Origin of the sequence: Lentzea nigeriaca (assembly GCF_016907955.1) — a bacterium.
Classification (GTDB): domain Bacteria; phylum Actinomycetota; class Actinomycetes; order Mycobacteriales; family Pseudonocardiaceae; genus Lentzea; species Lentzea nigeriaca.
Map to the genome: position 1 here is coordinate 283,402 of NZ_JAFBCX010000009.1, position 40,964 is coordinate 324,365.

At 68.6% G+C, this 40,964-nt stretch carries 40 protein-coding genes, 1 tRNA gene and 2 pseudogenes (1 of these 43 running past the window's edge); 13 read left to right on the forward strand and 30 right to left on the reverse strand.

Going from position 1 to position 40,964, the window contains the following annotated elements; translation table 11 throughout:
- Both JOD27_RS29750 and JOD27_RS29755 read right to left on the reverse strand, forming a co-directional pair.
- Positions 1-588, reverse strand: partial view of a class I SAM-dependent DNA methyltransferase gene (locus tag JOD27_RS29750; RefSeq protein WP_204765589.1) — the 5' portion only. The gene continues 135 nt to the left of window position 1, outside the view; only the first 588 of its 723 coding nucleotides appear in the window; it begins with the start codon at positions 586-588; the stop codon falls past the left edge of the window.
- Positions 589-602: 14 nt separating this feature from the next.
- Positions 603-1,814: a class I SAM-dependent methyltransferase gene (locus JOD27_RS29755; RefSeq protein ID WP_204765590.1), complete on the reverse strand. Its 1,212-nt coding sequence runs from the start codon at positions 1,812-1,814 to the stop codon at positions 603-605.
- Positions 1,815-1,997: 183 nt separating this feature from the next.
- On the opposite strand from JOD27_RS29755, the gene JOD27_RS29760 reads away from it, so the two are divergent.
- A complete protein-coding gene (locus JOD27_RS29760) occupies positions 1,998-3,098 on the forward strand; it encodes a DegT/DnrJ/EryC1/StrS family aminotransferase (RefSeq protein WP_204765591.1) in 1,101 nt (366 codons plus the stop codon).
- On the forward strand, positions 3,095-4,471 hold the full coding sequence (locus tag JOD27_RS29765; RefSeq protein WP_204765592.1) for an alpha/beta fold hydrolase: 1,377 nt from the start codon (positions 3,095-3,097) through the stop codon (positions 4,469-4,471). Before JOD27_RS29760 ends, JOD27_RS29765 begins: the two co-directional genes overlap by 4 nt.
- A gap of 53 nt (positions 4,472-4,524) precedes the next feature.
- Here the strand turns inward: JOD27_RS29765 and JOD27_RS29770 are convergent, their stop codons facing one another.
- Genes JOD27_RS29770 through JOD27_RS29780 form a run of 3 tightly spaced genes read right to left on the reverse strand, consistent with a single transcriptional unit; the run spans position 4,525 to position 8,638 of the window.
- Positions 4,525-6,777 (reverse strand): ATP-binding cassette domain-containing protein, encoded by a 2,253-nt coding sequence (locus JOD27_RS29770; RefSeq protein WP_204765593.1) that lies wholly within the window; start codon positions 6,775-6,777, stop codon positions 4,525-4,527.
- Between the two features lie 23 nt (positions 6,778-6,800).
- Entirely contained in the window at positions 6,801-7,910 is a 1,110-nt protein-coding gene (locus tag JOD27_RS29775; protein WP_204765594.1) for an epoxide hydrolase family protein, read from the reverse strand.
- Positions 7,907-8,638: an SDR family NAD(P)-dependent oxidoreductase gene (locus JOD27_RS29780; protein ID WP_204765595.1), complete on the reverse strand. Its 732-nt coding sequence runs from the start codon at positions 8,636-8,638 to the stop codon at positions 7,907-7,909. Before JOD27_RS29780 ends, JOD27_RS29775 begins: the two co-directional genes overlap by 4 nt.
- A 137-nt stretch (positions 8,639-8,775) precedes the next feature.
- Between JOD27_RS29780 and JOD27_RS29785 the strand changes: the two genes are divergently transcribed.
- Positions 8,776-9,831, forward strand: coding sequence for a glucose-1-phosphate thymidylyltransferase (locus tag JOD27_RS29785; RefSeq protein ID WP_204765596.1), 1,056 nt, complete (start codon positions 8,776-8,778; stop codon positions 9,829-9,831).
- Entirely contained in the window at positions 9,828-10,802 is a 975-nt protein-coding gene (gene rfbB / locus JOD27_RS29790; protein ID WP_204765597.1) for a dTDP-glucose 4,6-dehydratase, read from the forward strand. Before JOD27_RS29785 ends, rfbB begins: the two co-directional genes overlap by 4 nt.
- A 56-nt stretch (positions 10,803-10,858) precedes the next feature.
- Here rfbB and JOD27_RS29795 read toward each other — a convergent pair whose 3' ends face one another.
- The gene (locus tag JOD27_RS29795) at positions 10,859-11,284 is read right to left on the reverse strand and encodes a nuclear transport factor 2 family protein (RefSeq protein ID WP_204765598.1); all 426 of its coding nucleotides are present in this window, start codon (positions 11,282-11,284) and stop codon (positions 10,859-10,861) included.
- A 134-nt stretch (positions 11,285-11,418) separates the two neighbouring features.
- On the opposite strand from JOD27_RS29795, the gene JOD27_RS29800 reads away from it, so the two are divergent.
- On the forward strand, positions 11,419-11,889 hold the full coding sequence (locus tag JOD27_RS29800) for an SRPBCC domain-containing protein (RefSeq protein WP_204765599.1): 471 nt from the start codon (positions 11,419-11,421) through the stop codon (positions 11,887-11,889).
- 59 nt (positions 11,890-11,948) lie between these two features.
- Here JOD27_RS29800 and JOD27_RS29805 read toward each other — a convergent pair whose 3' ends face one another.
- The 3 genes from JOD27_RS29805 to JOD27_RS29815 are packed head-to-tail and all read right to left on the reverse strand — an operon-like array spanning position 11,949 to position 14,712.
- Positions 11,949-12,179, reverse strand: a complete 231-nt coding sequence (locus tag JOD27_RS29805) for an ACT domain-containing protein (protein WP_204765600.1) — start codon at positions 12,177-12,179, stop codon at positions 11,949-11,951.
- Positions 12,179-13,885, reverse strand: coding sequence for an acetolactate synthase large subunit (locus JOD27_RS29810; RefSeq protein WP_204765601.1), 1,707 nt, complete (start codon positions 13,883-13,885; stop codon positions 12,179-12,181). Before JOD27_RS29810 ends, JOD27_RS29805 begins: the two co-directional genes overlap by 1 nt.
- An 11-nt stretch (positions 13,886-13,896) precedes the next feature.
- Positions 13,897-14,712, reverse strand: coding sequence for an AfsR/SARP family transcriptional regulator (locus JOD27_RS29815; protein WP_204765602.1), 816 nt, complete (start codon positions 14,710-14,712; stop codon positions 13,897-13,899).
- 232 nt (positions 14,713-14,944) lie between these two features.
- Between JOD27_RS29815 and JOD27_RS46865 the strand changes: the two genes are divergently transcribed.
- Positions 14,945-16,036 (forward strand): sensor histidine kinase, encoded by a 1,092-nt coding sequence (locus tag JOD27_RS46865; protein WP_204765603.1) that lies wholly within the window; start codon positions 14,945-14,947, stop codon positions 16,034-16,036.
- Between the two features lie 5 nt (positions 16,037-16,041).
- Here the strand turns inward: JOD27_RS46865 and JOD27_RS29825 are convergent, their stop codons facing one another.
- The 4 genes from JOD27_RS29825 to JOD27_RS29840 form a co-directional block, all read right to left on the reverse strand.
- Positions 16,042-16,647 (reverse strand): response regulator transcription factor, encoded by a 606-nt coding sequence (locus tag JOD27_RS29825; protein WP_204765604.1) that lies wholly within the window; start codon positions 16,645-16,647, stop codon positions 16,042-16,044.
- A gap of 476 nt (positions 16,648-17,123) precedes the next feature.
- A complete protein-coding gene (locus JOD27_RS29830; protein ID WP_204765605.1) occupies positions 17,124-17,792 on the reverse strand; it encodes an SDR family NAD(P)-dependent oxidoreductase in 669 nt (222 codons plus the stop codon).
- Between the two features lie 46 nt (positions 17,793-17,838).
- Complete coding sequence (locus JOD27_RS29835; protein WP_204765606.1) at positions 17,839-18,444, reverse strand: response regulator transcription factor; 606 nt, start codon at positions 18,442-18,444, stop codon at positions 17,839-17,841.
- A 223-nt stretch (positions 18,445-18,667) separates the two neighbouring features.
- Entirely contained in the window at positions 18,668-19,258 is a 591-nt protein-coding gene (locus tag JOD27_RS29840) for a TetR/AcrR family transcriptional regulator (protein WP_204765607.1), read from the reverse strand.
- A gap of 89 nt (positions 19,259-19,347) precedes the next feature.
- On the opposite strand from JOD27_RS29840, the gene JOD27_RS29845 reads away from it, so the two are divergent.
- The 3 genes from JOD27_RS29845 to lipA are packed head-to-tail and all read left to right on the forward strand — an operon-like array spanning position 19,348 to position 21,596.
- Positions 19,348-19,656 (forward strand): hypothetical protein, encoded by a 309-nt coding sequence (locus tag JOD27_RS29845; protein ID WP_204765608.1) that lies wholly within the window; start codon positions 19,348-19,350, stop codon positions 19,654-19,656.
- Positions 19,653-20,543: an oxidoreductase gene (locus tag JOD27_RS29850; RefSeq protein WP_204765609.1), complete on the forward strand. Its 891-nt coding sequence runs from the start codon at positions 19,653-19,655 to the stop codon at positions 20,541-20,543. Before JOD27_RS29845 ends, JOD27_RS29850 begins: the two co-directional genes overlap by 4 nt.
- A gap of 51 nt (positions 20,544-20,594) precedes the next feature.
- On the forward strand, positions 20,595-21,596 hold the full coding sequence (gene lipA, locus JOD27_RS29855) for a lipoyl synthase (protein ID WP_204765610.1): 1,002 nt from the start codon (positions 20,595-20,597) through the stop codon (positions 21,594-21,596).
- Positions 21,597-21,632: 36 nt separating this feature from the next.
- Here lipA and JOD27_RS29860 read toward each other — a convergent pair whose 3' ends face one another.
- The 15 genes and pseudogenes from JOD27_RS29860 to JOD27_RS29930 all read right to left on the reverse strand — a co-directional run bounded on the left by JOD27_RS29860 (position 21,633) and on the right by JOD27_RS29930 (position 33,076).
- Positions 21,633-22,382 (reverse strand): FHA domain-containing protein, encoded by a 750-nt coding sequence (locus JOD27_RS29860; protein ID WP_204765611.1) that lies wholly within the window; start codon positions 22,380-22,382, stop codon positions 21,633-21,635.
- A 66-nt stretch (positions 22,383-22,448) separates the two neighbouring features.
- Positions 22,449-23,666: pseudogene (locus JOD27_RS29865) on the reverse strand (serine/threonine-protein kinase); the annotation flags it as partial.
- Positions 23,667-23,785: 119 nt separating this feature from the next.
- A pseudogene (locus JOD27_RS47255) lies at positions 23,786-24,172 on the reverse strand (protein kinase domain-containing protein); the annotation flags it as partial.
- A 92-nt stretch (positions 24,173-24,264) separates the two neighbouring features.
- On the reverse strand, positions 24,265-25,437 hold the full coding sequence (locus JOD27_RS29875; protein WP_239569389.1) for a polysaccharide lyase family 7 protein: 1,173 nt from the start codon (positions 25,435-25,437) through the stop codon (positions 24,265-24,267).
- Positions 25,438-25,467: 30 nt separating this feature from the next.
- Entirely contained in the window at positions 25,468-26,124 is a 657-nt protein-coding gene (locus JOD27_RS29880) for an ESX secretion-associated protein EspG (protein ID WP_204765613.1), read from the reverse strand.
- Positions 26,124-27,329 (reverse strand): WXG100 family type VII secretion target, encoded by a 1,206-nt coding sequence (locus JOD27_RS29885; protein WP_204765614.1) that lies wholly within the window; start codon positions 27,327-27,329, stop codon positions 26,124-26,126. The genes JOD27_RS29880 and JOD27_RS29885 overlap by 1 nt, the downstream gene beginning before the upstream one ends.
- Entirely contained in the window at positions 27,329-27,634 is a 306-nt protein-coding gene (locus JOD27_RS29890) for a hypothetical protein (RefSeq protein ID WP_204765615.1), read from the reverse strand. The genes JOD27_RS29885 and JOD27_RS29890 overlap by 1 nt, the downstream gene beginning before the upstream one ends.
- 39 nt (positions 27,635-27,673) lie before the next feature.
- Complete coding sequence (locus tag JOD27_RS29895) at positions 27,674-28,699, reverse strand: saccharopine dehydrogenase family protein (RefSeq protein ID WP_204765616.1); 1,026 nt, start codon at positions 28,697-28,699, stop codon at positions 27,674-27,676.
- Positions 28,700-28,708: 9 nt separating this feature from the next.
- A complete protein-coding gene (locus tag JOD27_RS29900; RefSeq protein WP_204765617.1) occupies positions 28,709-29,002 on the reverse strand; it encodes a hypothetical protein in 294 nt (97 codons plus the stop codon).
- Between the two features lie 66 nt (positions 29,003-29,068).
- Positions 29,069-29,575: a GNAT family N-acetyltransferase gene (locus tag JOD27_RS29905; RefSeq protein WP_204765618.1), complete on the reverse strand. Its 507-nt coding sequence runs from the start codon at positions 29,573-29,575 to the stop codon at positions 29,069-29,071.
- A gap of 15 nt (positions 29,576-29,590) precedes the next feature.
- Entirely contained in the window at positions 29,591-30,790 is a 1,200-nt protein-coding gene (locus tag JOD27_RS29910) for a cytochrome P450 (protein ID WP_204765619.1), read from the reverse strand.
- A 79-nt stretch (positions 30,791-30,869) separates the two neighbouring features.
- Positions 30,870-31,241, reverse strand: coding sequence for a hypothetical protein (locus JOD27_RS29915; RefSeq protein WP_204765620.1), 372 nt, complete (start codon positions 31,239-31,241; stop codon positions 30,870-30,872).
- A gap of 746 nt (positions 31,242-31,987) precedes the next feature.
- Positions 31,988-32,059 (reverse strand) — tRNA-Val (locus tag JOD27_RS29920).
- 39 nt (positions 32,060-32,098) lie between these two features.
- The gene (locus JOD27_RS29925; RefSeq protein ID WP_189258446.1) at positions 32,099-32,563 is read right to left on the reverse strand and encodes a peroxiredoxin; all 465 of its coding nucleotides are present in this window, start codon (positions 32,561-32,563) and stop codon (positions 32,099-32,101) included.
- Positions 32,564-32,644: 81 nt separating this feature from the next.
- Positions 32,645-33,076, reverse strand: a complete 432-nt coding sequence (locus JOD27_RS29930; RefSeq protein ID WP_189258445.1) for a DUF3052 domain-containing protein — start codon at positions 33,074-33,076, stop codon at positions 32,645-32,647.
- A gap of 319 nt (positions 33,077-33,395) precedes the next feature.
- Between JOD27_RS29930 and aceE the strand changes: the two genes are divergently transcribed.
- Complete coding sequence (aceE, locus tag JOD27_RS29935) at positions 33,396-36,155, forward strand: pyruvate dehydrogenase (acetyl-transferring), homodimeric type (protein WP_204765621.1); 2,760 nt, start codon at positions 33,396-33,398, stop codon at positions 36,153-36,155.
- Positions 36,156-36,501: 346 nt separating this feature from the next.
- Here the strand turns inward: aceE and JOD27_RS29940 are convergent, their stop codons facing one another.
- On the reverse strand, positions 36,502-37,671 hold the full coding sequence (locus JOD27_RS29940) for a M14 family metallopeptidase (protein ID WP_204765622.1): 1,170 nt from the start codon (positions 37,669-37,671) through the stop codon (positions 36,502-36,504).
- Positions 37,668-38,291 (reverse strand): nicotinamide riboside transporter PnuC, encoded by a 624-nt coding sequence (pnuC, locus tag JOD27_RS29945; protein WP_204765623.1) that lies wholly within the window; start codon positions 38,289-38,291, stop codon positions 37,668-37,670. Before pnuC ends, JOD27_RS29940 begins: the two co-directional genes overlap by 4 nt.
- Positions 38,292-38,346: 55 nt before the next feature.
- On the opposite strand from pnuC, the gene JOD27_RS29950 reads away from it, so the two are divergent.
- The 3 genes from JOD27_RS29950 to JOD27_RS29960 form a co-directional block, all read left to right on the forward strand.
- The gene (locus JOD27_RS29950) at positions 38,347-39,435 is read left to right on the forward strand and encodes a phytase (RefSeq protein ID WP_204765624.1); all 1,089 of its coding nucleotides are present in this window, start codon (positions 38,347-38,349) and stop codon (positions 39,433-39,435) included.
- Positions 39,436-39,497: 62 nt separating this feature from the next.
- Positions 39,498-40,391 carry an IS982 family transposase gene (locus tag JOD27_RS29955; RefSeq protein ID WP_204765625.1) on the forward strand — a complete coding sequence of 298 codons (894 nt, stop codon included), beginning with the start codon at positions 39,498-39,500 and terminating at the stop codon, positions 40,389-40,391.
- Between the two features lie 211 nt (positions 40,392-40,602).
- The coding region (locus tag JOD27_RS29960) for a helix-turn-helix domain-containing protein (RefSeq protein ID WP_204765626.1) at positions 40,603-40,964 on the forward strand (362 nt) is incomplete at its 3' end.

Consider the following 40,964-nt stretch of genomic DNA (forward strand, 5'->3'; position numbering starts at 1 on the left):
GAAGTCGCGCAGTCCCGTGCCTGGGTCGGCGACGGCGTGGTGCACGACCATCTCGATGCGGTCGTCGCTGATCCGGCGCGCGTGGGACAACCGGACGATCGCGCCGCCGTTCTCCTTGCTCATCAGGTCGCCGGCCACGTAGCCGTCGTGGAACTCGTCCGGTCCGTACCAGGGCTCGATCACCAGCACGCCGCCGGGATCGAGGTGCTTCAGCAGACCGCGGACCAGTGCTTCGAACTCGTCGGTCGACGCCAGATGCGGGATGACCCACAGACAGACGATGGCGTCGAACGTGCGGCCCAGGTCGATCTCCGCGCGAGCGTCCACGCGCAGGGTCGCGAGCCCCGGAACACGTTGGGCGGCCAGCGCCATCATGTCCTCGGAGATGTCCGCGCCCGTCACGTCGTCGAACTCCTCGGCGAAGAACTGCGCGTGCAGGCCGGTTCCGGTGCCGAGGTCGAGCAACGACGCCGCCTCCGGCAGCCGTTCACGGATCTCTCGCACCACACCGAGCGCCTGGGTCCGATAGGCCTTGCCGCGGCTGCGCATCAGCAGGTCGTACGTCTCGACGTAGTCGTCGTTGTACATGTCTCACACCGCTTTCAGACGACGTGGACCTCGGGCACGTACAGGATCCACTTGCCGCCGTTGGCCCGGAACTCCTTCTCCTTGGCCATGATCTCCTCGGCGTGGTTCCACGCGAAGAGCAGCGCGTAGTCCGGATAGGACCGTGCGAACACCTCGGCGGGCTCGACCGGGATGTGCGTGCCCGGCGAGAGCCGGTGCTGCTTGGCGGGCGTCGTGTCGCACACGTACGAGACGAGCTCGGGGCCGATGCCGCAGAAATTCGTGACGGTGGCGCTCTTGGCCGTGGCACCGTAGGCGGCGACGGTCTTGCCCTCGTCCTTCAGCCTGCGCAGCAACGCGACCAGGTCGGTCCGGATGTTCGCGACGCTCACCGCGAAGCGTTCCAGCGTCGCGAGGTCCGACAGGCCCTCCTCCTCCGCGACCAGCGCGGCGACAGCGGGACTCGGTGTGCGGGCGCCGGCGCGGGCGAGGGTGTAGCGCACCTCGCCGCCGTGCACGGGCAGCCGGGTGACGTCGACCAGCTCCAGTCCGAACCGCTCCGCCATCGCCTGCACGGACCGTGCGGTGAAGAAGAAAAAATGCTCGTCGTAGATCTGGTCGAACGACGTCTTCGCGACGATGTCACCGAGGTACGGGTCCTCGAAGACGAACACGCCGTTCGGCCCGAGCAACGCGTCGACACCACGCAGGATCGAGTCCATGTAAGGGATGTGGCACAGCGTGTTCGCGGCGTAAATCACGTCCGCGGGACCGTCCGCCTCCCGGATCTCGATCGCGGTCTCCTCCTCGAAGAACGCGTTGAGCACCCGGATCCCCTGTGCCGCCGCGATCTTGGCCACGCCACCGGACGGCTCGACGCCGAGGTGGCGCACGCCCGCGTCCTTGACGGTGCCGAGCATGATGCCGTCGTTGCAGCCGAGCTCGACGACGAACGGGTCGGCGGAGGTCAGCTCGCGCTCCAGGAAACCGCGCGCGGTTCCGGCGAAGTGCTCGCGCATCACCGACGAACCCGAGGAGTGGTACGGATAGTCCTCGTGGAACATGCGGTCGCGCGGCACCTCCTCGACCAGCTGCACCATCGTGCACGACTCGCACACGCCGACGGCGAGCCGGTAGAAGAACTCCCCGTCGGTGTCCTGCGGCCTGAGGAAGGCGTCGGACAGCGGCTGCCTGCCGAGGTCGAGGAACTCCGTCACGGCGCTCTCGCAAATCCGGCACTTGCTCATCGTCGTGCTCCTTCGGGCTCCACTGAGAACTTCGCAGGTAGCAACGTGGCAGCGTGCGCTTGAACCAGGCTTGTGCCACGACCGCCCGCGCGTCTTCGACGCTCAGCGGGGACGCACCAGCTCTGGAAACCGGTGCAGCGAGGTTTGAGCGAGTCGCGATCGCGGCCCGACAGCATGAGGCGCATGACCACGTATGTCTGGGACTATCTGCGGGAGTACGAGAGCGAGCGCAAAGACCTGCTCGACGCCGTCGAGACGGTCTTCGGTTCCGGGCAGCTGGTGCTCGGCGACAGCGTTCGCGGCTTCGAGCAGGAGTACGCCGCCTGGCACGGCGTGCGGCACTGCACCGGTGTCGACAACGGCACGAACGCGCTCAAGCTGGCGCTGGAAGCGCTCGGCGTGGGACCGGGCGACGAGGTGATCACCGTGTCCAACACGGCGGCGCCGACCGTGCTCGCCATCGTCGGCGCCGGTGCCACACCGGTGTTCGTCGACGTGCGCGAGTCCGACTTCCTGATGGACACCGACCAGGTCGCGGCCGCGATCACGCCGCGCACCAAGGCACTGCTGCCGGTGCACCTGTACGGCCAGTGCGTCGACATGACGCCGTTGCAGCGGCTGGCGAGCAAGCACGGCCTGAAGATCCTGGAGGACTGCGCGCAGGCGCACGGCGCGCGCCACCACGGCGAGCTCGCCGGCACGATCGGGGACGCGGCCGCGTTCTCCTTCTACCCCACCAAGGTGCTCGGCGCGTACGGCGACGGTGGCGCCGTCATCACCGACGACGCCCAGATCGACGCGAACATGCGCCGGCTGCGCTACTACGGCATGGACAAGGTCTACTACGTTGTGCAGACGCCCGGCCACAACAGCAGGCTGGACGAGGTGCAGGCGGAGATCCTGCGCCGCAAGCTCGTCCGGCTCGACGAGTACGTCGCGGGCAGGCAGCGCATCGCCCAGCGGTACGCCGAGACGTTGAGCGACGTCCTCGCGCTGCCGCAGGTGACTCCGGGCAACGAGCACGTCTACTACGTCTACGTCGCGCGCCACCCCGATCGCGACCGGATCATCGAAGAGCTGAAGAAGCACGACATCTCGCTCAACATCAGCTACCCGTGGCCGGTGCACACGATGACCGGGTTCGCGCATCTCGGCTGGGCCGAGGGATCGCTGCCCGTGACGGAGAAGCTCGCCAAGGAGATCTTCTCCCTGCCCATGTACCCGTCGCTGCCGACCGACGTGCAGGACAGGGTGATCGACGCGGTGCGGAAGGTGCTCGCATGAGTCTGTTGTGGACGGTCAGCGACGGCGTCGAGCACGCGACGCTCCAGGTGCCGCTGGACTACGCCGAGCCACACGGGGAGCAGATCAGCCTCGCCCTCACCCGGCGGCGCGCCACCGACCCGGCCCGTCGCCGCGGCGTCCTGCTGTCGGTCAACGGCGGTCCCGGCGGCGACTCCGGGCTCGGCCGCGACCTGCCGTCGGTGTTCGAGGGCACGCCGGTGCACGAGGTGTACGACCTGATCGGCTTCGACCCCCGCGGCACGGGGGCCTCCACCCGGTTGTACGCCGACGTCGTGATCCCCAAGGCACCCTTCGACTCCCGGCCGCCGGACAGCGCGTTTCCCGTGCTGGCCGAGGACATGCGCGTGCGCGAGCTCGCCTGCCGGCGCGCTGGGGGGGACATGCGGCCGCACGTCAGCACCCGCAACACCGCGAGGGACATGGACTCGATCCGGGTCGCGCTCGGCGAGGAGAAGATCTCCTTCGTCGGCTACGCCTACGGTTCCTACGTCGGCGCCGTGTACGGCAGCATGTTCCCGTCCGGCCTCGACCGCAGCGTCCTGGACTCGTGCGTCAATCCCGAGTGGACGTGGCACGAGCAGTTCCTCTCGCAGGGCGACGCGATCCAGCGCAACGTCGACCAGTGGGCGGCCTGGACCTCGCAGCGCGACCGGCACTTCGGCCTCGGCACGTCGGCGGCCCAGGTGCTGACGTGCGTCGAGGACACCGTCGCCAACCTGGAGAAGTACGGCATCCGCCTGCGCACCCTGTTCGACGGCGCCGTCGGCACCCAGGCAGGCGACCGCGGCAAGTGGGAGAACCTCGCGGTCCTGGTGAAGGAACTGCGCGACACGGACGAGGACCAGGCACAGCGGCTGCTGGCCGCCCAGGGCACCTGGCGCTCGTTCGACGTGGAGGGCGAGCTGCGCGTCGCGGTGCTGGAAGCCGTCACGCTGGAACACGCGTGGCCGTCGGACATCGAGGTCTACTACGCGCAGATGCGGGAGTTCCGCAAACGCTTCCCCTACGGCTACGGCGTGTTGCGTGCACAACCGTGGGTCGGAGCGTTCCGCACGTTCGAGCTCCGCGAAGAGCCGGCCGCCATCACCCGTGACGGATACCCGGTCGGGCTGGTCGTCCAGGCCGACGGCGACGCGATGGACCACTACGCGGGCGGCGTCGCCATGGCGGACCGCCTCGGCAGCCACCTGATCACGGTCGAGGACTCCGGCGACCACGAGGTCTACGCCTTATGCGCCAACCCTCACGTGGACGCGCTGGTGAACCGCTACCTGGTTGACGGCGAGCTGCCGGGGCGACGCACGGTAGTGCCCGGCACAACCCCTCGGCCGGACATCCCCGCCGACGCCTGAACCCCCTCCCCCGCTGGGCGCCGCCTACCCCTCAGGCGGCGCCCAGCACCCTTTCAGACCCGGCGGTAGCGCTTGAGGTGCTTGCCCGTCAACGAGGTGCGCGACTTGAGCAGCTGGGCGGGAGTGCCCGTGAACACGACCTCACCACCGTCGCGGCCGCCACCGGGGCCGAGATCGACGACCCAGTCGGCCTGCTGCACCACGTCGAGGTTGTGCTCGATCACGATCACCGTGTTGCCCTTGTCCACCAGTCCGTTCAGCAGGCCCAACAGAGTGTCCACATCGGACATGTGCAGACCGGTGGTCGGCTCGTCCAGCACGTAGATCCCCGACGTCCGGTTGAGCTGGACGGCGAGCTTGATGCGCTGGCGCTCACCGCCGGACAACGTGCTGAGCGGCTGCCCGAGCGTGAGGTAGGGCAGGCCGACGGAGACGAGCGACCGCAGCTTCGCGACGAGGTCGCGTTCGGAGAAGAACTCCAGCGCCTCCTCGGCGGGCAGCTCCAGGACGTCCGCGATCGACAGACCGCGCAACCGGTGCGCGAGCACCTCCTCCTTGAACCGCCGGCCGTCACAGGTCGCGCAGTGGGTCGTCACCGGGTCCATGTAGGCGAGCTCGGTGATGATCACGCCGCGGCCCCTGCACTCCGGGCAGGCGCCGTCGGAGTTGAAGCTGAACAACGAGGCCGGCGCGCCGCTCGACTTGGCGAACAGCTTGCGGATCGAGTCCATCATCCCCAGGTACGTCGTGGGCGTGGACCTCGACGACGCCGTGATGGCGGACTGGTCCACGAAGATCGCGTCGGGGTAGCTGTTCATGAACACCTCGCCGATGAGCGAGCTCTTGCCGGACCCCGCGACACCGGTCACCACCGTCAGCACACCGGTCGGGATGGCGACCGAGACGTTCTTCAGGTTGTGCAGGTTCGCTCCCACCACCGGCAGCTCGCCGGTGGGTTCCCGGAACGACGACTTGACCGCGGTGGACCTGCGCAGGCCCTCGCCGGTCGGGGTCTTCGCCTCGCGCAGCCCCGCGAACGTGCCCTCGAAGACGATCCGGCCGCCGTGCACGCCCGCCCCGGGCCCGACGTCGACGACGTGGTCGGCGATCTCGATGACGTCCGGGTCGTGCTCGACCACCAGCACCGTGTTCCCCTTGTCCCGCAACGCGCGCAGCAGGTCGTTCAGCATGCCGACGTCGCGCGGGTGCAGCCCGGTGCTGGGCTCGTCGAAGATGTAGGTGAGACCGGTGAGGCTGCTGCCGAGGTGCCGCACCATCTTCAGTCGCTGGCCCTCACCGCCGGACAGCGTGCCGGTGGACCGGTCGAGGCTCAGATAGCCGAGCCCGATCTCCTCGATCCGCTCCAGCGCCGCGCGGACGGCGTCGACGAGCGAGCGCGCCGCCGGGTCGGTGATGGCGGACACGGCCTTGATCAGCTCGCTGATCTCCATGCGGGACCACTCGGCGATGTTGCGGCCGTCGATTTTCGCGGCGAGCGCGGCGGCGTTGAGCCTCGCGCCCTCGCACGCGGGACAGGTGCCCTCGGTGATGAACGGCAGCACCGACTCCCGCGTCCGCTCGCTCACCTTGCTCAGGTCGCGCTTCAGGTTGAAGCGGGCGAACCGGTCGGCGACCCCCTCGTAGGCCACCTCCTGCGAGCCCTTGGTGGTCCTGATGCGGACCGTGCCGCCGGTGCCGTGCAGCAGGGTGCGCATCTCCTGCTCGGTGTAGTCGCACAACCGCTTGCCCGGGTCGAACTTCCCGGAGTTGGCCCACCGCTGCCACTCGATGCTGCCCACACCGTGCGCCGGCAGCAGGATCGCACCCTCGTTCAGCGACTTCGACAGGTCCACGATCCGGTCCAACGCGAGCTGCGTCGTCACGCCGAGGCCGTCGCACTCGGGGCACATGCCGCGCGGGTCGTTGAACGAGAACGAGGACACCAGGCCGTCGGACGGCTGGGCGCAGCGCGCGAACAACACGCGGATCATGGCGTAGATGTCGGTCATCGTGCCGACCGTCGAACGGGCGTTGCCGCCGACGGCGTTCTGGTCCACGATGACCGCCGTCGTCAGCCCCTCGATCTCATCGACGTGCGGGCGCTCGTAGCGCGGCAGCTGGTTGCGGATGAACCAGGTGAACGTGCTGTTGAGCTGGCGCTGTGCCTCGATCGCGATCGTGTCGAACACGATCGAGGACTTGCCGGAGCCCGACACGCCGGTGAAGACCGTGATCTTGCCCTGCGGGATGGTCAGCGAGACGTCCTTGAGGTTGTGCTCACGCGCGCCGAGGATGCGGATGTCCATGCGGGCACGCTAGTGACACGCGCTCAAGCCAGGCTCGAGAAGAACGACCGCAGCTCACCCACCAGCACGTCCGGCTGCTCCAGTGCGGGGAAGTGCCCGCCGCGCTCGTGGTCGACGAACCGGCGCAGGTCGGTGAACCGCCCGGCGATCCACGGACGTGGCATTCGCCCGTCCTTGGGGAAGTTGGACACCGCGGTGGGCACGGCGACCGGCCCGAGCGCGAGCTTGTTCTGGCTCTCCCAGTAGATCCGCGCCGACGACGCGCCGGTCGCGGCGAACCAGCCGACGCTCACCGCGTCGAGCAACCGGTCGCGCGGGATGACCTGTTCGACGGAACCGTCGTGGTCGCTCCACGCCCAGTACTTCTCGACCATCCACGCGAGCTGCGCCACCGGCGAGTCGGTGAGGCCGTAGCCGAGGGTCTGCGGGCGGGTGGTCTGGATGACCGAGTAACCGCCCTCCTGCTGCTGGAACTCCTTCATCGCCGCGAGCCCCGCATAGTCCTTTTGCGACAGTTCGACCTGCTCCTCCGGCGGCCGCGCGAACGGCATCGTCAGATGGATGCCGATCAGCTGCCCGGTGTCGGTCTCGCCCATGATCGCCGTGATGAACGAGCCCCAGTCGACGCCGTGCGCGGCGTACCGCTCGTACCCGAGCGAGGCCATCAGCGTCTGCCACGCGGCGGCGATGCGTTCCGCGGTCCAGCCGGGCCCGGAGGGCCTGTCGCTGAACCCGAAGCCGGGCAACGAGGGTGCGACGACGTGGAACGCGTCGGCGGGGTCCGGCGGGTCGACCAGCGGGCCGATGACGTCGAGGAACTCGACGACGGAACCGGGCCAGCCGTGGCTGATCAGCAACGGCGTGGCGTCCGGGTGCGGCGACCGCACGTGCAGGTAGTGGATCCCGAGACCGTCGATCTCGGTGCGGAACTGGGGCAGGGCGTTCAGCCGTGCCTCGGTCTTGCGCCAGTCGTAGGAGGTGCGCCAGTACTCGGCGAGCTTCTGGGCGTACGCGAGCGGCACGCCCTGGCCGCGCTCGGTCTCGGCCTCAGGCCAGCGCGTGCGCGCCAGCCGCTCATGGAGGTCCACAACGGACTCTTCCGGGATCTCGACGCGGAACGGCTCGTGCGTCATGACTCACCTCCGATGTCGAGTCCACCGTCGACGGTGACGACCTGGCCGGTCACCAGCGGGCTCGCGGCCAGCTGGGTGATCCACGGCGTGATGTCCTCCGGCTCGGCCACCCGGCCGAGCGGGATCTTGTGCGCGACGCCGGCGAAGAGGCCCTCCACCTGCTCGGGGCTCAACCCGTTGGCGGCATAGGCTTCCGTGCGGACGAAGCCGGGCGCGACGGCGTTGACCCTGATGCCGAGCGGCGCGAGCTCGGCAGCCCAGCTGCGGGTGAAACTGTGCACGGCGGCCTTGCTCGCCGAGTACAGCGAGCTCGACGGCCCGGGATTGTGGCCACCGCGGCTCGACACCAGCACGATCGCGGCGCCGGGTGAGCGCAGCTGCGGCAGCAGCCGGGAGGTCAGCAGCACCGGCCCGAGCACGTTGGTCTCCAGGACGTCCCGCGCGGTCGCGTGGTCCAGTGCGGCGAGCGGGGTGAAGCGGAAGATCCCCGCGTTGTGCACCAGCACGTCCACCTGGCTGCGGACGGCCTCGGCAACGGCGTCCGCCCCTGCCGCCGTGGTGACGTCGGCGGCGACGGGCACGATCGCGGGGTGCAGGGCGGCGACCTCTTCGAGTCGTTCCTTGCGACGGCCGGTGATGATCACGTTGGCAGCGCCGAGCCCGGCGAACGCGAGCGCTGTGGCGCGCCCGATCCCGGTGCCCGCGCCGGTCACGACGACGGTCTCCATGCGAGGCAACCTTCCAGCGGCCGCTCGACATCGGCTCGAATCCGCCGCCGGACCACCACGACCAGTCAGTCTCCAGTGCTGCCCAACCCCTCGACAACATGCTGGCCCCACGAGCAAAGCTGCTGAGGAGAAAGCACATGAAAGCACTCGTGTTGGCCGGAGGCCTGGGCAGCCGGCTACGTCCGTTCAGCCACACCATGCCGAAACAACTCATCCCGATCGCCAACAAGCCGGTCATCGAGCACGTCATGGACAACCTGCGTGCCATCGGCGTCCGCGAGGTCGGGATGATCGTCGGCAGCAGGCGGGAAGAGCTCGAGTCGAAGCTCGGGGACGGATCGGCGCTGGGCGTGGACATCACCTACATCCAGCAGGACGAGCCGCTCGGACTGGCGCACTGCGTGCTGATCGCGCGCGACTTCCTCGCCGACGACGACTTCGTGATGTACCTGGGCGACAACATGCTCATCGACGGCATCGAGGAGATCGCCGACGAGTTCCGCACCACCCGGCCGACCGCGCAGGTCGTCGTGCACAAGGTCGCCGACCCCCGCGCGTTCGGCGTCGCCGAGGTCGACGAGAACGGTCGCGTGATCCAGCTCGTGGAGAAGCCGAGGGAGCCGCGCAGCGACCTCGCGGTCATCGGCGTCTACTTCTTCACCCCCGCCGTGCACGAGGCCGTCGAGCGGATCACGCCGAGCGCCCGTGGCGAGCTGGAGATCACCGACGCGCTGCAGTGGCTGGTGACCGAGGGCCTGGACGTCCGCGCGCGCATCTACTCCGGCTTCTGGAAGGACACCGGGCGAGTCGAGGAAGTCCTGGACTGCAACCGGGAGCTGCTCGACCGGCTGACCGCGTCGGTGCGGGGAGAGGTCGACGAGCAGAGCCAGATCATCGGCGCCGTCGTGGTCGAGGAAGGCGCACGGGTGGTCGGCTCGCGCATCGTCGGACCGGCGATCATCGGCGCCGGGTCGCTCGTCGAGGACAGCACGGTCGGCCCGCACACCACGATCGGCGAGGACTGCCTGCTGCGCGGCGCCGGCATCGGCTACTCGATCCTGCTGCGCGGCGCGTCGGTCGACAACGTGCGAGGTGTGCACGGTTCGGTCATCGGACGGGCGGCCAGCGTGGCGTCCGCCGAGCGCAACCGGCTCGTCGTCGGTGACCACTCCAGCATCGAGGTGCCCGCGTGAAGGTCTTCGTCACAGGCGGCGCCGGCTTCATCGGTTCGCACTACGTGAGGACGCTGCTCGACGGCGGTTATCCGGGGTTCGAGGACGCCGAGGTCACCGTCCTGGACAAGCTCACCTACGCGGGCAACAGGGAGAACCTGCCCGCACAGCACGCGAGGCTGAACTTCGTGCACGGCGACGTGTGCGACCTGCCGGCTCTGCTGGAGCTGTTGCCGGGCCACGACTACGTGGTGCACTTCGCGGCGGAGTCGCATGTGGACAGGTCGCTGACGGACGCGTCGGCGTTCATCCAGGCCAACGTCGCGGGCACGCAGTCGCTGCTGGACGCGTGCGTCGCGGCCGGGGTGCGGCGGATCGTGCACGTGTCCACGGACGAGGTGTACGGGTCGATCGACTCCGGCGAGTGGACCGAGGAGTCACCGCTGCTGCCGAACTCGCCGTACGCGGCGTCGAAAGCGTGCAGCGACCTGATCGCGCGGGCGTACTGGCGCACCCACGGCCTCGACCTCTCGATCACCAGGTGCTCCAACAACTACGGCGCCTACCAGCACGTCGAGAAGCTCATCCCGTTGTTCACCACGAACCTTCTCACGGGCGTGCCGGTGCCGTTGTACGGCGACGGCGCGAACATCCGTGAGTGGCTGCACGTGTCCGACCACTGCCGGGCGATCCAGCTGGTGCTGGAGCGGGGACGCGCGGGCGAGGTGTACAACGTCGGCGGCGGGAACGCGCGCACCAACAAGCAGATCACCGAGCTGTTGCTGGAGCTGTGCGGCGCGGACGCGAGCCTGGTGCGGCGGGTGCCCGACCGCAAGGCCCACGACCTGCGCTACGCCCTGGACGAGACGAAGATCCGCACCGAGCTGGGGTACGAGCCGCTGGTGTCGTTCGAGCAGGGCCTGGCCGAGACGGTCCGCTGGTACGTCGACAACCCGGCGTGGTGGAAGCCGGTGAAGGAACGCCAGCGCTGAGCGCACAACGGGAAGAGGGCTGACCGCGGTGGTCACGCCCTCTTCCCGTTGTGCCGTCACGCCGCCGCGGCCGGCCGATCCCGGTGGATCGTGCGGGACCTGGTGTAGAGCTCACCGTCGAGGCGCACCAGCACGTCCTCGATCGCGAACGTCGGCTCGAACGTCACGTTGCCGTCGGCGTCGGTCCGCGTGACGAGCGAGCAGTACGACACCGCGAACGTGTTCTGGTCCACCTCTTCGATCAGGTAGTGGTCGTTCCAGTGCCGCACCGCGGCGCCCGCGTACCTCGGCAGCGCCAGCTTGGCGCCGGCGATCAGCGCGGCCCTGCCCTCGACCTTCTCACCGCGGTGGGCGTGATCGGTCACGCCGTCCTCGGTGAACGTCCCCGCGTACCCCTCGACGTCCAGCGCGTCCAGCAGCCGCATCTGGCGCGCGTAGAAGTTCAGTACCTCGACGTGCACCTGCACGCTGACTCCAGCCACGACAGCTCCTCCCGATTCGTCTGCCACCACGATGCGCGAACCGGCTGGAAACCCGCTCAAGTTCCGTTCCATTCCACGTCCACCCGCGCGGGCGACGCTTTCACCCAGAAACCGTTGGCGAACAAGGAGGTCTCATGTCCGAGCAGGTGCCCGACGTCAGCAAGTCGGTCACGGTGCGGGCCACACCGGAACAGGCCTTCAAGATCTTCACCGAACGGCCGCTCGAGTGGTGGCCCGAGTCGCACGTGTTCGTCGCGCAGCGCGAGTCGATCACCTTCGAGGGCGGGGTCGGCGGCAGGTACTTCGAGCGCGGCGCGGACGGCGAGGAGATCGCCTGGGGCATCATCACCGAGTGGGAGCCGGGCAGGCGCCTGGTGATGACGTGGCGGGTCGGCCCGAACTGGCGTCCCGTCTTCGACGACGAGAAGGCGAGCTTCATCGAGGTCGACTTCACGCAGAAGGGCGACGACACCGAGGTCAGGCTCACGCACGCCCAGCTGCACCGGCACGGCGAGATCGCCGGCTTCATCCACACCGCCCTGGACGGCCCCAGCCCCGGCGAAACCCTGGAAAAGTTCGCCAAGGTGGTCGCACAGCACGTCTGACAACCACGATGAACGGCGCATTTGTTCACCTGAGGTGGACGAATGCGCCGTTCATCGTTTCAGGCCGCGGAGACCTCGCAGAGGTCGACTACGCGGCGCAGCTGGTGGACCAGCTGGTCCACCGAGCGGCCCTCGCGCAGCCGCACCTGAACGTCCAATCTGGACAGCCCGTCCGCGCCGGCGGGGCTGAGGCTCAGCGACTCCACGGCGACGTCACGCGTGGAGAACAACACCACGACCCGTGCCAGCGCACCGGGCTTGTTGCGCAGCAACACCGACAGCCGGTGCATCAGAGGTCCTCCCCCGTGTCGGAGTCGCACAGCGGGCGCAGGCCGCGTGCGGTCATGATCTCGTCGTTGCCCGTGCCCGCGGCGACCATCGGCCACACCTGGGCGTCCGCTCCGACGACGAAGTCGATCACCACCGGCCGGTCGCGCACGGCCATCGCCTCGCGCACCACGTCGTCCACTCCCGCCCGCGACGAGCACCGCAGCCCGACGCAGCCCATCGCCTCCGCCAGCAGCGCGAAGTCCGGCGTCGAGCCGAGCGACGTGTGGGAGTACCTGCTGCCGTAGAACAGGTTCTGCCACTGCCTGACCATGCCGAGGTTGCCGTTGTTGATCACCGCGACCTTGATCGGCAGGCCTTCCAGCGCGCAGGTCGCCAGCTCCTGGTTGGTCATCTGGAAGCAGCCGTCGCCGTCGATCGCCCACACCTGCCGGTCCGGCGCGCCACACACGGCGCCCATCGCGGCGGGCACGGCGAAGCCCATCGTGCCGAGCCCGCCGGAGTTGATGAACGACCCCGGCCGCTCGTAGCGCACGAACTGCGCCGCCCACATCTGGTGCTGGCCGACACCGGAGGTGTAGATCGCCTCCGGCCCGACGAGCTCACCGATCCGCGAGATCACGTACTGCGGTGCGAGGGAACCGTCCTCCGGCCAGTCGTAGCCGAGCGGGAACGTCGTCCGCAGCCCGTCCAGGTACTTCCACCACGGATCGAGGTCACCGCCGGTGGTGACCGACGCCTTCAGCGCACGCAACACATCCCGGCAGTCGCCGATCAGCGGCACGTCCGCCCTGCGGTTCTTGGAGATCTCCGCGGGGTCGATGTCCGCGTGCACGACGAGGGCCTCCGGTGCGAACCGCGCGAGCGAGCCGGTCACCCGATCGTCGAACCGCGCACCCAGCGCGATCAGCAGGTCCGACTTCTGCATCGCCGCGACGGCCGCGACGGTGCCGTGCATGCCGGGCATGCCGAGGTGCTGCGGATGCGAGTCAGGGAAGGCCCCGCGCGCCATCAGCGTCGTCACGACGGGCACTCCGGTGCGTTCCGCGAGCTCACGCAGAAGGTCCGCGGCACCGGCACGCACCACTCCGCCGCCGACGTAGAACACCGGCCGCTCGGCGCGGGCCAGCAGGTCCGCCGCCTGGCGCACCTGAGCGGGGTCGAGCCGTGGCCGCACGACGACGGGCGGCTCGGGCTCTGTCCACCCAGCGGGTGCGGCGAGGACGTCCTTGGGCAGGTCGACCAGCACCGGACCGGGTCTGCCGGACGCGGCGAGGGCGAACGCCTCGGCGATCACCCGCGGGATGTCGTCCGGGTCGGTCACCTGGTAGCTGTGCTTGGTGATCGGCAGCGTGATGCTGCGGATGTCCGCCTCCTGGAAGGCATCCGTCCCGATCACCGGTCTCGCCACCTGGCCGGTGATCGCCACCACCGGCACCGAGTCCAGGTAGGCGTCCGCGAGTGGCGTCACCAGGTTCGTCGCGCCCGGCCCCGACGTCGCCATGCACACGCCGACCCTGCCGGTCGCCTGCGCGTAGCCGGAGGCCGCGTGCCCGGCGCCCTGCTCGTGCCGCGTCAGCACGTGCCGGATCTTCGCCGAGTCGAACAACGGGTCGTAGGCGGGCAGGATCGCCCCGCCGGGAATGCCGAACACCGTCTCGCACCCGACTGCCTCGAGTGCCTTGATCAATGCCAGCGCACCGTTCATGACGTCGGCGGCTAACCGGCGAGCTGACGTTCCAGCGACTTCACGGACATCGACGTGTCCAGCGCCGGATCGGAGCTCAGGATCGCGCGCTGCAACTGCCGCAACCGCATCGACGGTTCGAGGCCCAGTTCCTCGATCAACGTCTCGCGCAGCGCCTGGAAGGCCTCCAGCGCCCGCCACTGCCTGCCGGAGCGGTACAGCGACAGCATGTACTGCGCGCAGAGGTTCTCGTGCATCGGGTGCTGCGCCGTGAGCATCGACAGCTCGCTGATCATCGACTGGTGCCTGCCCAGCCGCAGATCGGCGTCGATGCGCGCCTCCAGAACGCCGAGCCGGCTCTCCTGCAGCCGGGTGACCTCCATGGCGAGCTTCGTGCCGACCTGGACGTCGACCAGCACCGGCCCGCGCCACACCTCCAGTGCCTGACCGAGCAGCCGGGACGCCGACTCGAGGTCGCCGGTCTCGGTCGCGCGCTGGCCCGCCGTGGCGAGCCGCTCGTAGCTGCGCACGTCGACGTTCTCCGGCGCCACGTTGAGCAGGTAACCGCCGTACCGGGTGACCAGCACCTCCTTCGCCGCCGACGCGTCCTCGCCCGGCATCGCCGCGTTGATCTTGCGGCGGACCTGGAGCACGTAGGTCTGCAACGTGGTGAGCGCGCTGCGCGGCGGCGCCATGCCCCACAGCTCCTCGATGAGCGTGGGCACGGTCACCACGTGCCCGGCTTGCAGTGCGAGCAGTGCGAGCAGCTGCCGCGGCTTGCTCGCGGTGGGCGTGATGGAAACGCCGTTCTCACGGGCTTCCAGCGGCCCCAAAACCTTGATCTCCATCGGTCCTTCCCCCTGTCGACCAGTACGGGATCTGCACTTCAAGTGCACCCGAGCAGCGCTCGTGCTCGCCACGGAGCACGGCACGAGTCCGCAGTGGCGTGTTCCCGTGCTTCCACGTGAGAAATTCACGGCGTGATCGCGTGAACGCGCTCCGTGTTCGCCGCTACCTCGGCAGACGTTCCGCCGTAAGATCGCTTCACCGACGACGGGCACCTGTGGGGGTGAGGCATCCGTGAGTCGTTCTGGTGGCATGGCCGCCGTCAGCACGCCGACGACATCGCATGTCATGCGGACCACCGCGATGATCGTGTGCGGGCTCGCACTGGTCGACGCGGCCCTCGTCTTCACGCGGGACCTCGATCCGCTCCGGTCGACGCTCGAACTCGCCGCCGTCGGCGCCGTGACCGCGCTGCAACTGTCGTTTTTCAGCCGACCGTTCGTCACGGTGCGCCGCCCGCTGGGCCACGTCCTGCTGGCGGTGCAGGCCGCCCTGGTGATCGCTCCGGCGCCGGCGTTCGGCCATCCGCCCTCCGCCACGACCGGTTTCCTCGCTGCCAGCGCGCTGGTCGTGTGGCCGAAGGCGGTGGGCATGGGGGCGGCTGCGGCCACGGTCGTGTTCGGCGCACTCATGCAGCCCTCACCAGCACAGATGGCGCTTTCCGCCGCCTCGACCACGACGGTGGCGCTGCTGCTGTACGGCCTGCCGTGGTTCGCGGAGCTGGTGCAGAACGTCCGGGACGCGCACCGGGCGGAACGCGCCCGCGTCTCCCGCGACCTGCACGACCTGCTCGGGTACAGCCTCTCGGCGATCAAGCTGAAGAGCGAGCTGAGCCACCGGCTGCTGCGCGACGACCCCGACCAGGCGCTGGGCCAGCTCGAGGAGATCGTCGACGTCGCGGGCAACGCGCTGGCCGACGTGCGCGCCGTCGCGCTCGGCTACCGGCCGATGTCGTTCGAGGAGGCGTCCACCTCGGCTCAGTCGCTGCTCATGGCGGCCGGCGTGGACGTGCGGGCGTCCCTCGAACACGACTCGCTGCCCGACGAGGTGGAGACGGTGCTCGCGACCGTGCTGCGCGAGGGCGTGACGAACGTACTGCGGCACAGCAAGGCCGAGGAGTGTCACATCCACGTCCGGCAGACCACGAACGTCGTCGTGCTGGACATCATCAACGACGGCGCGCACGAGGACGACGCCGACCCGACGAGCAGTGGCCTGCAGAACCTCGCCCAGCGGGTGGACGAGGTGAGCGGCGAGCTCGTCGCCCGGCGCACCGACGACGGCCGCTTCCACCTGCGCAGCACCATCCCCCTGGGGCGCGACTGAGCGTCTCAGAACCACCCGGAGGTGCGGGCGATGCGCACCGCGTCGATGCGGTTGCGCGCGTCGATCTTGGCGCACACCGTGGTGAGGTAGTTGCGCACGGTGCCCACGGACAGGAACAACATCTCGGCGATCTCGATGGCGCTGGCGCCGTCCGCGGCGAGCCGCAGCACCTCCAGCTCGCGCGGGGTGAGCGGGCATTCGTCACCGTCCCACGCGGCGAGCGCCAGCTGGGAGTCGATCACCCGGCGGCCCACCGCGACCCCGCGGATGGCGTCGGCCAGCTCGTTCACCGGCGAGTCCTTGAGGATGAAACCGTTCACCCGCGCGTTCAGCGCGCGGCGCAGGGTGCCCGGCCTGCCGAGACTGGTGAGGATCAGCGTGCGCGTGGCGGGAGCGCTCTCGTGAATCATCACGGCGGCGGAAAGCCCGTCCATGCCAGGCAGGTCGATGTCGAGCACCGCCACGTCCGGCCTATTCTTGTTAACGGCCGGCACGATTTCGCCACCGGTTGCGACGGAGGCGACGACTTCTATATCCGGCTCCATGTTCAGGAGAGTTTCCAGCGCCCCCCTGACCATTTGCACGTCCTCGGCGAGCAACACGCTAATCATCAAGCTTCCCCCGAGCCTTCAGACGCTTGTCCTAAAAGGAGTTCTACACTCGGTCACCGGGCGCGACAAGCAATTGGTCCGAATGCCGCAACGAGATCATGGATCCGTGACCGTGTGATGACCTTCCGTCAGCGGGGGATGCTGCAAATGGAACAGTCATCGACGTCGGAGCGTGTTCGGCGGCCGGGGCGATAGCGGCCGGGGCCAGTAGAGCGTCGCGGCTTGGTTGTGCTCCGTTGAGTCGGGCAGGGGGCTGGGCGGTCTGGTGCTCGTCACCGGAAGCACGGATGGTCGCGTTCTCATGCACGTCGCTGCCGAGATGGCGGTAGAGAAATGCTGACGCAAACGTCGATCACCCCAACTGCTGCCAACTGTGCAGTTGGCAGCCAGGAGAGCGCGATCTTCATGATCGAAGCGCGGCTGCCTGCCGGCATCACCCTCACTGTCACATCCCAAGAGATAGCCGCGACGCGCTACTAGCCCGCGCGACGCAGCCCGAGGCCGCCGTCGACGGTGATCACCTCGCCCTGGATCCACGCCGCCTCGTCCGTGCACAGCAACGCCACCGCGTCCGCGACGTCGTCGGGCACCGTGAGGCGGCCGGACGGGCAGCGGATGGCCAGCCGCGCCATCAGTTCGGGGTCGGTGTTCATCGACCCGTGGTCGACCACGGGCGTGACGACGGCGTTGACCGCGACTCGGTGCTGCGCGAGGTTCAGCGCCAACTCACGCACCGCGTGCGCCACCGGCGTCACGGTGTACCCGGCGACCACGACGCGCCCGCCGCCGTCGAACGCCTTGGCGAGCCCGTCGGCCGCGCCCACCAGCGGCCCGAGGTCCGGCGAGGTGACCAGGTGGACGTAGAGATCGAGCCGTTCCCAGGCCTGGGTGACCTCGGCGAGCACCGTGCGGATGCCGGTCTCCCGCGTGGTGTCGGCGGCGAGGAACGTCACTGGTCCCGGCCGCCCGCCCAGCACGATCTGCGCGCGCTCGGCGTCCGGATCCTCGGCGGGACACGGCACGACGACGTGGACGCCGTTGTCGCACAGCTTGGTCGCGACGGCCAGCCCGAGACCTCGGGTGCCGCCGGCGACGATCGCGATCTTGCCGTCGAGGCCGAGCCGGGTGGGCGCTGGTTCGAGCATTCTGATCACCTCGGCGTCGAGGATCCGCCCCACCCCTGGAGGGCTGCTAGAACCAGCCCGACTTGCGGGCGATGCGGACCGCGTCGACCCGGTTGCGGGCGTCGAGCTTGGCGGTCGCGGCGGTCAGGTAGTTGCGCACGGTGCCGACGGACAGGAACAGGGTGGTCGCGATCTCCGTGGCGTCGGCGCCGTCGGACGCGAGCCGCAGCACCTCGAGCTCGCGCGGCGTCAGCACGCAGTCGTCGGTGTCCCACGCCGACAGGGCGAGCTGGGAGTCGATCACCCGTCGCCCGACGGACACACCGCGGATCGCGGCCGCGAGCTCGCCGATCGGGGCGTCCTTGAGGATGAAGCCGTTGACTCTGGCGTTGAGCGCCCGGCGCAGGGTGCCCGGCCTGCCGAGGCTCGTGAGGATGAGTGTGCGTGTCGCCGGTGCGGTGTCGTGGATCGCGGTGGCGGCCGACAGCCCGTCCATGCCGGGCAGATCGATGTCGAGCACCGCAACGTCCGGCTTGTCCCGCACCACCGCGGGAAGAATTTCGTCCCCCTTCGCCACGGACGAGACGACCTCGATATCCGGTTCGAGGTTCAACAAGGCAACCAAAGCACCGCGGACCATTTGCACGTCCTCGGCGAGTAACACTTTGATCATCCGTCCACCTGCCTGCCCCCTCAGGTCACCATTTCGAGTCTTACACTCGGTGACAAGACAGGACAAGGATCGGCGCCAACAACACCGAGCATTACTCCGAATGAGCCAGAGCCTTCGGAAATGAAAATCGGCGCATTACTTTCCGTCATCGGTTGCTCACGGCACGCGAATGGCCGAACCGGAAAGCACCCGCACGATTCGGCCACAAAAGACCGGCCGGGCGCTACTTCTTGCGCAAGCCCTCCAGCACGCGCAGGATCGCGCGTTCCACCTCACGCCCGGTGCGCTTCGGGTCGGACGAGCTCGCGATCGTGCTGGCCCCCGCGGACAACGCGCCGAACAGCAGCCGGGCCATGATCTCCACGGGCGCCTCCTCGATCTCCCCCGCGTCGACGAGCAGCTGAACCGCCGTGCGCAGCAGGCCGAAGCTGAAGTGCTCCTCCGCCTCACGCCAGCGTTCCCAGCCCATGACGACCGGCGCCTCGTGGATGATGATCCGCTGGTACTCGGGGTCCAGGCACTTGCGGACGTACGCGCGCAGGCCAGCGACCGCCGTGTCCCACGCGTCACCGTCTGCCGTGACGACGGCGGTGAGCGATTCGATCGACTGTGTCTCGACCTGCGCGAAAGCCGCCTCGAACAACGCCTGCTTGCCGCTGAAGTGGTGGTAGAGCGCGCCTTTCGTCACGCGGGCGCGTTTGACGACCTCGTCGAGCGAGGTCCCGGCGTACCCGCGCTTGGTGAACATCTCGACTGCGCTGTCGACCAGCGCCTGCCTGGTCGACTCCGAGTACTCGGCACGCCGTGTTCGCACGGCCGAAACGTATCTCACATACCGACGGTACGTACCGGTGGTATGGTCGTGCCATACCAGGAGTATGCGAGAGACCGGGGGTACGAGACATGGGCTGGGCAGACCACTACCGCCGCCGTGACGCACTCGACGCCGTGCTGCGTGACGCCCGGCGCGACCCGTCCGCACCACTGATCGTGGATCCGGACGTCTTCTCCTCGCTCGGCGAACTGCTGCTGGCGCTCGATCACCGCTGGCAGAACAAGCTGACCGCGCGCATGGAGGCCGCCGCGCTGGACGGACCGGTCGACGAGCATCTCGTCACCGCCGAACTGGCCGCGGACGAGCCGGTCTTGCGCGCCGTGCTCGACGCACACCTTTCGCTCGGCAGTTACCGGACGGTAGGAATGACTCCATGAGTCGTTGGACCGAAGCCGACATCCCCGACCAGACCGGCCGCACCGTCCTGGTGACCGGCGCGAACTCCGGTCTGGGCCTGCGCACCACCCAGGTGCTCGCGGAGAGGGGCGCCCACGTGATCATGGGCTGTCGCTCCGTCCAGAGAGGTGAAGCGGCACGACGAACGGTGCAGGGGTCCGCGGAGGTCCTCGAACTCGACCTCGCCGACCTCGGCTCCGTTCGTTCCGCCGCGGAGAAGGTCTCCTCGCTCGACGTTCTGATCAACAACGCGGGCATCATGGCCGTCCCGTACGGCAAGACCGTCGACGGTTTCGAGCGCCAGTTCGGCACCAACCACCTGGGCCACGCCGCCCTGACGTGGCTGCTGCTGCCCGCGTTGAGGCAACGTCCGGGCGCGCGCGTCGTCACCGTAGCGTCGCTTGCGCACCAGTACGGCCACATCGACTTCGACGACCCGAACTGGGAGCACCGCTCGTACAGCTACCGCGGCTCCTACGGGCAGTCCAAGCTCGCGAACATCCTCTTCGCGAGGGAGCTGGAACGGCGTTCGCCGGACGTCACGTCCATCGCGGCGCACCCCGGCGTCACGGCCACCGAGCTGACCAACAACATGGCCGACGCGCACAACTCGCTGCTGCTGCGTCTCGGCGGGCGCATCAGCCACCTGTTCTCGCAGTCGGTCGAGATGGGCGCGCTGCCGCAGCTCTACGCCGCGACGTCACCGGACGCACAGGGCGGCGAGTACTACGGCCCGGACAGCTTCAACGGCTACCGCGGCTACCCCGCCAAGGCGAGGATGACCTCCGCCGCCCGCGACGATCTCGCGGCGAGCCGCCTGTGGGACCTCACCGTCAAGCTGACGGGCGTCACGCCAGATCTGCCCTGACCGGGCGGCACGTGACGCCGGACACGCGAGGTCGCAGCGTAGGGTGAGGTCGTGACTGTGGTACCGGAGGGTCGGAAGCTGCTGCGGCTCGAGGTCCGCAACAGCCAGACGCCGATCGAGAAGAAGCCCTCGTGGATCAAGACGCGGGCGAAGATGGGCCCCGAGTACCGGGAGCTCAAGGGTCTGGTCAAGCGCGAGGGCCTGCACACGGTCTGCGAAGAGGCCGGCTGTCCCAACATCTACGAGTGCTGGGAAGACCGCGAGGCCACGTTCCTGATCGGCGGCGAGCAGTGCACCCGGCGCTGCGACTTCTGCCAGATCGACACGGGCAAGCCCGCCGACCTCGACCGCGACGAGCCCCGCCGCGTCGCCGAGTCGGTCCAGGCGATGGGCCTGCGCTACTCCACGGTCACGGGTGTCGCTCGTGACGACCTGGAAGACGGCGGCGCGTGGCTGTACGCCGAGACCGTCCGCCAGATCCACGCGATGAACCCCGGCACGGGCGTCGAGCTGCTGATCCCGGACTTCAACGCGATTCCCGAGCAGCTGAACGAGGTCTTCGAGTCCCGCCCCGAGGTGCTCGCGCACAACCTGGAGACCGTCCCGCGGATCTTCAAGCGCATCCGCCCGGCGTTCCGCTACGAGCGCTCACTCGAGGTGATCACCAAGGCCCGCGAGTTCGGCCTGGTCACCAAGTCCAACCTGATCCTCGGCATGGGCGAGACCCCCGAGGAGGTCACCGAGGCGCTGGCCGACCTCTACGACGCGGGCTGCGACATCATCACCATCACCCAGTACCTGCGCCCGTCGCCGCGGCACCACCCGGTCGAGCGCTGGGTGAAGCCCGAGGAGTTCGTCGAGCACAAGGAGACGGCCGAGAAGATCGGCTTCCTCGGTGTCATGGCGGGCCCGCTGGTCCGCTCCTCCTACCGCGCCGGTCGCCTCTACGCGCAGGCGAAGCAGAAGCGCGGCGAGGAACTGCCGGAGAACCTCCAGCACCTGCTCACGGTCTCCGCGTCGCAGGAGATCACGAGCCTGCTCGCCCCGCGCTGAGCCCCGCTGAGGGAGCAGGCCGGGTGGCCTGCTCCCTCAGTACAGCTCGTCCAGCAGCGCGAGATCCGGTGGCACCAGCGTGGTCGAGAGAACCAGCTCCTTGAGCAGGTTGTCGTTGAGCGAGTTGCCGACGGGCTCGCCGACCTCCTCGCGCCGCAGCCCCGTCACCCCGGCCTTGGACAACCGCGTCCGCACGTCGGCGATCACGCGGTCCACCCGTTTGACGTTCCACTCCTGGCCTGCCCGCAGCTCCGCCATGGCGGCCGCGACCTCACCTCGTTGCACGGGCTGAGGGTTCGCCTCGTGCAGCAGGTACCTCTGTCCTAAAAGGACGAGCAGGAGCCGTTCGTCCTCGGTGAGCCGCCACCGCTTCGGCTGCTGGGTCGCCGCGCTGTGCAGCGTCGCGGGCTGGCCACCGTCCTCACCGGCGACGTAGACCTCGAGCAGGTGTTCGCGCACACCTCGGACGAACAACGGTGTGTACCCGTCCGCCAGCGGCAGCGGATCCTCGTCCTTGAACAGCAACCGCGTCCCCGGCAACCGGATGGGCAGCTGACCGGTGTTGCTCACCCACCACCTGCCGCCGTCGTGGGTCAGCAGGCCGTGCTGGCGGCTCACCCGCAGATCGGTCTCACCGACGCAGACGTCGACCGCGGGACGGTTGCGGCCGAACCGGATCGACGCACCACCGACCGGTGCGGCGGTCACCTTGCCGCTCACGGTGAGTGCGACGACCGCGCCGGGCGCCGCACTGGACACCCCGCGCGCCAAGCTGTCGTGTTTCATGGCCGGCTCCTCGAAAGTCGCGTACACCCCCGAAGTGTGGGCGTCGGGGCACGGGACCCCTCCCGGTCAGCGGTTCATGTTGTCGGCCGCGATCTTGGTCAGTCGTTCGGCCATGGCGCACCGCTGGTCTTTCGGACCGTCCGACACCGTCACCATCAACACGTCCACGAGAGCGACCTTCGGCTGGTTCGACGGGTGGTAGGGCACTCGGAACGTGCACTCGTCGCCGGACTCCTGAAGGTAGGCCTCATGCCCGCCCACGGGCTTCAGCGTTCCCTTGATCGGCCATCTGGCCTCGTGCTGGTCGTAACGCACGTGCACACCGGTCTGAGTGGTCGCCGTGTACCACTTGCACGACCAGCCACCGAACACGTTCACACCGGCGGTGAAGCTCGGCAACGCGTCTGCGGGCAGCAGACCGCAGGTGTCGATGCGTGCGGCCGATCCGGGCGGGAACTCCTCGGTACGGCGGGGAATCGGACCCGCGCGCAGCACCTGCCGCACCCGCTCCACCGCGACGTCGGCGATCTTGCACAGGTCTTTCGGGGAGTCTTCGAGCCCCGCGGTCAACCGCACCCCGTACTTGTCGTCGATGATCACCAGCCGGTTGCACTCCGGTTCGTCGCCCGACGGGACGTCCAGGACCTCGAACGGCGGGGCGGCGATCGTGCGCCACGTCGCGTTGCGCAGCTGGGACGCCATGGTGGCGAGCTGCAGCTCGACCCGGAGCTTCTCCTTGCGCCCCACGTCGATCAGCACGTCGCAGCGGTTGAAGTTGCCCCACTTGGGTTTCAGCTCCGGCGGCCCGAACTCGGTGAAGTCACTCGCCTGGAGCAGCGCGCACGGTTCGGCCGTGCGCTCGTCCTGCACCAGATCGCCGCGGCCCGATTTGGGTGGCGCCAAGGCGACCACCGCCGCCGTCAGCGCCACCACGACCACACCGGCACCGGCGGCCTGGAAGATCCGGCGACGCCACCACGGCGGTGCGGCGGACGGCACGGCGGACGGTTCCCAGTCACCGACGATCTCGCGCAGCCGCTGCCACACCTTCTCCGCTGAAGGCCGCCTGCCCGGTCTGCGCTGCAACATCTCGGCCAGCAGGTCCGCGAGCGGACCCTCGTGCCGCAGCGGGGGAATCTCCCCGGCGCGGGCCCGTTCGAGCACCACGGCCGGCTCGTCGGTGCCGAACGGCGGTGCGCCCTCCAGCGCCGCGTAGAGCGTCGCGCCGAGCGAGAACACGTCCGACTCGCGCCCGGCGGGATGTCCGGCGGCCACCTCCGGCGCTGTGTACGAGGGGTGCCGCTGACCCGCGCGTCGTCGAACCCGGTGACCTCACGCCAGACGGAGATGCCGAAGTCCGTCAGCTTGGTGAGGTCGTCGGCGGCGACGAGCACGTTGCCCGGCTTGACGTCGCGGTGGACGATGCCGCGCGCGTGGACGGCGGCCAGCGCCGCCGCGGTCTGCACGCCGATCCGCGCGACCCGTTCCGGCGGCAGCGGTCCCTCGGCCAGGATCAGATCGAGGCTCCTCGACTCCAGGTGCTCCATGACGAGCCAGCCGTCCACGGCGTCGAAGACCGCGATCAGGTTCGGATGGTGCACCTGTGCCGCGATCTCGGCCTCACGCCGGAACTGCTCGCGGTCGGCCGCGCTCACCGCGCCGTGCGGGCGTTTGAGCGCGACCGTCCGCTTGAGCTTCGTGTCGAACGCGGTCCAGACGATTCCCCCGGAACCGGAACCTTTCGCGTCTTCGAGCCGATAGCGCCCGTCGACCAAATCCCCCGTACGCACGCACCGCAGCTTAGTGATTTCACTCCGTCACCACCATAGGCTGCAAATTGAAGCGTTTCTCATGAATGCGCGCGCACGTGGAAAAGCGCCTGTCAGCGATGGGTGACGGTGAGCTTGTAGATCGTGACCTGCCCGAAATTGCTCGCGTCGCACGGCGCGGAGTTTCCGCAGTTGGCCTGCGTGTAGGCACCGGCTTTGAAGTAGCCGCCGGTGAACGACGTCGTAATGGTGTCGACCAGCCGGTCGTTGTAGTACGCCCTGATCCTGCCGTCGCTGACCTCGAACTTCGCCTGGAACCGGGTCCCGAGCCGATAGTCGTCGTCAATCAGTTTGTACCGACTGTTGTCGCCATTCGTGAGATAGAGCTTGGCGCCCTCCAGCCGGAACACGGTGACGTCGTCACTCGAGTCGTGGATCTGCCCGACCACCACGTAGGGCCTTTCCTTCGGCAATTCCGTGACGGCCTGCTCGACGACCATGGTGTGCTTGCCGGAGGTCGAGGACCAGCTCGCGAGCCTCGTCCCGTCGTCGGTCATCTCGCGCAGTTCGGATCGCGGATTCTTGCTGTTCTGCGTGGTGACTCCATTGACAGGAGCACGGAACCGCACGCCCTTGCAGCCCTCGTCGGTGACGAACCACGGGTCCTGCGCGAAGCCGTCCAGCTTCGGCTGGGTGATCTCCCTCGGCTGTGCGCCCTCCTTGTCCGGGTCGTCGACCGGCAGCGTGATCTTCCAGTTCCGCAGGTCGAGCACCTGCGCCGGCCGTTCGCACGGAGCGGGATCGCCGCCAGGCGCGAGCACGTCGACCTCGGTGATCGAGTTCCACCCGTTGCCCGACGAGTTGCCGTGGCCGACGATCCGCACGTATCGCGCTTCGGCGTCGGGGATGTCGTACGCCACCTGCGCGAGCGTCCTGCGGCTGGTCAGCCCCTCCGCCGCCGGTGCCCACGTGCTGCCGTCAGCGGAGGTCTGCAGGTCGAACGTCGCCGTGCGCTGATCGCCCCGGTGCCACGCGATGCTCACCGCGGACACCGTCTGCGGCGCGCCGAGATCGAAGCTGATCCACGCGCCGTCGCCCTTCGCCGACCAGCGGGTCTCCAGGTTCCCGTCCAGCGTGTTCGCGGGCACGTTGCCGTCGTCGCCGCTGGCCGTCACCGCGGTGACGGGCAGCGTTGGGGCGGATCTCTCCGCCGCGTCCGCCGCCATCGCGGCCACCGGCAGCAGTGCCACCGCGGTGGCGGCCGCGAGACCCTTGCGTACTCCCATGAGTTCTCCTTCGACAGGGGTGACGTTCGATCAGGCCGCGAGACGGTGCAGCCAGTCGCTGACGATGTGGTGGGTGGCGGGGGTGGCGTGCACCCAGCGCTCGCCGCGGCCGTCGGTGTAGCGGGTGACGAGCCAGCGGCCGTCCGGGCAGTCGATGGTGGTGAGGAACGACTCTGACCGCCGGCGCCGCCCGTGCCGGTCCCGCCTGGCAGCGAAGAGCTTCGCGACGCACGTGCGGGGGCGCTGCATCAGTTCGACCAGTGCTCGCGAGTGCTGTGCTTCGCCGGCGCGCGCGTTGATCGACACGCCCCGTCCGGGCGGAATGTCGGGCAGGTGCGCCAAAAGCGTGTCCGACGGGTTGCCCCCCACCGCCTCGATCCGCACGTAACCGTTGTCCCGCAAGGCGAAGACGCCGAGCCGCCCGGCGCTGGCCGCCACGACGGGCAGCGTGTCATCACGGGTGAACCCGATCCACCCGAAGTACTCGAGGTCGGCGAAAGCCAGCACCCGCAACGCATCCAGCGTTTCGTCGATCCGCACACCCTCCCGGTGCAGTGCGTGCTCGACCTCCAGCGCGTTGGCCTCGCTCGGCGACACGTGCAGCACGGTGTGGTGCTCGCCGAGGTCTTCGTGGTGCCACAGCACGTCGAACGCCGTGTCCGACAGGACCACCGGTGCGCGCAACATCAGTCCTCCCCGATCACGGGTGCCACGCCGCCGGGCAGGCTGCCGATGATCGCGTCCGCGTCTTCCTCCACGTACACGGTGCGCGTGTGCTCGCGGTCTTCCTCCTCACGCGCGTGCGGGGCGTGCGGTGCGAAGCCACCCATGCCGGTCGCACCGACCTTGCCCGCGGCGCCGCGCGCACCGGCCGTCACCGGAGCGTTGGTCAGCGTCTTGCCGAGAACGGCAGAGCGGTCACCTGGAGCCTGGGAAGTCCGCTGCCCCCTCGTTCCGGTGGGATCGCCGATGCCCATCCCGCCGGGCAGCATCGGAGCGGCACCCGCCAGGTGATCGCCCTTCGGAACGCCCGACGTGTGCGCCGTGTCCCTGGCCGACGGCGGCCGCGTGGCCATTGGAACGGCCGGCACGCCGCTGGGCAGATCGGCGACCGTTGTCCGGTCACCGGGTTGCTTCGGTACGCCAGGCCCCTGACCGGTGGGCACCCGTCCGGCCGAACCACCACCGCCGCTGTCGACCCCACCGGCGTTGCTCGTGGAGGTCTTGCCGCCACCACCGTTCGTCGACGGCGGCGCGGATGCCTTGTCGCCACTGGAAGATCCGGCTGACGAAGGCGACGTCGCACCCGCGTCGCCGACCTGCGGAGCAGTGGACGTCGCGGACTGCACGCCCGGCCCCGCCGTGGCCTGGACGGCGGTGGCCGTCGCGAGCACGCCACCGGATGCCTGAACCATCTGCGGCAGGGTCGCCTGGTTCTGCCCGGTGGCCGCGGCGTACTCCGCGTAGAGACGGCGGTTGTGCGCGTCGGCCTCGAACCACGCCTTGCGGGCGAGCTCGTTGTCGGTGTCCCACGGCGTGAGCTGGTCGAAGAGGGTCAGCTCCGGCGGCTGGGCCGTCGCCATCGGCATGACCTGCTTCTGGAACACGCCGTACCGGTCCGCCTGCGACCGCAACGAGACGTCAGCCTGTTCCAGGGCTTCCTGCGCCCGCTGCAGCGCCTGGTCGATCGGCCGCACGGCGGCAGCGGCCCGGTCCGACGCCTTGCCCTGCCAGTTCGACTGGAGCTGACCGGTGAGCCTGCGCAGCTCCGCACTGAGGTTCTCGATCCGCGTGCGCGCGCTCTGCGATACGTCCGCGGCCCTGGTGAGTACCTCGGGGCTCTCACCCTGCGACGCCATCTGCCAGATTTCGTATCCGCTGAGCCCGGCCATCAGTCCTGCACCGCCAGCCGCCGCTGGTTGGCCCGCTCCGTCTTCTCGTACTGGTCGACCGACGCCTTGAGCTCGTCGATCCGTGCCTGCAGCTCCCGCTCGATCCGGGTGACGAAGTCGAGGTGCACCTCTCCGGCGTGGCTGGCCGCGGTGACGTAATCGCTGGTCGCCGGGTCACGCATCGGAGGCCGGATCTGCGCGAGCGGCTGGCACTTGAGGTTGGCTGCGGTGAGGTCGTCGTGCACCTTGCCGTGCTCAGCGACCACCCTGCGGAGAGTGTCGATTGTCAGTTCGAAGTCGCCCATGCACACAGCGTGGCGGCAGGGCGCCGGGACCCCTCCCGGTCAGGAGAAACGCACCTCGCCCGCCACGACACCGTCCAGCTCGCGCACGAAGTCGGCACCGAACGCGCTCGACGGTGTGTGCGCGCCGGGTGCGACACCGCTGATCTTGCCGATGGCGCGGAGCACGGAGTCGGCGGTGAGGCTGTAGGCGTTGGGTGTGGTGATCGCGCACTCGACCCTGGACTCGGCGTCCCACGCCTCACCGAACACCTCGGCCATGGTGTTGGCGCGTTTGCGCACGTCGGGCCCCTTGACCTTGCCGGCCATGCTCTTCGCGACGCTCTGCACGAGCGGTGCCTGCAGCACCGGGGCGAACACCTGCTGAAGCTGTCCGAGCAGACCCGGCACGATCGTGAACGTCGTGATGTTCGGGATGCCGGTCGAGCGGTAGGCGGTGCTGACGTCACCCCACGGGATGCTGCCGACTTCGCGTGAACCGGAGCGGAACCGTGCGGTGCGCCGGCGGTGCCCGATCCGGACGCCCTTCAGCTCACCGTTCTCCCGGATCCGCCCACCGACGGCGGATGCCTCGACCGACGTCTTGGCCGTCCCCGCGCTCGCTCCTCCCCCGGCGACGAACGCGAGGTCGAGGTGCGTGGCGGTCGGCAGCGCGTTCTTCAGCATCGCGGCGACGCAGTCCGTGGGCACGACGTCGAACCCTGCGCCGGGCAGCAGCACGATGCCGGCCTCGCGCGCATCGGCGTCCCTCAGGCTGAGGGACTCGAAGACGTCGATCTCACCGGTGATGTCGAGGTAGTGCGTGCGCGTCTTCAGGCACGCGTCGACCATCGCGGCGGACGTGTGGGCGAACGGCCCCGCGCAGTGCACGACGGCGTCGACGTCCACCAGGTGGTCGCTCGCCTCGCTCAGGTCGAACGCCCGTTGCTCGAGCCCCAGCTCGAGCGCGATCGGCTCGACCTTCTCCCGCGAACGCCCCGCGAGGATCGGCCGTTCGCCCCGCTCGATCGCGAGCTCCGCGATGAGCCGTCCGGTGTAGCCGTTGGCGCCGTAGACCATCCACCTCATGCGGCGACCTTACCGGCGAGTAGCAGTGAGTGAGGAGACCAAAGAGCCGATCAGCAGTAGTGCGCCCACGCCGATCACCGGCAACGCCCAGAGCAACCTGCGATGCCTCAAATCGGCGCAGATGTCCACATAGGCCTGGCCGACCGCGGCGGCCGCCGGCTCGCTGAAACCGAGGCCCAGCCCGTTGCCACAGGGGATCAGCGAACCGCTGGGTGCCTCGACGGCCAGCATCACGAACAGGATCGCACCCCCACCGAGCAAGAACGCGAGACCGACCACAACAGCGAACGTGCGCACTGACATGAATCAAAAGTTACGTCTCAAGTGGACTCGGCGATAGCCCTGGTCAGACGCATTGGGGTTGATCCCCTAACCCCCGATCGACCGCTCTCGCACCCCGGTGGCACGCCGTTCGACCGAGAACGAGTACCGCTGCTCCACTCGGCCGTTGCGCGGATCCGGCGCCGGGTCGCCGACCTTGATCCATCCGAGCCGCTCGTAGAGGCGAACGCCACGCACGTTGTCGACGTAGACCAACAGTTGTGCGTCCGTGTAACCGCGCGCGGTCAACGCATCCGGCAAGGCACGCAACAACGCCTCACCAACGCGCCTCCCCCACGCGTCCGGGTGCACTCCGACGTAGTTGATGTACGCGGTGTCTGTCTCTTGTGGACCTCCCGCGAGAAAGCCCACCGCCGCACCGTTTTCGACTGCCAGCAGCAAGATCGACGGCTCGTTCGCCAACGCCCTCTCGATGCCGGGACGCGCCTCTTCAAGCGTCGGAACCTCGTCGTAGCGGTCCCGCGCGGTCACGGCGTGCGCCCAGATCATCGCGGCTGTGTCGACGTGTTCCGGTCCCCCTTGGATGATCTCCACGGAGCCCAGCGTAGGTCAGGCCCGCAACACGACGGGAAGTGTTTTCGAGCTGGCCATGATGTCGTTCCACACCACCACGGGCTGCTCGGCACCGGAGTAGGTGGTCCGCGGGAACCGCGCGGTGAGCTCCCGCAGGACGATCTCGGCCTCCAGCCGGGCGAGTCCAGCCCCGAGACAGAAGTGCGGCCCGTGCCCGAACGCCACATGCCCCGACGTGGCCCGGTCGACCCGATACCGCGCGGCGTCCTCGTGCGCGACGGGACACCGCCCTGCCGACCCGAGGTTGATCAGCAGCAGGGTGTTCTCCGCGACCTCGACACCACCGATCTCGATCGCCTCGGTCGTGATGCGATGCGTGGCGTTGCGCACCGGCGAGTTGTGCCGCAGCGTCTCCTCCACGAGCACCGGCACCAGCCCGGGGTCGTCAGCAGCCTTCTCCCACAACCCGTTGTCCAACGCGTCGTGCGCCACGTTCGTGATGAGACCAGCCGTCGTCTCATGTCCTGCAACGACAAGAAGAAACGCCATCGCCATGAGCTCGTCGTGCGTGAGCCGGTCACCATCGTCGTCGACCGCCACCAACGAGCCGAACAACGAACTCCCGTCGAGTTCAGTGCCTGTGAGCAGTGTGTGGAAGTACCCGCCCAGCGCATCGCTCGCAGGTTGCGACACCTCGGGGTCCATCGACATCATCGTCTCGATCAACGCCCGAACCTCGGCCCGGTCCTCCTCCGGGACTCCGAGCACCTCACCGATGATGTGCAACGGCATCGGCACGGCCAGCGCACCGACGAGATCGATCTCCTCCCCGACCGGCAGCCGTCCGATCAGCTCCGCGGTGATCTCCTCGACCCGAGGGGCGAGCCGCTGCACCGCCTCGGCGTTGAACGCCTTGACCGCCAGCGCCCGCAACCGAGCGTGCTTGGGGTTGTCGCTGTTGAGCATGCTGGGCCCGAACAGCCCGGCAAGTTCCGTCTGCGCACTGCCGAGCTCCGCGAGCTGTCGTCTGATCTCCCCCTGCAACGCGTCGCTGTCCTTGGAGAGCCGCCGATCAGCCAGCAACCTGCGCGCGACCTCAAGCCCAACCGTGACCACCTTGACCCGCACCCCGTCAGGCCGAACCGCATCATGCAGCGCCCCCGCCGCCCGCGCCGCGTCCTCGATCCGGTGATGCTCCCGCGCCCGCAACTCGCCGCCGGTCAACAGGTTCGACATGATCAGCATCGCTCCCCGGAAGAGTTGGCCTCGCCACCGTTCTACCGCGCCGAGCCCAGATGTCCACCGCGCGTTCCGGTCACTGGAGCGCGTCGAGCACCCTGATCGTCTCCACGGCGGGCAACCGAGGCGGCGGCGCGGCAATGGCCTTGCGCCCCAACACCCACCCAGGCAGATGGTGCTGCAACGCCACCCGTCCCTCAGCCGTGATGTCGACGGGCGCCGCCATCCCGTGGTCCATGGCCCGATCCGGCCTCTCCCACGTGATCCACCGGCGCACCTGCAGGATCTCCAGATCCTCGGCGTCCCAGTGCTTGGCCGGCCGGTGCTCCAAATACCAGCTGGTGGCCCCGCGGTGCACGCCCCCTTGCTCCACCAACGCGAGCAGCTTGATCTGCTCCTGCGTGACGGTGGCCGGGACGGGCTTCGCGACCTTGCCCTTGCGCTTCACAGGTAGTCGTCCTTCAGAGGAGGCTGGCCCAAACGTCCCCGACAACCCGTACAAACTACGGCACCACCGCGTCCCGTTCCAGATGCCGCCCAGTCGAACCTTGCCGCAGCAACAACCGCGCGAAAAGCTGTTCCTCCAGCCTTGTTGGAGGCGTCTCGCCATGACGGACATCCCCGCTCCCGTACCAGTGGCGGAGCTGATCACGCAGCGCCGACGCAACCGCTACCACGCCGACGACGTGCAACGGGTGGCCGACGCTATCGCCAATGGCACAGCCGTCCTGCGACCCGAATGGCGCAAGGACACAGAGGAGTGCCGCGAGGCCCACCACCAGTGGCGAGAGCAACTGCGCCACGACAACCTCAGGACCCGAAGGATCTGGACTCCATCACGTGTACACCCAGGTATCGGCCTTCCCCCAAGATGGCCGAGCGAAGCGAGGCCGAACCACCGCGACCACGCTGGGTCGGAACCAACCGCACCGTGGGGGGCTTGGGGGGCTCGGCCCCCCAAAATCATCCACGGCCGACCCGGCGAAAGTGGCGAAGCCACTGAGCAGAGTCGGCCCAAGGCCGTTGGCGCGGTCGAGGCTCTTTCACACCTCCCGGACGGCCGAGCGAAGCGAGGCCGAACCGGGGGTCCGGGGGCGGAGCCCGCCGAGCGGGGTCTGGGGGTTGCACCCCCAGAAAACACAATGGAGCGAGGTGGTCGACGCTTTCCGTCGACACACCTCGCCCAGCGCGGAATGGGCGCGACAGGGATCGAACCTGCGACCGCTCGGGTGTAAACCGAGTGCTCTTCCGCTGAGCTACACGCCCCAACCCCAGCACCCGAGAGCGCCAGGGGGTACAGCTACATCATGCCTTGAGAGAGGCTACGGCCTTCTTCCAGGCGTCCTGATCCCGGGCCTCACCCGGCGCGTTCACCTCAGCGAACCGCACCACGCCGGCCACATCGACCAGGAACGTGCCCCGCAGCGCCATGCCGACCGTGTCGTTGAACACGCCGTAGGACTGCGCGACGGCGCCATGCGGCCAGAAGTCGGACAGCAGCGGGAACTGGTAGCCCTCCTGGTTCGCCCACGCCTTCAGCGCGAACGGGGAGTCCACGGACACGCCCAGCACCTGGACGTTCTCGTCCTCGTAGGTCGCGAGTTCGTCGCGCAGCTGGCAGAGCTCGCCGTTGCAGATGCCGCTGAACGCGAACGGGTAGAAGACCAGGAGCACGTTCTTCTTGCCGCGGAACGACGACAGCGTCACAGGCTGCTTGTTGTAGTCGTTGAGCGTGAAGTCCGGGGCTTCCGAACCGACCTCGACCGCCATGAAACAGACCCTCCGGTTGACGAAGACGAACCACGGACGTCGCGGCGCCCGTGGATCAACCCTATGTCAGCCGTGGAGCGCTCAGCGCTTGGCCTTGGTGGATTTCGGCCACACCAGGCGGGTGCCGGCCCAGTCGTCGGCCACGCTGATGTTCGAGGTCTGCGACAGGCCCGCGGTGGGCACCGCCTCGGCGATGTCCGACGGCTCGACGTGGCCGGGGCGGCCGGTCTTCGGGGTGAGAACCCAGATCACGCCGTCCTCGGCGAGCACACCGGTGGCCTCGAGCAGAGCGTCGACCAGGTCGCCGTCGTCCTCTCGCCACCAGAGCAGAACCACGCTCACGGTCTCGTCGGCGTCCTCGTCGAGGAGGTCGCCTCCGATCTGCTCCTCGACGGCGGCACGGAGGTTGTCGTCGACATCCTCGTCCCAGCCGAGCTCTTGGACGACCATGCCCGGTTCGATCCCGAGCTTCTCGGCGACGCCGATCTTGCCGGCGTCTTCCGCGGCGACCACGGTTTTCACTCCTCCAACTACGCAAGAGCGACAGCCCTAAGACTGCCGCCAGAGTCCGTTACTCGCGCTAGCGAACACTGTCGGCTACCTCCCGCGCAACTGTTGACCACGTGACACGCCGTAACAGGGACCCCTGTGGAGATCCCTACACTGGCATGAGGCACGCTCTACATACCTCTTATCGCGCGCGCGTGAGCGACACGATGCAGAACTACCGATCAGTAGCGGTGACGAAGTCGTCGCGCAAGGACAACGATAGGAGCGCGTGGCACGGTTTCCGGGCCATCGCGAGTACCGCCAACGAAGCCGAGGAGACACCTTGAGCCCGCAGAACACCGGCCCCGAGCGGGTACGTGTCATTCGTGACGGCCTGGCAGCACACCTGCCGGACATCGACCCAGAAGAGACGTCCGAATGGCTCGAATCGTTCGACGAGGTGCTCAAGGGCGGCGGTCAGCAGCGGGCCCGGTACCTGATGCTGCGGCTGCTGGAGCGTGCGCGTGAGAACCACGTCGGCATGCCCTCGCTGACCAGCACGGACTACGTCAACACCATCCCCACCGAGCGCGAGCCGTGGTTCCCCGGTGACGAGGAGGTGGAGCGCCGCTACCGCGCCTGGATCCGGTGGAACGCCGCGATGACGGTGCACCGCTCGCAGCGGCCCGGCGTCGGTGTCGGTGGCCACATCTCGACCTACGCGTCGAGCGCGTCGCTGTACGAGGTCGGCTTCAACCACTTCTTCCGCGGCAAGAACCACCCCGGCGGCGGCGACCAGGTCTTCATCCAGGGCCACGCCTCTCCCGGTGTCTACGCCCGCGCGTTCCTCGAGGGCCGCCTCTCCGAGCACCAGCTCGACGGCTTCCGCCAGGAGTACTCGCACGCCGGTCCGGGTGGCGGTCTGCCGTCGTACCCGCACCCGCGCCTGATGCCGGACTTCTGGGAGTTCCCCACGGTCTCGATGGGCCTCGGCCCGATGAACGCGATCTACCAGGCGCGGTTCAACCGCTACCTGCACGACCGCGGCTTCAAGGACACGTCCGACCAGCACGTGTGGGCGTTCCTCGGCGACGGCGAGATGGACGAGCCGGAGTCGCGCGGCCTGCTGCAGCTCGCCGCGAACGAGCACCTCGACAACCTGACGTTCGTGGTCAACTGCAACCTGCAGCGCCTCGACGGCCCGGTGCGCGGCAACGGCAAGATCATCCAGGAGCTGGAGTCGTTCTTCCGCGGCGCCGGCTGGAACGTCATCAAGGTCGTCTGGGGCCGCGAGTGGGACGCCCTGCTGCACGCCGACCGCGACGGCGCGCTCGTCAACCTCATGAACGCCACGCCCGACGGTGACTACCAGACCTACAAGGCGAACGACGGCGCGTACATCAAGGAGCACTTCTTCGGCCGCGACCCGCGGACGAAGGCGCTCGTCGAGGCCATGAGCGACGACGAGGTGTGGAACCTCAAGCGCGGTGGCCACGACTACCGCAAGGTCTACGCGGCCTACAAGGCGGCGACCGAGACCGTCGGCCAGCCGACCGTGATCCTCGCCAAGACCATCAAGGGCTACTCGCTCGGCAAGCACTTCGCGGCGCGCAACGCGACGCACCAGATGAAGAAGATGACCCTCGACGACCTCAAGGGCTTCCGGGACAGCCTGCGCATCCCGATCTCCGACGAGGTGCTCGAGAAGGACCCGTACCTGCCGCCGTACTACCACCCCGGGCAGGACAGCCCCGAGATCCAGTACATGCTGGAACGCCGCCGCCAGCTGGGTGGTTTCGTGCCGGAGCGCCGCACGAAGTCCAAGGCTCTCGTGCTGCCGGGCGACAAGGTCTACGACGGCATCAAGCGCGGTTCGGGCAAGCAGGAGGTCGCGACGACGATGGCGTTCGTCCGCCTCGTGCGCGACCTCGCGAAGGACCCGGAGATCGGCCCGCGCATCGTCCCGATCATCCCGGACGAGGCACGCACGTTCGGCATGGACTCCATGTTCCCGACGCAGAAGATCTACAACCCGAACGGCCAGGCGTACACCTCGGTGGACGCCAACCTGATGCTCGCCTACAAGGAGTCCGAGCAGGGCCAGATCCTGCACGAGGGCATCAACGAGGCGGGTTCCACGGCGTCGTTCACGGCGGTCGGCACGTCCTACGCCACGCAGGGCGAGCCGATGATCCCGATCTACATCTTCTACTCGATGTTCGGCTTCCAGCGCACGGGTGACGGCCTGTGGGCGGCGGCGGACCAGATGGCGCGCGGCTTCGTGCTCGGTGCCACCGCGGGCCGCACGACGCTGACCGGTGAGGGCCTGCAGCACGCCGACGGCCACTCGCTGCTGCTGGCGCACACGAACCCGGCCGTGGTCGCCTACGACCCGGCGTGGTCGTTCGAGGTGGCGCACATCGTCAAGGACGGTCTGCGCAGGATGTACGGCGAGAACGCCGAGAACATCTTCTACTACATGACGGTCTACAACGAGCCGTACGTGCAGCCGGCCGAGCCGGAGAACCTGGACGTGGAAGGCCTCCTGCGCGGCCTCTACAAGTACCAGGACGGCCCGCAGACCGGTGGCCCGCGTGCCCAGATCCTCGGCTCCGGCGTGGGCCTCCCGTGGGCGCTGAAGGCCCAGCAGCTGCTGGCCGACGAGTGGGGCGTCTCCGCCGACGTGTGGTCCGCCACGTCGTACTCGGAGCTGCGCCGCGACGCCGTCGACACCGACCGCCACAACCTGCTGCACCCGGACGCCGAACCGCGGGTCCCGTACGTGACGCAGGCGCTGGCCAACGTCGAGGGCCCGGTCGTCGCCGTCTCCGACTGGATGTCGGCGATCCCGGACCTGATCCGCCCGTACGTCCCGACCGACATGACGACCCTGGGCACGGACGGCTTCGGCTTCTCCGACACCCGCCCGGCCGCCCGCCGCCACTTCCTGGTGGACGCGGAGTCCGTCGTCGTCGCCACCCTGGCCGCCCTGGCCAAGCGCGGCGAGGTGGACCAGGCCAAGGTCGTCGAGGCCGCCCGCAAGTACCGCATCGACGACGTGCAGGCAGCCGGCCCGTCCACGTCGGACGCGGGCCTCGCGTAACCGTTCGTCCTAAAGGGCCGCTCCGCACGCGCGGGGCGGCCCTTTTCAGGCCCTGAGCGCGTACTCCGTGCACTGACCGGCGATGGTGGACACGAGAACGCCGGTACACGGCCTCACCCTCCTCAGAGGCCTGCAGAGCCGCGATCCGACAGCCCTCGGCGAAGCAGCTACTGCTCGACCCGCATCGGTCCATCGGAGCACGTCCCCAAGATCGTCCGCGACCGATATGTCGGCCCACCGATATATCAGTTATGCAAAGACGTTTGCGGACGTCCGCAAACGTCTTTTGCATAAGGGTGGATAAGCGCTGGTCAGGGCAACTGATATATCGGTTGGTGGCGGCCGGTCAGCCGCACTGGGCGACCGGGGCGGCCTTCAGCAGTGGCTCGTCGGCGCGGGCGTCGAGCAGCAGCGGGACGATCGAACGCGCCTCCTGGTTCATCGGCACGATCCGGTCACCGCCACGCAGGTACTGGGACCTGATGCCGTGCAGCGCGAGCTCGTCACGCACCGAGACGTACTGGGCACCGGTCAACACGTAGCCGCACGGCGGAGTGGTCAACACGTCCTCGGGAGCCGGAGCCTGGTTGTCGGCGCCACCGAAGTACACCGGCCCGGACCGAACCTCACGAGAAGCGGCGTTGGCGGCTTCGATACCTGAGCGGTTCTCGCGGACGAACGCCGGCGTGCCGTCGAGAGCGAGCAGGTGGGATTCGACGCGGCGCTGCGGCGTGCCGGTGTCGTTGGTCTCGACGAGCAGGCCCATGCCGTGCTTGAGGCCGCCGGTGTTGCGGAGGATGCGCTCCTGGTGATCACCGGCCACCTGGCGGATCGGCTCGCCGGTCACCGGGTCCACGTAGATGCCGTAGACGCCCGAGGTGCGGCCCGTGGCTTCCACGGACGGGCGCACGTAGGACCGCGACAGCGTTTCGGAGAGCGAGTGGACGCCGGAGGCCACGTTCAGGTTGCGGGGCCAGAGCCAGAGGACGTCCTTCACGTAGTAGGGCGCCGACGGGCCGAACTCGTGGAGGTCGTGGATGACGTCGGGCTGCCAGTCGCGGATCACCACAGCCATCGCGCGGGCCTCGGCGGTGCGCAGCAGCAGGTGGTCGCGGTTGATGTCGATGCCGGCCGAGTTGCCGCGGGTGTCGGCGGCGCGGCCGTCCGGGTTGGCGTTCGGGACGAACAGGTAGGTCACGTCGGGCGAGCGGGGCAGCGAGCGCATGCGGATCAGGCACGCCTCGCGGCCGGCGGGCTCGTCGCCGTGCTGGGAGCAGATGAAGAGCACCACCGTGCGAGCCGAGGAAGATCCGACGCGCACGAGCTGGATGGGGCGGCCTTGGGCCGTGACACCGATCTGCGTCAGAGGAAGGCCCACCTCACGCAGGTAGGCTTGTTCCTCTGCCTCGGTGGTCCATCTGCCGGTCTTCTCGAAACCAGTCCGCGGCGATGCGGCGACCGCCGGAACGGGAACCAGCAACGAAACAGCAGCCAGTAAAGCGATCAGTCCCCTCATACGGGAGACTTTGCCGCCTGTGTCAACCGGCGGGCGGTGCGGTTCCAGTCCCAGAAACCGTGGATCACCAGGCCCGCGAAGATCACGTACACGAACGCGCTGAAGTACAGGTCCGACTGGATCTGCAGCGGCACACCGACGGCGTCGACCGCCAGCCAGACCAGCCAGAACTCCACGAGTCCCAAGCCCTGCAAGGCGAACGCCAGCACGGTGCCGACGAAGATCGCGGCGTCCGGCCACGGCGCCCACGAGGCGTCCAGCCAGTCCAGCACCAGTGCGAACGCCACTGTGCCGACAACGAAAACTCCGGCCACGGCAAGGCGTTCACGCCAGGAACCCTTGCGCACCACCACGCCGAAGATCGGGTCACGGCGGCGCACCCACGCGTACCAGCCGTAGACGGCGATCAGACCGACGACGACCTGACGGGTCGCCAGTCCGCCAAGATGCGAGGACAGATAGACCGTGAACAGCAAGGCGACGGACACCAGCTGAACAGGCCAGGTCAAGAGTGAACGGCGCTGCGCCAGAAAGACCACCGCCAGCGCCAGCACCTGCCCGACCAGCTCCGTGTACGCGATCTTCTGCCCGAAGATCGTCAATCCCAGCTCGTACCACACGGCTTGTTCCCCCGGGGTTCAGTCGCCGTATACCGGTGTTTCCTACGGTCCCACCATGTCATCTCCCATAGCGTTGGCGCTCGTCCCTTTGTTCCTCACCACCCCTGCGACGCCTGTCATCACACCGACTGTGATCACGCAGACGTTCGAGGAGCCCGCGGACGCCGACGATCCGGCCATCTGGGTGAACCCGCACGACACGGAACGCAGTGTGGTCCTGGGCACGCTCAAGGAAGGCGGCCTGGCCGCGTTCGATCTGAACGGCCGCACGATCAGCGTCGAGCCGGCGCCGCGGCCGCCCGCTGCCGGCGTTAAGCCGGGGCGCTACAACAACGTCGACGTCCTCGGCGACCTCGCGTTCGTGAGCGACCGCGGCCGGGACCGCATCCGAGTGTTCCAAGTGGACGAGCACGGCGTGAAGGACGTCACGAACCCCGTGACCAGGCCGGTGTTCTCCCAGACGGAGGCGGAGGTCGACAAGCAGCACAACGTCTACGGACTCGCCGCCGGGCACGTCAACGGCAAGGATGTCGTCGTCACGAGCCGGCGCAACGAGACCAGCATCGCACTCCTCCAGGTCCAGAAGGGCACCACCTACGACACCAAGAAGGTGTCCACTTTGGATCTCCCGAGCACCTTCACCCTGCCGAACGGCCAGAGGTGGACGGTGTGCGGCGAGCCGGGCGAGGGCCCGCAGGTCGAGGGCATGGTGATCGACGAACGCACGAACACCCTCTACGCGGCGCAGGAGGACGTCGGCATCTGGCGCATCCCGTTGCGCTCCAACGGCTTCGGCCGCCCGCAGCTCGTCGACAAGGTCCGCTCGTTCGGCGCACCGCAGAAGTACAACCCCGAGACCGAGGAATGCGAGGCAGACGGCCCGAACCCCGGCTTCGGCGGCAAGTGGCTCGAGGCCGACGCCGAGGGCCTCACGCTCACGAACGACGTGTTGATCGCGTCCAGCCAGGGCGACTCGCGGTTCGTCGCCTACCGCAAGGCCGGCATGAAGCCGCTCAAGGACTTCAAGATCAAGGACGTCGAGCACTCCGACGGCGCCGACATCGTCACCGGCAAGCTCAACCTCCTGGTCGTCCACGACGGCGAGCGCCCGAACGGCACCGGTTTCGCGTTCATCAGGTTCTAGACGAGTAAGTCCTAAGTCCGGGTGGTGTCTGGCGACGGACGAAGGGTGTTCAAGATCAGTTTGTGAGGACCGACCTGAACACCCTTCTGACCGCACTCTACGTCAAGATCGATGATCACTTGGGCAGGCCCGCCAGGACCGGACGGCCACCACGGCTGACCGACGCCGAGCTGCTCACGCTCGCCGTCGCCCAAGCCTTGCTCGGCATCCGCTCCGAGGCTCGGTGGCTGCGGTTCCTGCCGCGGCACCTGCCCGGTGCTTTCTCTTACCTGCCACAGCAGTCCGGCTACAACAAGCGGCTGCGCGCGGCGGTCCCGCTGCTCAAGAAGGTCATCCGGCTGCTGGCCGTCGATACCGACCTGTGGACCGACGCGATCTGGGTCGTGGACTCCACCCCGGTCGAGTGCGGCCGCTCCCGCGAGACCACCAAGCGCTCCGAGCTGGCCGGCTGGGCGGGCTACGGCTACTGCTCGTCGCATTCGCGGTTCTTCTGGGGCCTGCGCCTGCACCTGATATGTACCCCGGCCGGGCTGCCGATCACCTGGGCCCTGGCCAACCCGAAGCTCGACGAGCGCCACGTGCTGATGGCGATCCTGGATCACGACCCGTCCGTGCTGGCCGACCGGCCCGGTCTGCTGATCATCGCCGACAAGGGCTACATCTCCCGTGAGCTGGACACGTTCCTGACCGAACGTGGGGTGCGGCTACTGCGTCCCAACTACCGCAACCGCGCCCCGCACCCGGCCGAACACCTGCTCAAACCCGTCCGCCAGCTGATCGAATCGGTCAACGACACGCTCAAAGGCCAGCTCGACCTCGAGCTGCACGGCGGCCGCACCATCGACGGCGTCACCGCCCGCATCGCTCAACGCCTGCTCGCGCTGACTGCCGCGATCTGGCACAACCGCGCCACCGGTCAGCCCGTCACCCGATCACTGATCGCCTTCGATCACTGATCAGTTAGGACTTACTCGTCTAGTAGAGCGTCGCGGCTTGGTTGTGCTCCGTTGAGCCGGGCAGGGGGCTGGGAGGTCTGGTGCTCTCACCGAAAGCCGGATGGTCGCGCTCTCATGCACGTCGCTGCCGAGTTGGCGGTAGAGAAATGCTGACGCAAACGTCTTGGCGTCAATGGGTCGTCGCAACACCCCTCTGATCTGGGAGGTTGCGATGGGTCGGCCTGGTTTGCCTCGGCGGGTGCGGCTGCGGTTCTGGGAGGGCGTCGAGCAGGGCATGGTGGTGGCGGAGGCGGCGCGGTTCGCGGGCGTGTCGTTCAACGCGGGCAGTAAGTGGTTCGCGCAGGCTGGCGGGGTGATCAGCAACGCGCCACAGCCGGTGTCGGACCGGTATCTGTCCTTGGAGGAACGCGAGGAGATCGCGGTGCTGCGGGCGGAGAAGCTGTCGATGCGGGAGATCGGCCGGCGGCTGGGCCGCAGTGCGTCCACGATCAGCCGGGAGCTGGAGCGCAACTCGTTGCCGCTGCGTAAGGAGCGGCCGAAGATGCCGCGCAAGTACCGGGCCACGGTGGCGCA

Coding starts and splice junctions, on each gene's coding strand:
- JOD27_RS29940 (WP_204765622.1), bottom strand. CDS start 37,671: ATGAGGGGACTGATCGCTTTACTGGCTGCTGTTTCGTTGCTGGTTCCC.
- JOD27_RS29910 (WP_204765619.1), bottom strand. CDS start 30,790: ATGTCGAACCTGTTGACCGGCGGCGAGTTGCGGGCGCGGGAGCATCAC.
- JOD27_RS29800 (WP_204765599.1), top strand. CDS start 11,419: ATGTCCGAGCAGGTGCCCGACGTCAGCAAGTCGGTCACGGTGCGGGCC.
- JOD27_RS29825 (WP_204765604.1), bottom strand. CDS start 16,647: ATGATTAGCGTGTTGCTCGCCGAGGACGTGCAAATGGTCAGGGGGGCG.
- JOD27_RS29895 (WP_204765616.1), bottom strand. CDS start 28,699: ATGAGGTGGATGGTCTACGGCGCCAACGGCTACACCGGACGGCTCATC.
- JOD27_RS29810 (WP_204765601.1), bottom strand. CDS start 13,885: ATGAACGGTGCGCTGGCATTGATCAAGGCACTCGAGGCAGTCGGGTGC.
- JOD27_RS29890 (WP_204765615.1), bottom strand. CDS start 27,634: ATGGGCGACTTCGAACTGACAATCGACACTCTCCGCAGGGTGGTCGCT.
- JOD27_RS29785 (WP_204765596.1), top strand. CDS start 8,776: ATGAAAGCACTCGTGTTGGCCGGAGGCCTGGGCAGCCGGCTACGTCCG.
- JOD27_RS29835 (WP_204765606.1), bottom strand. CDS start 18,444: ATGATCAAAGTGTTACTCGCCGAGGACGTGCAAATGGTCCGCGGTGCT.
- JOD27_RS29885 (WP_204765614.1), bottom strand. CDS start 27,329: ATGGCCGGGCTCAGCGGATACGAAATCTGGCAGATGGCGTCGCAGGGT.
- JOD27_RS29770 (WP_204765593.1), bottom strand. CDS start 6,777: ATGGACATCCGCATCCTCGGCGCGCGTGAGCACAACCTCAAGGACGTC.
- JOD27_RS29850 (WP_204765609.1), top strand. CDS start 19,653: ATGAGTCGTTGGACCGAAGCCGACATCCCCGACCAGACCGGCCGCACC.
- JOD27_RS29950 (WP_204765624.1), top strand. CDS start 38,347: ATGTCATCTCCCATAGCGTTGGCGCTCGTCCCTTTGTTCCTCACCACC.
- JOD27_RS29775 (WP_204765594.1), bottom strand. CDS start 7,910: ATGACGCACGAGCCGTTCCGCGTCGAGATCCCGGAAGAGTCCGTTGTG.
- JOD27_RS29765 (WP_204765592.1), top strand. CDS start 3,095: ATGAGTCTGTTGTGGACGGTCAGCGACGGCGTCGAGCACGCGACGCTC.
- JOD27_RS29805 (WP_204765600.1), bottom strand. CDS start 12,179: ATGCACCGGCTGTCGGTGTTGCTGCGCAACAAGCCCGGTGCGCTGGCA.
- JOD27_RS29845 (WP_204765608.1), top strand. CDS start 19,348: ATGGGCTGGGCAGACCACTACCGCCGCCGTGACGCACTCGACGCCGTG.
- JOD27_RS29780 (WP_204765595.1), bottom strand. CDS start 8,638: ATGGAGACCGTCGTCGTGACCGGCGCGGGCACCGGGATCGGGCGCGCC.
- JOD27_RS29900 (WP_204765617.1), bottom strand. CDS start 29,002: ATGTCAGTGCGCACGTTCGCTGTTGTGGTCGGTCTCGCGTTCTTGCTC.
- JOD27_RS29860 (WP_204765611.1), bottom strand. CDS start 22,382: ATGAAACACGACAGCTTGGCGCGCGGGGTGTCCAGTGCGGCGCCCGGC.
- JOD27_RS29755 (WP_204765590.1), bottom strand. CDS start 1,814: ATGAGCAAGTGCCGGATTTGCGAGAGCGCCGTGACGGAGTTCCTCGAC.
- JOD27_RS29830 (WP_204765605.1), bottom strand. CDS start 17,792: ATGCTCGAACCAGCGCCCACCCGGCTCGGCCTCGACGGCAAGATCGCG.
- JOD27_RS29815 (WP_204765602.1), bottom strand. CDS start 14,712: ATGGAGATCAAGGTTTTGGGGCCGCTGGAAGCCCGTGAGAACGGCGTT.
- JOD27_RS29760 (WP_204765591.1), top strand. CDS start 1,998: ATGACCACGTATGTCTGGGACTATCTGCGGGAGTACGAGAGCGAGCGC.
- JOD27_RS29875 (WP_239569389.1), bottom strand. CDS start 25,437: ATGGGAGTACGCAAGGGTCTCGCGGCCGCCACCGCGGTGGCACTGCTG.
- JOD27_RS29880 (WP_204765613.1), bottom strand. CDS start 26,124: ATGTTGCGCGCACCGGTGGTCCTGTCGGACACGGCGTTCGACGTGCTG.
- JOD27_RS29925 (WP_189258446.1), bottom strand. CDS start 32,563: ATGGCGGTCGAGGTCGGTTCGGAAGCCCCGGACTTCACGCTCAACGAC.